At 72.4% G+C, this 57,671-nt stretch carries 46 protein-coding genes and 2 pseudogenes (1 of these 48 running past the window's edge); 20 read left to right on the forward strand and 28 right to left on the reverse strand.

Translation table 11 applies throughout. From position 1 onward, the window contains the following. Window positions 1–58: 58 nt before the first annotated feature. Window positions 59–5,701, forward strand: coding sequence for a DNA-binding protein (locus tag AB0G56_RS16955; protein WP_360969797.1), 5,643 nt, complete (start codon window positions 59–61; stop codon window positions 5,699–5,701). A 153-nt stretch (window positions 5,702–5,854) separates the two neighbouring features. On the opposite strand, the gene AB0G56_RS16960 is transcribed toward AB0G56_RS16955, so the two are convergent. The 9 genes from AB0G56_RS16960 to AB0G56_RS17000 form a co-directional block, all read right to left on the reverse strand. Beyond that, window positions 5,855–7,723: an arabinofuranosidase catalytic domain-containing protein gene (locus AB0G56_RS16960; RefSeq protein ID WP_360969799.1), complete on the reverse strand. Its 1,869-nt coding sequence runs from the start codon at window positions 7,721–7,723 to the stop codon at window positions 5,855–5,857. A gap of 232 nt (window positions 7,724–7,955) precedes the next feature. Next, window positions 7,956–9,755: a sugar-binding domain-containing protein gene (locus tag AB0G56_RS16965; protein WP_360969800.1), complete on the reverse strand. Its 1,800-nt coding sequence runs from the start codon at window positions 9,753–9,755 to the stop codon at window positions 7,956–7,958. A 210-nt stretch (window positions 9,756–9,965) separates the two neighbouring features. Next, a complete protein-coding gene (locus AB0G56_RS16970) occupies window positions 9,966–10,574 on the reverse strand; it encodes a hypothetical protein (RefSeq protein WP_360969801.1) in 609 nt (202 codons plus the stop codon). A 6-nt stretch (window positions 10,575–10,580) separates the two neighbouring features. Beyond that, complete coding sequence (locus AB0G56_RS16975; RefSeq protein WP_360969803.1) at window positions 10,581–11,417, reverse strand: carbohydrate ABC transporter permease; 837 nt, start codon at window positions 11,415–11,417, stop codon at window positions 10,581–10,583. Beyond that, complete coding sequence (locus tag AB0G56_RS16980) at window positions 11,414–12,382, reverse strand: sugar ABC transporter permease (protein ID WP_360969805.1); 969 nt, start codon at window positions 12,380–12,382, stop codon at window positions 11,414–11,416. Before AB0G56_RS16980 ends, AB0G56_RS16975 begins: the two co-directional genes overlap by 4 nt. Beyond that, window positions 12,379–13,716 carry an ABC transporter substrate-binding protein gene (locus AB0G56_RS16985; RefSeq protein WP_360969807.1) on the reverse strand — a complete coding sequence of 446 codons (1,338 nt, stop codon included), beginning with the start codon at window positions 13,714–13,716 and terminating at the stop codon, window positions 12,379–12,381. The genes AB0G56_RS16980 and AB0G56_RS16985 overlap by 4 nt, the downstream gene beginning before the upstream one ends. A gap of 59 nt (window positions 13,717–13,775) precedes the next feature. Further along, window positions 13,776–14,504, reverse strand: a complete 729-nt coding sequence (locus AB0G56_RS16990; protein ID WP_360969809.1) for a cupin domain-containing protein — start codon at window positions 14,502–14,504, stop codon at window positions 13,776–13,778. Continuing rightward, entirely contained in the window at window positions 14,498–15,421 is a 924-nt protein-coding gene (locus AB0G56_RS16995) for a PmoA family protein (protein ID WP_360969811.1), read from the reverse strand. The genes AB0G56_RS16990 and AB0G56_RS16995 overlap by 7 nt, the downstream gene beginning before the upstream one ends. Beyond that, window positions 15,418–16,566, reverse strand: coding sequence for a Gfo/Idh/MocA family oxidoreductase (locus tag AB0G56_RS17000; protein WP_360969813.1), 1,149 nt, complete (start codon window positions 16,564–16,566; stop codon window positions 15,418–15,420). Before AB0G56_RS17000 ends, AB0G56_RS16995 begins: the two co-directional genes overlap by 4 nt. A gap of 206 nt (window positions 16,567–16,772) precedes the next feature. Between AB0G56_RS17000 and AB0G56_RS17005 the strand changes: the two genes are divergently transcribed. Both AB0G56_RS17005 and AB0G56_RS17010 read left to right on the forward strand, forming a co-directional pair. Continuing rightward, a complete protein-coding gene (locus AB0G56_RS17005; protein WP_360969815.1) occupies window positions 16,773–17,816 on the forward strand; it encodes a LacI family DNA-binding transcriptional regulator in 1,044 nt (347 codons plus the stop codon). A gap of 57 nt (window positions 17,817–17,873) precedes the next feature. Beyond that, window positions 17,874–18,114, forward strand: a pseudogene (locus tag AB0G56_RS17010) (VOC family protein). 52 nt (window positions 18,115–18,166) lie between these two features. Here the strand turns inward: AB0G56_RS17010 and AB0G56_RS17015 are convergent. Together AB0G56_RS17015 and AB0G56_RS17020 are read right to left on the reverse strand one after the other, a co-directional pair. Further along, window positions 18,167–18,730 (reverse strand): peptidase inhibitor family I36 protein, encoded by a 564-nt coding sequence (locus AB0G56_RS17015; RefSeq protein ID WP_360969817.1) that lies wholly within the window; start codon window positions 18,728–18,730, stop codon window positions 18,167–18,169. Between the two features lie 207 nt (window positions 18,731–18,937). Next, on the reverse strand, window positions 18,938–19,387 hold the full coding sequence (locus AB0G56_RS17020) for a DUF2690 domain-containing protein (RefSeq protein WP_360969819.1): 450 nt from the start codon (window positions 19,385–19,387) through the stop codon (window positions 18,938–18,940). 214 nt (window positions 19,388–19,601) lie between these two features. On the opposite strand from AB0G56_RS17020, the gene AB0G56_RS17025 reads away from it, so the two are divergent. Continuing rightward, complete coding sequence (locus tag AB0G56_RS17025) at window positions 19,602–22,460, forward strand: BTAD domain-containing putative transcriptional regulator (protein ID WP_360969820.1); 2,859 nt, start codon at window positions 19,602–19,604, stop codon at window positions 22,458–22,460. 27 nt (window positions 22,461–22,487) lie between these two features. On the opposite strand, the gene AB0G56_RS17030 is transcribed toward AB0G56_RS17025, so the two are convergent. From AB0G56_RS17030 to AB0G56_RS17040, 3 genes are all read right to left on the reverse strand, one after another. Further along, a complete protein-coding gene (locus AB0G56_RS17030) occupies window positions 22,488–22,883 on the reverse strand; it encodes a hypothetical protein (protein WP_360969822.1) in 396 nt (131 codons plus the stop codon). A 77-nt stretch (window positions 22,884–22,960) separates the two neighbouring features. Continuing rightward, window positions 22,961–23,638, reverse strand: a complete 678-nt coding sequence (locus tag AB0G56_RS17035) for a DUF4328 domain-containing protein (protein ID WP_360970081.1) — start codon at window positions 23,636–23,638, stop codon at window positions 22,961–22,963. A gap of 81 nt (window positions 23,639–23,719) precedes the next feature. Further along, a complete protein-coding gene (locus AB0G56_RS17040) occupies window positions 23,720–24,298 on the reverse strand; it encodes a TetR family transcriptional regulator (protein WP_360969824.1) in 579 nt (192 codons plus the stop codon). A gap of 422 nt (window positions 24,299–24,720) precedes the next feature. Here AB0G56_RS17040 and AB0G56_RS17045 point away from each other — a divergent pair, with 422 nt between their 5' ends. Further along, window positions 24,721–28,158 carry a CARDB domain-containing protein gene (locus tag AB0G56_RS17045; RefSeq protein ID WP_360969826.1) on the forward strand — a complete coding sequence of 1,146 codons (3,438 nt, stop codon included), beginning with the start codon at window positions 24,721–24,723 and terminating at the stop codon, window positions 28,156–28,158. 66 nt (window positions 28,159–28,224) lie between these two features. On the opposite strand, the gene AB0G56_RS17050 is transcribed toward AB0G56_RS17045, so the two are convergent. The 3 genes from AB0G56_RS17050 to AB0G56_RS17060 all read right to left on the reverse strand — a co-directional run bounded on the left by AB0G56_RS17050 (window position 28,225) and on the right by AB0G56_RS17060 (window position 32,951). Further along, complete coding sequence (locus AB0G56_RS17050) at window positions 28,225–30,927, reverse strand: FUSC family protein (protein ID WP_360969828.1); 2,703 nt, start codon at window positions 30,925–30,927, stop codon at window positions 28,225–28,227. Next, a complete protein-coding gene (locus AB0G56_RS17055; protein WP_360969829.1) occupies window positions 30,924–31,400 on the reverse strand; it encodes a MarR family transcriptional regulator in 477 nt (158 codons plus the stop codon). The genes AB0G56_RS17050 and AB0G56_RS17055 overlap by 4 nt, the downstream gene beginning before the upstream one ends. A 573-nt stretch (window positions 31,401–31,973) precedes the next feature. Beyond that, complete coding sequence (locus tag AB0G56_RS17060) at window positions 31,974–32,951, reverse strand: zinc-dependent alcohol dehydrogenase family protein (RefSeq protein WP_360969831.1); 978 nt, start codon at window positions 32,949–32,951, stop codon at window positions 31,974–31,976. 178 nt (window positions 32,952–33,129) lie between these two features. Here AB0G56_RS17060 and AB0G56_RS17065 point away from each other — a divergent pair, with 178 nt between their 5' ends. After that, window positions 33,130–33,627, forward strand: a complete 498-nt coding sequence (locus AB0G56_RS17065) for a DUF2231 domain-containing protein (RefSeq protein WP_360969832.1) — start codon at window positions 33,130–33,132, stop codon at window positions 33,625–33,627. A 76-nt stretch (window positions 33,628–33,703) separates the two neighbouring features. Here AB0G56_RS17065 and AB0G56_RS17070 read toward each other — a convergent pair whose 3' ends face one another. Further along, complete coding sequence (locus tag AB0G56_RS17070) at window positions 33,704–34,255, reverse strand: ATP-binding protein (protein ID WP_360969834.1); 552 nt, start codon at window positions 34,253–34,255, stop codon at window positions 33,704–33,706. 198 nt (window positions 34,256–34,453) lie between these two features. Next, the gene (locus AB0G56_RS17075; RefSeq protein ID WP_360969836.1) at window positions 34,454–35,338 is read right to left on the reverse strand and encodes an RNA polymerase sigma factor SigF; all 885 of its coding nucleotides are present in this window, start codon (window positions 35,336–35,338) and stop codon (window positions 34,454–34,456) included. A gap of 188 nt (window positions 35,339–35,526) precedes the next feature. Here AB0G56_RS17075 and AB0G56_RS17080 point away from each other — a divergent pair, with 188 nt between their 5' ends. From AB0G56_RS17080 to AB0G56_RS17090, 3 genes are read left to right on the forward strand one after another with little or no spacing between them, the layout of a single operon-like run. Beyond that, window positions 35,527–36,330, forward strand: a complete 804-nt coding sequence (locus tag AB0G56_RS17080; RefSeq protein WP_360969838.1) for an alpha/beta hydrolase — start codon at window positions 35,527–35,529, stop codon at window positions 36,328–36,330. Beyond that, the gene (locus AB0G56_RS17085) at window positions 36,330–37,712 is read left to right on the forward strand and encodes a SpoIIE family protein phosphatase (protein ID WP_360969840.1); all 1,383 of its coding nucleotides are present in this window, start codon (window positions 36,330–36,332) and stop codon (window positions 37,710–37,712) included. Before AB0G56_RS17080 ends, AB0G56_RS17085 begins: the two co-directional genes overlap by 1 nt. After that, complete coding sequence (locus AB0G56_RS17090) at window positions 37,709–38,026, forward strand: STAS domain-containing protein (RefSeq protein ID WP_360969842.1); 318 nt, start codon at window positions 37,709–37,711, stop codon at window positions 38,024–38,026. The genes AB0G56_RS17085 and AB0G56_RS17090 overlap by 4 nt, the downstream gene beginning before the upstream one ends. A 70-nt stretch (window positions 38,027–38,096) precedes the next feature. Here AB0G56_RS17090 and AB0G56_RS17095 read toward each other — a convergent pair whose 3' ends face one another. Continuing rightward, complete coding sequence (locus AB0G56_RS17095) at window positions 38,097–38,708, reverse strand: lytic transglycosylase domain-containing protein (RefSeq protein WP_360969844.1); 612 nt, start codon at window positions 38,706–38,708, stop codon at window positions 38,097–38,099. 178 nt (window positions 38,709–38,886) lie between these two features. On the opposite strand from AB0G56_RS17095, the gene AB0G56_RS17100 reads away from it, so the two are divergent. Further along, entirely contained in the window at window positions 38,887–39,696 is an 810-nt protein-coding gene (locus tag AB0G56_RS17100; protein WP_360969846.1) for a hypothetical protein, read from the forward strand. Window positions 39,697–39,804: 108 nt separating this feature from the next. Here AB0G56_RS17100 and AB0G56_RS17105 read toward each other — a convergent pair whose 3' ends face one another. Next, window positions 39,805–39,987 (reverse strand): hypothetical protein, encoded by a 183-nt coding sequence (locus AB0G56_RS17105; protein WP_360969848.1) that lies wholly within the window; start codon window positions 39,985–39,987, stop codon window positions 39,805–39,807. Window positions 39,988–40,340: 353 nt separating this feature from the next. Between AB0G56_RS17105 and AB0G56_RS17110 the strand changes: the two genes are divergently transcribed. The 3 genes from AB0G56_RS17110 (at window position 40,341) to AB0G56_RS17120 (ending at window position 43,463) form a co-directional block, all read left to right on the forward strand. Further along, window positions 40,341–40,838 (forward strand): hemerythrin domain-containing protein, encoded by a 498-nt coding sequence (locus AB0G56_RS17110; RefSeq protein WP_360969849.1) that lies wholly within the window; start codon window positions 40,341–40,343, stop codon window positions 40,836–40,838. Between the two features lie 580 nt (window positions 40,839–41,418). Then, window positions 41,419–42,081, forward strand: a complete 663-nt coding sequence (locus AB0G56_RS17115; protein ID WP_360969851.1) for a response regulator transcription factor — start codon at window positions 41,419–41,421, stop codon at window positions 42,079–42,081. Then, a complete protein-coding gene (locus tag AB0G56_RS17120) occupies window positions 42,078–43,463 on the forward strand; it encodes a HAMP domain-containing sensor histidine kinase (protein ID WP_360969853.1) in 1,386 nt (461 codons plus the stop codon). Before AB0G56_RS17115 ends, AB0G56_RS17120 begins: the two co-directional genes overlap by 4 nt. On the opposite strand, the gene AB0G56_RS17125 is transcribed toward AB0G56_RS17120, so the two are convergent. Beyond that, window positions 43,444–44,349: a hypothetical protein gene (locus tag AB0G56_RS17125; RefSeq protein WP_360969855.1), complete on the reverse strand. Its 906-nt coding sequence runs from the start codon at window positions 44,347–44,349 to the stop codon at window positions 43,444–43,446. The two genes, AB0G56_RS17120 and AB0G56_RS17125, sit on opposite strands and share 20 nt — an antisense overlap. Before the next feature lie 152 nt (window positions 44,350–44,501). Beyond that, window positions 44,502–45,341: a hypothetical protein gene (locus AB0G56_RS17130; protein ID WP_360969857.1), complete on the reverse strand. Its 840-nt coding sequence runs from the start codon at window positions 45,339–45,341 to the stop codon at window positions 44,502–44,504. Between the two features lie 221 nt (window positions 45,342–45,562). Here AB0G56_RS17130 and AB0G56_RS17135 point away from each other — a divergent pair. Next, window positions 45,563–46,267: pseudogene (locus AB0G56_RS17135) on the forward strand (bile acid:sodium symporter); the annotation flags it as partial. A 934-nt stretch (window positions 46,268–47,201) separates the two neighbouring features. Then, complete coding sequence (locus AB0G56_RS17140; protein ID WP_360970083.1) at window positions 47,202–47,462, forward strand: hypothetical protein; 261 nt, start codon at window positions 47,202–47,204, stop codon at window positions 47,460–47,462. 169 nt (window positions 47,463–47,631) lie between these two features. Here AB0G56_RS17140 and AB0G56_RS17145 read toward each other — a convergent pair whose 3' ends face one another. Next, window positions 47,632–48,303 carry a hypothetical protein gene (locus AB0G56_RS17145; RefSeq protein ID WP_360969859.1) on the reverse strand — a complete coding sequence of 224 codons (672 nt, stop codon included), beginning with the start codon at window positions 48,301–48,303 and terminating at the stop codon, window positions 47,632–47,634. Between the two features lie 238 nt (window positions 48,304–48,541). Beyond that, a complete protein-coding gene (locus AB0G56_RS17150) occupies window positions 48,542–49,138 on the reverse strand; it encodes a TetR/AcrR family transcriptional regulator (protein ID WP_360969861.1) in 597 nt (198 codons plus the stop codon). A gap of 100 nt (window positions 49,139–49,238) precedes the next feature. Here AB0G56_RS17150 and AB0G56_RS17155 point away from each other — a divergent pair, with 100 nt between their 5' ends. After that, window positions 49,239–49,955 (forward strand): hypothetical protein, encoded by a 717-nt coding sequence (locus tag AB0G56_RS17155; RefSeq protein ID WP_360969863.1) that lies wholly within the window; start codon window positions 49,239–49,241, stop codon window positions 49,953–49,955. 62 nt (window positions 49,956–50,017) lie between these two features. Here AB0G56_RS17155 and AB0G56_RS17160 read toward each other — a convergent pair whose 3' ends face one another. The 3 genes from AB0G56_RS17160 to AB0G56_RS17170 form a co-directional block, all read right to left on the reverse strand. After that, window positions 50,018–51,322, reverse strand: coding sequence for an MFS transporter (locus AB0G56_RS17160; protein WP_360969865.1), 1,305 nt, complete (start codon window positions 51,320–51,322; stop codon window positions 50,018–50,020). Beyond that, window positions 51,319–51,918 carry a helix-turn-helix domain-containing protein gene (locus AB0G56_RS17165; protein ID WP_360969867.1) on the reverse strand — a complete coding sequence of 200 codons (600 nt, stop codon included), beginning with the start codon at window positions 51,916–51,918 and terminating at the stop codon, window positions 51,319–51,321. The genes AB0G56_RS17160 and AB0G56_RS17165 overlap by 4 nt, the downstream gene beginning before the upstream one ends. 140 nt (window positions 51,919–52,058) lie before the next feature. Further along, window positions 52,059–52,328: a hypothetical protein gene (locus AB0G56_RS17170; protein WP_360969869.1), complete on the reverse strand. Its 270-nt coding sequence runs from the start codon at window positions 52,326–52,328 to the stop codon at window positions 52,059–52,061. Window positions 52,329–52,501: 173 nt separating this feature from the next. Here AB0G56_RS17170 and AB0G56_RS17175 point away from each other — a divergent pair, with 173 nt between their 5' ends. The 4 genes from AB0G56_RS17175 to AB0G56_RS17190 form a co-directional block, all read left to right on the forward strand. Further along, window positions 52,502–53,335, forward strand: a complete 834-nt coding sequence (locus tag AB0G56_RS17175; protein WP_360969871.1) for a CPBP family intramembrane glutamic endopeptidase — start codon at window positions 52,502–52,504, stop codon at window positions 53,333–53,335. Continuing rightward, window positions 53,335–54,546 (forward strand): histidine kinase, encoded by a 1,212-nt coding sequence (locus tag AB0G56_RS17180; RefSeq protein ID WP_360969873.1) that lies wholly within the window; start codon window positions 53,335–53,337, stop codon window positions 54,544–54,546. Before AB0G56_RS17175 ends, AB0G56_RS17180 begins: the two co-directional genes overlap by 1 nt. Continuing rightward, window positions 54,543–55,202 carry a response regulator transcription factor gene (locus AB0G56_RS17185; RefSeq protein WP_360969875.1) on the forward strand — a complete coding sequence of 220 codons (660 nt, stop codon included), beginning with the start codon at window positions 54,543–54,545 and terminating at the stop codon, window positions 55,200–55,202. The genes AB0G56_RS17180 and AB0G56_RS17185 overlap by 4 nt, the downstream gene beginning before the upstream one ends. Window positions 55,203–55,423: 221 nt before the next feature. Beyond that, window positions 55,424–57,671, forward strand: the 5' portion of a protein-coding gene (locus AB0G56_RS17190) for a S8 family serine peptidase (protein ID WP_360969877.1). It continues 1,514 nt past the right edge of the window; only the first 2,248 of its 3,762 coding nucleotides appear in the window; its start codon is at window positions 55,424–55,426; its stop codon lies off the right edge, out of view.

The following is a 57,671-nucleotide window of genomic DNA, read 5'->3' on the forward strand; positions in this document are numbered from 1 at the left end:
CACGCACAGAACGCAGAACACGCACGGCACGTACAGAACGCACGGAAGGCGCGCATCCATGAACGGCTCAGCCACCGAGGACGGACCGACGGGGGAGGCGGCAGCGGAGGCGCGGGCCGAGGAGCTGCTGCGGGCCGGTGCCGTGCTGCCACCCGGAGCCACCACCGCGGACGCCCGCGCCGTGCCGATGCTCACCCAGGCCTACCGTCATCCCGCCCTGGACGACCGGATCGTCGTACGCCTGGTCGCCGCGGAGCCCGCCGAGGACCCCGGCACCGGATTCCTCGGCCTGGAACCCGAAGGCGAGGCGGTCGAGGTCGGTCTCGGGCGGCCCCGTGCCCTCGGCTTCCCGGAATGGGTGCTGGTGCACCACCCCTCGGACGGGCACCTGGCGATGTCCGTGACCGAGGAGATGGACCGGATCGCGCGGACCGCGCAGTCCAGGCCGAAGAAGGCACGCGCAGCCTACGAGGCGATCGGCGAACGCCTCGCCGGAGCGGTACCCCACTTCCTGCCGACCTTCTACGAGCAGGCGGGCCGGGTGTTCCTCGCCTCCGACGAGACGACGTACGCGTCCCTGATGTTCGTCAACGCCCGCAAGGCCGAGACGGCGTACGCGCTGCCGTTCGACGAGGAGCGCATGGACGCGGTCTTCCTGGAGTTCTCCCTGGCCGAGGCCGTGCCGACGAAGATGCTTTCCAGCTATGCCAAGGGCCTGTCGTCCCGGGTCCCGCCACAGACGGCGTTCCGGCACCTGCGCCGGCTCTTCGTCCGGCTCGCGGCACACGGGCTGGCTCCGTCGAGCCCGGGCGCGGGTGACCTGCGCCGGTTGGCGAAGGAGACCGCGGGCAAGGGCGCCCTCGCCGAGGAGATCGCCCATCTGCGCGAGATGCTGGTGCAGCCCGGCACACAGAAGGCGCCGCCCGGCTGGTGGAAGGCCCACCGGCGGGCGTTGCTGGAGCTGACCCGCAAGGAGCCTGCTTTCCGCGGGGTCCTGCTGGGGCTGATGCCCTCGGGCTGGGAGAGGGAGGAACTGCCCCAGTGGCTGGACTTGTTGGAGACGTCCGGTGCCGCCGCCGGGCTGTGCGACACCGCGCTGCCCGCCGACGTGCGTCCGCCCGACGGCGCCTCCGGGTGGGTCCGCAGACTCCTGCCGCTGGTGGAGTCGCACACACCGGCCGAGGTGCATCCCCTCATCGAGCGCATGGCCGGCGCACTGCGCACCGAACTCCGCCCCGAGCCGGGGGACGATCCGCGCTCCGAGCCGGGGGACGATCCGCGCTCCGAGCCGGGCGTGGAGCCGGGCCCCGAACGGGGCGTGGAGCCGCGCTCCGAGCCGGGCGTGGAGCCGGGCGTCGGTCCGAGCCCCGGGCCCTACCTCTGCGCGGACCCTCTGCCGGCCGTCCATGACGTGAACCTCCTCGACCAGTTGCTGGCCCTCGGCATACCGGTGGCGGACCCCCCGCCCCGGCACTCCCTCTCCCTGGACCGGTGGGCCGTCGACGAGAACCGGCGCGATCTCCGCGCGCTGGAGGCCGACCCCCGCTTCCGGGGGGCGTTCCGGCGCAGTTGCCCCGGATACCGGGGGAAGGACGACGTACGGACCCTCACGGCGTTGGCCGAATCCCCCGGCGGACGCCCGATGCTCGCCGAATGGACGGGCGAGGTCGCCCGCAAGTACCTGCCCGTGGAACTCGCCGGGTTCGCCGCCCCGTACGACCGGCCGCTCGACCCGCTCGACTGGCTGCCGGGCGAAACCCTGGCGCTCGCCGAGGACGCGGTGCGCGAGGCACTGAGCACCGGCCTGGCCCCGGCGCTCACCCGCGCCCTGCGGTCGGGCATCATCGACGAACTGGGCTGGCCCGCCTGGGAGGAAGCCGTCGCGGCAGCCGGTGCGCCGTACCCGGCAGGCCACATCCACGTCAGCGACGCCTGGCCCCACCTTGTCGTGCTGGCCGGCACACAGGCCCGCGTGATCGACGCGCAGGGCACCGTGCACACGCACGAACTGCGTCTGCCGCCCGAGGTGACGGACCAGCCCTCGGTCTGGGGTCTGCGAGCCGTCGGCTGCCGCTACGTCGACGGGGAGCTGTTCGTCTGGTGGAGCCCGCCCTGGCCCGCCGACAAGCAGGGCTACTGGGAGCGCAGCGCCCCGGCGCCGTTCCCGACCGATCCTGAAGCCGTCCGCTGCGACTCGATGCGGGAGTACGGTCGGCACCTGCCCTCCGTCGCCCTTCCGCTTCCCGAGGGCGGGGTCACCACCGGGGCCGGGGTACTGCGCCCGGGGGACACCGCCGTCCCCGAGGAACGGCACGTGATCAGCGACGGGACGTCCTACTGGGTACGGGCCGGCGAGTGGCACACGTACGACCCGTTCACGGGCACGCGCGGCGAGCCGGGCATGCCGGACTGGTTCGCCGAGGGCCTGCGCGACGCACCGCCGCACAGCACCCTCGCGAGGAACAGCCGGCTGCTGCCCGCCCCGCACGCCGAGCCCGGCCCGCTGTGCGCGCCGGTCGGCGGACTGATCGGCTGGCGGGTGGTGGAACTGCCCGACGGCTCCCTGCGCGGCGAGGACCTGGCCGGACGCTCGGTCGTCGCGCGCCAGACGGGATCCCACCGCCTCACCCGGGAACTGTGGCACGTGCTGGAGTTCCCCGGTTCCGACCGGCCGCTGGCGGTGGTCCAGGACGGTGCCCCCATCAGCCTGTTCGACGCGGACGGCACGCTGATGGCCCAGTTCCCCGAGGGCACCCCTGCCTCGACGGCGCAGAACCGCAGGGCAGGCTTTTCCGCGGGCACCGCGCTGCTGCCGCCCCTGCGCTACTGGCACCTGCTCCAGCCGCGCGACCCGCAGGGCTCCGCGGCGCTCCGCCGGCTCGACGAGGGCACCGCGGCGGCACTCCTGGCGGCGGCCGTGGCCGAACCGCGACCGGACGCAGCCGGAACGGGCGACGACGCGGACACGCGGGCGGCCGGGCCGCCGGTCGCAACCGGCGGCCCGGACCCCCTGTCCGACCTGATCCGTACGTTGCTCCCGCAGGTCACCCATGAGGCACTGCGCGCGGGCATCGCCGGGGTCGTGCGGCTCGCCGCCGGCTGTCAGCGCACCCTGGACGCGGCGCTCGCCCGCCTGGACACGGCTGTGGGCGGCGCCGGGGGACAGGCCGGAACGGAAGGGGAACAGGCGGCCCCGGAGCGGACGCAGGGGGAGGAGAACGCCGGGCAGGAGCAGCCCCCCGGCCCCACCGCCGACCCCGGAGCCACCGCCGACCCCGGCCCCACTTCCGACCCCGGAGCCACCGCCGACCCCGGCCCCACCGCCGACCCCGGCCCCACCGCCGACCCCGGAGCCACCGCCGACTCCAGCCCCGCCGCGTCCTCCGGCCCCACTTCCGACTCCGGCCCCACCTCCGACTCCAGCCCCGCCGCGCCCTCCGGTGCCACTTCCGACTCCAGCCGCACCGCCGACCCCGGCGCCAACTCGGCCCCCGCCCCCAGCCCCACCGCCAGCCCTGCCCCCAGCCCCATCGCCGCCCCCACCCTCAGCCCAAGCCCGAGTCCCCGCCCCGCCCCGCCCGCAGCCCCCGCCCCGGGAGACGCCACGCTCGCCGCCGCGCTGGACGGCCTCGGGCTGCTGGGCACCTTCATGGGCCGCGGCGTCTACTACAACCTGCACCACTACCTCGTAGACGCCCTGCGTCTGGTCGGCCGGTCACGGCGCGGCCACGGCGAGCCGGTCCCGCCCGGTCACGTGCACGTCTCCTTGCCCAGGTCGGAGCCGTTGGACCACCTGAACTGGTGGGGCCTGGCCACACTCCCCGCCACTCTCGCGCTGCGGGCCGCCTCGGGGGCCACCTCGGACAGCGACCGGACCGTGCTTGACGCCTACCTGGCGGAACTGGACGCCCAGAACCTCTCCGCACCCGACCCCGGCCAGTGGCGCCGCGCCCGACTACGTCTGGCCGACGTCCTGTTCGAGGGCCCCGGCGCCCTGCCGGCCGTCCCCTCCACGACAGCCCTGCTCGACCTGGAGGACGGCGCGTTCCTCCTCTTCCCCGGCCAGTGGTACCGCTTCCCCGACCGGCCGCCGCTGCCCGCGACGGAGGGCAGGGAGTTCGACGTGATCCACCACGATCCGCGGGGCCTGTTCCACGTGCCCGCCCCCTACACCCTCGTGCACACCGGACCGTTCAGCGCCGGACCCGCGCGTGCGCCCGGCTGGCTCGCGGCCTTCCGGGCCGAACTCGCCGAACGCGGCCCGGCGCCGTGGCGCCCGGAGGCCGCCGAGGAGTTCGCCCGGCTCACCGGCGTCACGCCGACCATGGGCCGGCTGGTGGCCGCCGGACTGCCCATGATCGACGACGAGCGCGAGCCCGTACCCACCGCAACTCTGAAGGTTATCGGCGTGAAGGCGGCCGACGCGCAGATCGCCAAGGACCTCCTGAAGGCCGTCGACGGCGACGCGCGCCGGGCGGTCGTGGCGGCACTCCTGCCCGCCGACCCCTCCCGGCTGTGGACGCACGGCCCCGACACGACCGCCGCGGCCGAGGTCTGGAACGAGCGGGTGGGCCGGCGCAGCCCCCTGCCCGAGGACGTACTCCACGACACGGTCCGCACCGTGTCCCCCTCGTGGTGGGAGCCGTACGAGGCGCTGCACGGCTTCCTCCACCCGGAGCGCGAACCGAAGCTGACCCACGACCTGCAATGGGGCATGACCGGTTACGGCGCTCCGTCGGCCCGGGGCCGCGGCTTCGACTCCGACGCGCTCAAGGGCGCGGTGGCCCTGTCCGCCTGGCTCGCCCACCGCCTCCCTTCCGGGGACCCGCTGCGCGCCACCCTCCCCGGGGTACTGGCCGCGGTACGCGAGCGACTGGCCCACCCGGGCCTGCTCATCCGGATGGACAGGTGGAACGGCCTGGACGACCTCCGCCGCAACCTCGGCGAGCCCACGGAGACCGGCGAGAACTTCGAACGCTACGGCGCGGTCGTCCTGAGCACCCGGGTCCTGAACACGGGGAGCCCGTCGGTGCACCCCGCCGTCCGTCCGGTGCTGCTCGACGAGTCAGGCGGCGATCCGCACCTGCCGCTCCTGTTCCCCGAAGAGGGCCCGACCGCCGAACAGACCGCTCTGCGCCTCGCCCACGACGAGCGGTTCGCCCTCCTCCTCGCCGACCCCGGCGAACCGGTGGCGGGCGGGCGCGACGAGGAGGGCCTGTGGTGGCCGCAGAACCCGGCCCTGTCCGTACCCGACCTGGTCACCGACGCGGCCGGACGGTACGGCATCAGTGAGGACGCGGCCGTTCTCCACCTGATGCTGCTCGCCATGCCGGACCCGACCGACCGCAACACCGCCCGCTGGACCGGATGGGCGAAGCAGCGGGGCGGGGCGGCCCGGCTCCGCGCCGCCCGCGCCGAACTCGGCGCGACCGACCTCGTGGTGCAGGGCACCCGCACCAGAGCCGGACGGTCCCTGTTCCTGCCCGGTGCCTGGCAGGCCCTCGCCAAGCCCCACACACCGCTGGAACGGTGGAAACTGCCGCTGTACGACCTCCTCCACGGAGAGAACGCCGCGCTCGGCGTCGTCGTCCCCACCCAGCCCGTCGCGGACCTCTACCGTCGGGCCTGGCAGCGGGTCCTGGACGGCGACGGACCCCGTCTGGAGCAGATCGCCGTACCGCGCCCGCGCAGCCGCCGCTGAGCCCGGCCCGGGGCGGGGCGGGGCGGCCGTCGTCCCACGGACGGCCACCCCGCCGGTCCGAACACCCGGCCGCCGGTCCGAACACCCGGCCACCGGTCCGCCCGCCACCCCGCCCGGCCGTCGGCTCGCCCGCCGGCCGGGCGGGCGAGCGCGTCAGTTGAACGCGAACTGCTGACCGGGGGCCTTCGCGTCGCAGTCCCTCAGTTCGAGCCGGGCCCCGTTCACGGGAGTGGCGCCGGGGTCGGACAGGCAGCGGCCGGAGGCCACGTTCCTGACCGTGCCGTCGGCCTGCTGCTGCCAGCGCTGGGCCGGGGCGGCATCGCAGTCACCCAGTTCGATCCCGGTCCCGTTCGCCGTGCCCGAACCCTGCGGCGTCATGCACCGGCCGAGAGTGCGGAGCGAGCCGTCGCCGAGATTGCGCGTCCACTGCTGGTCACGGGCGGCGGCGCCGCCCAGCGGGAGAGTGCGGCAGTCCCAGACCTGAACGGCCGCGTGGTCGCCGCCGACGTCGTCGCCCGAGACGTCCACACACTTGCCCCCGTGGTGCAGCGGGGTCGTGGTGATGAACCGCTGGGACGCCTCGCCCCGGCACGCGGCGAGACGGAGCGCGGGCCGCCGGTCATGGCCCGCCACGGTCAGGCAGCGCCCTGTGCCGACGTTGCGGACACCGCCGTCCGGCTGCGGTTTCCACTGCTGGCCGGCCGTGCCGGTGCAGTCGGCCAGTACGACTCCCTCGGCGTCCCCCGTCGCCAGGCAGCGGCCCAGCGCGGTGAACGCGGCGGTGCCGAAGTCCGACGCCACCCAGTGCTCGTCGGCCGCCATCGTGTGGCAGGTGCCCGCTTTGACCGGTGTGCCCGCCACGGCGTCGTCACGGCCCGCGGCCGCCAGGCACCGGCCCTCCGGTGTCATGATCGGTGCGCCTGTGCCCGGGCCCGTGGAATCGGCCTGGTAGTGCTGCGCGGCGATGTCGGCCTGGACGAGGGCGTCGGCCGCATCTCCGGAGTACCCGGCCGTCATCACACCTTCGAAGAAGGAACCGATCCCGCGATTGCTGTTGTCACCGCCGGTGCCGAGCACGATGGAGCCCTCCAACCGCATCGGTGTGTACCGCGCCGAGGGCAGGGGGCCCTCGTACCAGGTGGACAGGGGGCCGCGCTGCGCGTCGGCGCCCTTCAGGGCGAACCGGTCGGTGCCGTTGTTCTTCAGCAGGGCGGTGACGAACTTGCCGGCGTTGCCCTGGTTGCCGCGGTACGTGCCGGTGCCGCCCTGGAAGACCCCGTTCTCCAGGTCCGCCTGCACCCACGGTCCGGTGCCGGTGGCGCCGTCGCCGTTCATGTACGAGATGTTGACCGCGTCCATGTGGCCTTCACCGGTGTCCTCCGGCCTGGTCTCCACGTTGCCGAAGTCCGAGCAGCAGTCGTCGTTGACGTTGGTTCCGCTGGCGACCTCGTACATCGACTCCGGCTGCGCCCCGCGAGCCGTTCCGGTCGTGACGACGCTGGAGCGCCGGTAGCCGGTCTTCTTGGGCAGGTGGAGGCCGTAGGCCCGGTGGCCGGCGATCGAGACGGGCAGGGCGTCGGCCACCGCGCCGGAGTTCTGCGGCCCTGCCGTGCCGGGGCCCGCGACGGTCAGGTCGTTGTGGCGGGCGGTCTGGTCGTAGACGATGCTCACCGTGCAGGTGGTGCCGGCGCAGAAGGCGTCCTGGGTCGCGGCGTCGGCGTAACCCCCGCGGCTGAGCAGGCCGACGTCGTGTGTGGCGTCGTTGTCGGACCGCTGGACCTGGTAAAGAGGGCCGTCGTAGCCGCGGAACAGCGCGCGAGTGGTGCTGAACGCGGCGACGCAGGGTGTCTTCGCGTCGGCGTAGATGTCACACGGGCCGCCGTGACCGCGGCCGCGGGCAGGGTCCGCGTCGGCCCGGCCGGCGGCCGGCGCCGTCGATGCCGCCGCCAGGAGCAGGAGGATCGCGAAGAGCAGGACCGGGACCGGCCGACGTGCTCGGGAACGGGCTGGAGGAGCGGGCATAGTCGTGTCCGATCTGTGTCGTTGACTGTCTCGTCGACTGCGTCGTTGACGAGGTGGAACGGACGAGGTGGAACGGACGAGGTGGAACGGACGAGGTGGAACGGACGAGGTGGAACGGACGAGGCGGAAGGGACGAGGTGGAACGGCCGACGGGCCGGCAGCCGACGTGCCCGTCCCGGACGTGACACGCGCCCAGGCACGTCGGCGCCCCGGCCCGGCGCCCCCGGGGGCGTCAGCGGGCGCGGGGCCGGGCGAGGATCTCCCGCAGTCGCGCCACCGGGATCTTCGGCTCGCGTTCGGCCGTCAGCAGACCGTTGGTCTCCTGCTCCGTGTCGGTGAACTGGGTGTAGCAGAACCCGGCGAGCCCCGAGTCGACCGCGGCCGCCACCAGGGCCGCGGTGCGCTCGGCGAAGGCCTCGGGGCCGGCGACGGTGTCGTAGCCGAACCACGCCTCGCCCGGGGCGGGTTCGAAGGTGGCGCCGCCGAACTCGCTGAGGACCACGGGCTGGCCCTCGTGGCGTACGCCGTCCAGGACGAGCCTTCTGGCACCCGGCCACGGCTCGGTGAAGCCGCCGTCAGGCAGCACGGGACGGGCGTAGCGCTCCTTCAGCACCTCCGGGTGCTGGCTGTAGTCGTGGACGCCCCAGATGTCGGCGGCGGAGATCTCCCAGCCGTCGTTCGAGACGGCCGGGCGGGCGGGGTCGAGCGTCTTGGTCAGGTGGTACAGGGCGTCCATGAAGTGGCGCTGGGCCGGGACGAGCGCGGGATGGGGAACCGACCACGACTCGTTGACGGGCACCCAGGCGGCGATCGAGGGATGACTGAGGTCGCGGGAGACCGCCTCGGTCCACTCGGCGACGACCCGCTCGGTGGTCTGCGTGCCGAAGACGTACGCGGACGGCATCTCCTCCCACAGCATCAGGCCGAGCCTGTCGGCCCAGTAGAGGAAACGGGGGTCCTCGATCTTCTGGTGGATCCGCAGCCCGTTGAGGCCGATCTCCTTGGCCAGTTCCACGTCACGGCGCAGCTCGGCCTGAGAGGCGGACAGGTGGGAGTCGGGCCAGTAGCCCTGTTGGAGCGCGAACCGCAGGAAGTACGGCCTGTGGTTGAGGAGGAAGACGCCGTCGCGCCAGCCGATGTCGCGCAGGCCGAGGTAGGAGGTGACCCGGTCGACGGTGGTGTCGTCCGCGGCGTCGGCGAGCGTGACCGCCGCGTCGATCAGGTGCGGATGCTCGGGGCTCCAGAGCAGGTCGTCGAGATCCTGCCCGTGTCGCAGAGCGGGCACCGCGATGTCGAACGCCGTCTCCTGTCCGTCGGTCAGCATCCGCTGCTCGGCGAGGACGCGCTCGCCCCGGGTGAGGCGGACCGTCACGTTCAGGGGGCGCCGGGGCCACTGCGCGAGCCGCAGCCGGCACTGCACGCGGGCGTGCGCGACGTCGGGCACCCAGTGCAGCGCCGTCACATGTGTGGCCGGGACCTCCTCCAGCCAGGCCGGCTGCCAGATCCCGGACGTGCGGTGGTACCAGATGACGTGGGGCTCCGGGCGCCAGTCCTGCTTGCCGCGCGGCTGCGTGGCATCGTGCGGCTGGTCCTCGGCGCGCACGACCAGGACCTGTTCCCCGTCCCGGTCGACGGCTTCGGTCAGGTCGCAGGTGAAACCGGTGTGTCCGCCCTCGTGGCGGCCGACGGGGCGGCCGTTCAGCCACACCTCGGCCCGGTGGTCGACCGCCCCGAAGTGCAGGAGGAGACGCCGTCCCGCGGCGGGCCTGGGCACGTCCACGGTCCGCCGGTACCAGAGCACGGGGTGGAATCCGGTGTCCTGGACGCCGGAGGCCTTCGACTCGGGCGGGTAGGGGACGGTGATGGTGCGGACGAAGACCTCGGCGGCGTCCGGGTCCATCCAGCGCTCGGTGCGGCCGCGGTCCGCGTCGTCGTGGGCGAACCGCCACGGACCGCTCAGGTCGCGCCAGTCGGGGTCGCGGACGAGCTGCGGCCTCGGGTGGCCCGCGGCGTCCAGGTGCGTGTGAGGCATGCGGAAACTCCGGTGGTGTCGTGCAGGAGCGAGCGTGGGCAGGGGTGACGCCGGTGGTGGTTCGCCGGTGGCGGCTCGGGTGCGTGGTCGGTCGGTGGCGGCTCAGCTGCGTGGTCGGTCGGCGGCGGCTCGGGTGTGCGGTCGGTCGGTGGCGGCTGAGGTCTGCCGTCGGCCCGAGGCAATTCAGGTCCGCCGCCGGTCCGCGGCACGTCAGGTCTGCCGCCGGTTGGCGGCGGAGCGGAGGTCCACGACGGTGGCGGCGAACGCCAGCGGTCCGGGCAGCAGGGGCAGCAGCAGCGGTATCGCCCAGGCGAGCAGCGCGGCGAGCAGGGCGGCGCCGCCCAGCAGGAGCGTGCCGCGCGGGTCGGCGGCCGAGCGGACCAGGGCCTCGCGCGCGGACAGGCCGTGCGGGGCTTCGAGGGCGGTGGCCCGCAACCCCACGACCGCCGCGCCCAGGGCGAGCAGCGCCAGGACGGGTGCCATGACGCCGGCTCCGGGCAGCGCGCTGTGCACCAGGGCGGCGTCGACGAGCAGCACCAGGACGAGCAGGGGCGGGAGCAGACCGGCGGCCAGCGAGCCCGCGGACAGATGTGTGCGCAGGTGACGGAGGCAGGCGCCGGCCGTGGCCTGCGCACCGGTGTCGATGGTCTTCCTGAGGGTCGCCGAGGCCGCCGAGAACGCGGCCGGGACGGTGATCACGGGGAGACAGGCGAGCGTTGTCAGCAGGCCGACCAGCAGCATGTCGGCGAAGAGGGAGAAGCCAGGACCGAACACCTCTCGGGGCTCTCGGCGGTCGGTGGGCGCGGGTGTGTGGGTCACGGCGGCTCAGCCCTTCAGCCCGGAGGTGGCCATGCCCTGTACCAGGTAGCGCTGGAAGACGAAGAAGAACAGCACGATCGGCAGCACCGAGATCACGGACATCGCGAACATCGGGCCGTACGCGGAGGTGCTGGACTGGTCGACGAAGCTGCGCAGGGCCAGCGTGATGGTGAACTTCTCCGGCGCGAACAGGTAGATCATCTGCGTGAAGAAGTCGTTCCAGGTCCAGATGAACGTGAAGATGGCCGTGGTGATCAGCGCGGGCCGGCTCAGCGGCAGCGTGATCGCCCAGTACGTGCGGAACGCGCCGCAGCCGTCGATGCGCGCCGACTCCTCCAGCTCACGCGGCAGCCCGCGCATGAACTGCACGATGAGGAAGACGAAGAACGCCTCCGTGGCGAGGAACTTGGGCAGGATCAGCGGCCAGTACGTGTCCACCAGGCCCAGCCGGTTGAAGATGATGTACTGCGGGATCAGCACCACGTGGTGGGGCAGCATCAGCGTCGCCACCATGAAGGCGAACATCCCCTTGCGCATGCGGAAGCGCAGCCGGGCGAAGGCGTAGGCGGCCAGCGAGCAGGACAGGACATTGCCGACGACGGCGCCCGCGGCGATGAGGAAGGTGTTGCCCAGCAGCCGGCTGACGGACACGCCGGACACCCCGTCCAGGGCGGTCGTGTAGTTCGACCACTGGAGGTGGCTGGGCCACAGGTCGAGGCTGGTCACCACCTCGTCGGCGGGCTTGACCGAGGTGGCGAGCAGCCAGGCCAGAGGGTACAGCAGGACGAGCAGGGCCACGGCCGCGATCGTGTGCGGCACCCAGCGCTTGCCGGCGAGGTTCATCGTCCCTCCTCGTCCGCGTAGAAGACCCAGGACCGGGAGGTCCTGAACAGGATCAGGGTGATGACACCGACGGCGATCAGCAGCAGCCACGCCATCGCCGCGGCGTAGCCCATGTGCGAGGCGGTGAAACCGCGTTCGTAGAGGTACAGCGTGTAGAAGAGGGTCGAGTCGGCCGGGCCGCCGTCGCCGCCGCTGATGGCGAAGGCGGGTGTGAACACCTGGAAGGACTGGATCATCTCCAGGACCAGGTTGAAGAAGACGACCGGGGACAGCATCGGCACGGTGACGGAGACGAACTGCCGCCACCGGCCCGCGCCGTCCAGCGCCGCCGCCTCGTAGAGTTCGGGCGAGATCTGCTGCAGCCCCGCCAGGAAGATCACCATGGGGGCGCCGAACTGCCACACCGTCAGCAGGACGACCGCGTACACCGCGAGGTGGGGATCGCCGATCCAGCCGCCGGCGTGGATGCCGACCGCGTCCAGGACGTGCGGGACGGAACCGCCGTCGTTGAACAGCGCCCGCCACACCAGGGCGATCGACATGCTGGCGCCGAGCAGGGAGGGCGCGTAGAAGGCGGAGCGGTAGAAGGCGCGGCCGCGGCCGAGGTTCTTCAGCAGCATCGCCACCGCGAGGGCGAACGCCAGCTTCAGCGGTACGGCGATCACCACGTAGAGGAGTGTGGTGCCGACCGAGCGCCAGTAGCGCGGGTCCTCGGTGAGCATCTCGGTGTAGTTGCGCAGGCCCACCCAGTGCGGGGGGTCGAACAGGTTGTAGTCGGTGAACGACAGGTACAGCGACACCGCCATCGGCACCAGTGTCAGGACGACCGCGCCGATCATCCACGGGGACAGGAACACGTAGGCGGGCCACTGCTGTTCACGCCGCCGCGGGCGGCGCCCGGCGGGTGGGTGCGATGCGGTCGTCCCTCGGGCGCGCACCGGCGCCCCGGTCGTCGTCGTACTCATGACCGCAGCTCCCGGTCGGCCTCGTCGATGAGTTCGCGCGCCGCCTGCCGGGGGGTGGTCAGGCCGAACATCACGCGCTGGTAGGCGCGCCCGAAGGCGATCTGGATCGGGACGTCGCCGCGCGGCGGTGCGGCCGGCGGCGCGTCCAGCCCGTACTTCTCCATCTTCTGGGCGTACTCGTAGATCTCCAGCTCCGGCCCCTTGAGGGTCTTGGCGATCCGGGCGGCGACGACCCGGTTGGGCGGGGTGGACCGGGTGAAGCCGAGGATGTCGCCGGCCCGTGTGTCGTTGAGGAGGAAGTCCACCAGCGCGAGCGCCTCCTTGGGATGTCTCGTGTGGGCCCCGACGCCCAGGAGCATCGAGGGTTTGAAGTAAGCGCCCTGCCGTCCGCCGGTCGTGGGTACCGGAGCGAAGTGGACGTTGTCGCCGAGCAGCGCCGGATACCCGGGGAACGGCGCGTCCCAGGTGAAGTCCGCGGCCGCGAGACGGCGGCCCATGGGGCTGGTCTCGGTGGTCTTGGCCTGTGCCGAGTCCTCGGCCTGGGCGATGGCGCCTTCCCTGCGGAGTGTGTCGCAGAACGTCCAGAACCCGGCGAGGTCGTCCTCGGTGAACCCGAGGTGGGTCTGGTCGGCGTAGAGACGGCCGCCGCGGCTGCGCAGCCAGTCCTCGAAGACGTCCTCGTTGCCGCCGCCGTCGTTCGCGCCCGTGAAGGGGCGCCCGTCGGGAGACGTGAGCTTCAGCGCGGCGATCTTCCTGTTGGCCTGCGCCCAGTCCTGCCAGGTCCAGCCCGGTCCGGGGGTGGGGACGCCCGCCTTGCCGTAGACGGAGGCGTCGTAGGCGTAGCCGGTGATGCCGCGCCCCATCGGCACGGCGTACTGCTCGCCCCGGTAGCTGCCGGTGCGCACGAGCCCCGGGTCCATCTCGGAGGTCCGGATCGTGCCCTTCTCGACGGCCTCGCCCAACGACAGCAGCGCTCCGCCGCCCGCGTACTGGGAGATCTGCCGGTAGTCGAGCTGGGCGACGTCGGGGATGCCGCCGCCCGCCGCCTGGGTGGCCAGCTTCTGCTTGTAGGCCCCGAACTCCGCGTTCGACGTGCGGACCGTGATCCCGGGGTGCTCCTTCTCGAAGAGCCGCACGGCCTTGTCGGTGCGCGCGGCCCGGTCGTCGTTGCCCCACCAGGAGAACGTGAGGGTGACGCCGCCGCCGGTACTGCCGCTCGCGGTGGAACAACTGGAGAGGGTGGCCGTCAGCGCGGTACTGAGGCCGAGGGCGGCCGAGGCCAGGACGGCCCGGCGGCGCAGGAGTGGGCGCTCACCGCTTCGGGGCTCGGACATGGGGGCCTTCCGGAAAGGGGGGAGGGGGTGGTGCGGGTACTGCCTGGCTGGGTGTGCCGTCAGATGCTGGGGTAGACGTCGAGCCGGCCGCACATGCCGAAGCGACCGCGGGCCGCGGGCCCGGTCGCGGCGACCGCGCCCCGGGTCAGATGGCTCGCGTCTCCCGCGCGCAGCGCGTCGAGCTGGGCGGCGGTGGCCGCCGCGGCGGCGTGCGCGCCGCCCTGCCAGCGCTCCCGCCATTCCGCCAGGCGGGGCCGCACCAGCGCGGCGGCGGCCCGCTGGAAGGCCGCGAGCGGCCCGGGGTCCCCGGCCTCCGTGGCCGTGCGCAGCTCCAGGAACCGGCGGGTCGCCAAGTCCCTTCGTGCGCGGACGACTTGCTCCTGCCGCTTCTCGGGTACGTCGGCGGGGGCACGCACCGCGTCGGTGTACGTCCCGGCGTCGGCGAGGAGGTCCTGGGGGAGGGTCAGCACCGCGTCCCCCGCCTCCGGCAGGCCGCTGTTCTGCATCACGACGGTGATCTCCAGGCCGCCGTCGTTGGTCAGGCGGTGGATCGTGCCGGGGGTGAACCAGGCGACGGTGCCCGGCTCCAGGGGCGTCTCCCGGTAGCCGGAGGTGGTCAGCGTCTGGACCGTTCCCCGGCCCGCCGTCACCACGTACCCCTCGCCGCAGGTCAGGTGCAGGTGCGGGGTGCCGCCTCCAGGGCGGCCGTCGACGGTGGGCCAGTCGTACACCCGGAGCCTGGACACACCGACGGCCGCCGGGAAACCGTCGTACGCCAAGCTCACCACGCGTGTCCCCGCAGGTGTGCGGTGACCCGGTCGCGGTCCCAGGCGCCGTCGGCGACGGTCACCCGGTAGCTGCGGGCGAGGGTGTCGCCCGGGGGGAGGACGAGTTCGTCGTGGAAGGCCCAGGAGGGGGCGACCGCGGCGAACGGGTCACTGCGCACGAACCAGTGCGCGGGATGCGTCCCCTTCGCGCCCGTGTGGTCGTTGCCCGGCGCGTGTTCGAAGATCACGGTGGCGTGGCCGTCGCGGCCGTCGTGCTCGCCGACATAGGCCAGCCAGTCGGCCTGGGCGCCCATCAGGTCGCCGCCGTCGGCCTCGGCGGTGAAGGTCCGCCCGTCGCGGAAGGCCCGCGGTCCGCGCCAGAACAGGCCCGTGTAGCCGGCCGCCGGCCGGCCGTGCGTCGTGGGGCTGCCGAAGCGCAGCGGCTCGGCACGCCGGTTGGTGACGGCCGACGTCCAGGTCAGCGACCAGCTTCCCGCCTCGGCGTCGACGGCGGACGCCTCGACGCGCCGCTCCTCCTCGGCCCACAGCTCCCCGTCGTACGGGTGCCAGGTCAGGCGTTCGGCGATGACGGCGCTGTCGCCCGTGGCGGAGATCTCCTCGAAGGCGGTGTGCGCCATCGAGCCGACCCTCTCGGGGAGGGCGAGATACCCCTCGCCGTGGACATAAGTGTTGCCTCCCCACAGGTTCTGGCCCGACAGGTGGGAGGCGGTCAGCTGCAGTCCCTTGTGCCACCTGTGGTCGTTGGGGCGGTAGTCGGTGACGACGGCGCCGGAGAGGGTGCGGATCGGGTGCAGGTAGGGCTTGGGCGCTTCCCACGGTGCTTCGGGGCGGTACACGTACGTGAACAGCTCGGTGCCGGTGGCCCGGTGGGTCACGGTGATGCGGTCGCCGTGGGTGTGGGTCAGGTTGAGCGTCATGCGGGTGTCTTCTCCTCGCGAGAAGCGGTGGACGCCCAGCCGGGGGCACCGCCGTGCAACTGTGTGTAGTAGGGGTCGCCGGGGACGATGTCGCCCGCGCGGACGGTCGCGTCGGTGAACGCGGACTTGTACAGGGCGGTGATGAACTCGAGTGTCTGCCGGCCGCCGCTGCCGCTGGTGGGATGGCGCCGGCCGGCCCGGATGTCGGCGACGAGCGCGCGCAGTTGGGCCAAATGCGAACTGGGCACGTCGGCGCCGAAGTCGCGCCAGGCGGCCACGGTCTCCTCGGGGACGCCGGGAGCGGGGGTGATGCGCCAGTCGGCGTTGCGGTAGCCGTACAGGTGGGCCAACTCGATGCTCGCGCGCTCGCAGTCGATGCGGATGCGGCTGACCTCGTCGGGACTCAGCACACTGTTGACCACCGTGGCCAGGGCACCGCCGGCGAACCGGACCTGTGCGGTGGAGACGTCCTCGGTCTCCACGTCGTGCACGAGACGGGCCGCCATGGCGCGCACCTCGGTCCACGGGCCCATCAGGTCCAGCAGCAGGTCCGTCTGGTGGATGCCGTGGCCCATGGCGGGACCGCCGCCCTCGGTCGCCCAGCGGCCCCGCCAGGGAACGGCGTAGTAGGCGGCGTCGCGGTACCAGGTGGTCTGGCAGTGCGCTACCAGCGGCCGGCCGAACGCGCCCGCGCGCAGCAGGCGCCGCACATGGCGCGCGCCCGAGCCGAAGCGGTGCTGGAAGACGATCGAGGCGTACGGGTCCGTGTCACCGCCCTTCTCCGCGGCCTCGATCGCGTCGTAGTCGGCCAGCGAGGGGCACGGCGGCTTCTCGCACCACACCCAGGCACCGGCCCGCAGCGCGGTCACGGCCTGCTCCCGGTGCACGGCGGGCGGCGTGCACAGCACCACGAGGTCGGGGCGTACGTCCGCCAGCATGGCGTCGAGGTCCGTCGACCGGTAGGGGATCGCGAAGTCGTCGGCGAAGGCACGCACCGCGTCGGCGTCGGCGTCGACCGCCGCGACCACCTCCGTCTCGTTCTGGGCGGCCGTCGTCCGCAGAGCGGGCAGATGACCGGAGCGCGCGATCCCTCCGGTGCCGACCACTGCGGTGCGCAGGGGGATGGGCGAACGATGCGCAGACATGCGGTCCCTCTCGTGAGACGGTCAGCGGTCCATCCGATGAAGGAAGCGACGGATCGGCAAGCGCTTGCTATCGGTTCCAACGTTGTAACAGCGGGGCGTCCGCAGGGTCAACCCCTCGTCAGGTAACGTCTGCGGAGCCCATGGTGGCGGCCGGGAGTGCCGACACCCCATGAGCTGTAGGCAAGATGAGCAAAGGGGTACGGACGGTGGCAGCGGTGACGCTCAAGGACGTGGCGGAGCGCGCGGGGGTGTCGATCAAGACCGTGTCCAACGTTGTACGCGACGCCCCCAAGGTCTCCCCGGCGACGCGGGAGCGGGTGATGCGCGCGGTGCGCGAACTCGGCTACCGGCCCAATCCGTCGGCACGCCGGCTGCGTACGGGGCGCAGCGGCCTGATCGCGCTCGCCGTACCGGAGCTGACCATCCCCTACTTCGCGGAACTCGCCCATCACATCCGTACGCAAGCCACCGCACTGGGCCTGACCGTCCTCATCGAGGAGACCCTCAAGGACCCGGCGGAGGAACTGCGCCTGGCCACGGGCGTCGGCGCCTCACTGCTGGACGGCGTGATCCTCTCGCCGCTGCACGTCACCACCACCGAACTGGCGCCGGTCGCCGACGCGTTCCCCCTGGTCCTGCTCGGCGAGCGCAGCTACGAACGGGACCACGTCGTGTCCGACCACGTCCTCATCGACAACGTCGCCGCGGCCCGTGACGCCACCGCGCACCTGGCCGGCCTGGGCCGCACCCGCCTCGCCGCCATCGGCGCGGACCGCAAGGGTTCGGCCACCAGCCGCCAGCGCCTGGAGGGCTTCCAACTGGCCCTGCACGCGGCCGGGCTGCCCTTCGACCCCCGACTCGCCCCGCCCGTCGCGGAGTTCGACCGCGGCAATGGCCTCCTGGCGATGCGGTCCCTGCTCGAACTGCCCGCCGGGCTGCGCCCCGACGCCGTCTTCTGCTTCAGCGACCTGCTGGCCATCGGCGCCCAGCGGGCCGTGCACGAAGCGGGCCTGAGCATCCCCGGTGACATAGCGCTGGCGGGCATCGACGGCTCGCAGGAGGGGCTGTACAGCACGCCGTCCCTCACGACCGTGGTCCCCGACAAGGCCGCCATCGCCTCCCTGGCCGTGCGGTGCCTCGCGGCCCGCATCCGCTCGCAGGAGCCCCTGCCCTTCGAGGTGCACGTCGCGCCGCACCGGCTGGAGGTGCGGGAGTCCACGGTCGAGCAGCGGCGGCCGTTGTCCCCGTGAGGGACGCCTACGGCAGGTCGGTGGCGCCGGGTGGGGAATTCAGGAAGGCTCGCGCTCATGGTCCCGGTAGTGCGGAACGTGGCGATCGACTGTGCGGACGCCTGCGGGCCGGCCCGGTTCTGGAGCAGGGTGACCGGCAGCCCACCGCATCCGGGGGACGAACCAGGCGTTCCGGAGGCGCGGGTGCTGCCGGCGGAGGGGCCGGCGCTGTACCTCAGCCAGGTGTCTCGCCGATCCCGACGGCAACGAGTTCCGCGTGCTGCGCGGCGCGGCCGAGCGGGCCGCCACGGGTCCCTGACGCTCCGTGACGGCCCGCTCGGACGTACGCCGTCGGCTCCGCGCGCCCGGTGTCAGCAGTTGGTGACCGACCAGACGGGGGCCCAGTTGCCGTGCGTGTCGTGGTCGCCCGGTCCCTTGTCCTGGAACACGAACTCCCCGTGCTTGCCGAACATGACGGCCTGCATCCAGGATTTGGTCTGGTTGTTGTACCAGGAACCGGAACCCCCCCAGCCCGAACCCTGGAGGGGATGGTTCCCGCACGGCCCCATCCGCTGCTCCTTGCCGGTGTAGCCGACTCCCGTGTAGGCGCAGAAGTCCCCGTACGGGCAGACGTACTGTGCCGCGATCGCACTGGTCAGCGGGGCGTGCGTGGTGGCGAGGTCGCGTACGTACCGCTCGCCGGGCACGACGAGCCGCACCGAGGAGCCGTCGCCCAGGTCGACGACGTTCGCCGCCACCTGCCGGCCTCCGGACTCGGCGACGGTGGCGGCCACCTGCCGCTGGAGTTCCGCGCCCTGGGCGTCGGTGAGTCCGGCCCGGTGGGCCTGCGCCGCGAACGCGGCGGGCGTGACCGGCGCGGTGGACGCGGCGGACGCGGTGGCGGCGGGGGCGGCGAACACGCCGATACCTGCCACCAGGGCGGTCACCGTACCTGCTGAAACACGTGCTCGAAGCTTCACTTCGGCACTCCTCTCGCTCGTGGGAGCGTACGCCGGGATGACGTACGGGTCCGTCTGTCGTGGAACGTGGTGCCTCCTCCGGAGCCGACCGGCCGGCCGGGGGAGGTACGGGGAAACGGGCGTGCCGGTCTCCGCGCGAACGGCTTATGCCGGACGTCAGGCTCAGTACCAGCCGGTGCAGTTGGTCGCCTGGGTGTGGCTCCCGTCCCACGCGCAGGCTCGCATCCAGACCCCGCCGTCGTAGCGTGAGGCGGTGTGGGTGTCGGTGCCGGACTTGACCTCCGTCTTGTCCAGGACCTCCCACGACTTGTGGTCCTTGGTGTACGAGCGCTCCGTCCAGACGAGGTCGTCCGGGTGGGCGTTCGTGATGCGGCCCCAGGCACAGCGCGTCGACGTGCTGTACCGCAGCTCGATCCTGATCTTCCCGACGGTGGCGGTCTTCGCCGTGATCGGGTTGCTGAAGGTGCATGTCCCCGCGGCGGTGCGCGGCGAAGTCGCCGCCGCCGCGGTGGTGACCGCGGCCGTCCCGGTGAGGCCGGCGGCGAGAGCCGCGGTGGTCAGCAGCAGGGCGGCGCGCTGGGGAGCACGCGTGAGACGGGACAGTGCTCGCATGGAACGTCCTTCCTTCACGGCACGGCCTGCGCCGTGCACCGGACCACTTCCGAGAGCGGCGGTCCACGGCTCGCGAGGAGCACACGGGCCGCCGCTGCGAGCACCAGTGTGGGAACGGGATCTTGGGTGAACCTGCAATCGATCTGAAATCGTCTGGTCGCCCGGCGAGCGCCGTGCCAGTCTGAGGCCGTCAGGGCGTGGGAGGGGGCACGAGGTGGACTTCCGGTTACTGGGCGGCGTCGAGGCGTTCACCGGGAGCAGGCCCGTCGACCTCGGCCACGCCCGCCAGCGCTGCGTGCTGGTGGCGCTGCTCGTGCAGGTCGATCGCCCGGTCCAGGTCGCCCGGCTCATCGGCCAGGTGTGGGGCGAGCACCCGCCGCAGCGTGCCCGCGACACCCTCTACGGCTACATGTCCCGACTCCGCCGCCTCCTCACCGAATCCGAATCCGAATCCGGCTCCGGCTCCGGCTCCGGCTCCGACGCCGAATCCGACGCGTGCATCGTGCGCCGGCACGGCGGCTACGCCTTGATCACGGACCCCTTGAACGTGGATCTGCACCGATTCCGGGACCTGGCCCGTCAGGCACGCGCGGCGGACGACGACGAGCAGGCCGCCGCGCTGTTCGAAGGCGCCCTCGGGTTGTGGCGCGGTGATGCTTTCGGGACGCTGGACACTCCCTGGCTGGACGCCCTCCGCGTCACGCTGGCCCAGGAAAGGCTCGCCGCGGAGCTGGACAGCAACGACGTGGCACTGCGCCGGGGCCGGCACCATGAACTCCTGCCGGCCTTGCAGGCACGGGCGGACACCCACCCGCTGGACGAGCGCCTGGCGGGCCAGCTGATGCTGGCCCTCTACCGCTGCCGGCGCCCGGCCGAAGCACTCGCGCACTACCGCTCCACACGGTTGCGGCTGGCCGACGAATCGGGTCTCGACCCGAGCGCCTCTCTGCAACAACTCCACCAGCGCATCCTCACCGCGGACCCGCGGCTCACCCCGCGCGACGGCCCGGCCCCGCCGACCGGCACAACCGGTAAGCCGCCGCACGCACTCCCACCCGTGCCGACCCAACTGCCCGCCTCAGTAAGCCGCTTGGCGGGCCGCAGCCGGGAGCTGGCGGCTTTGACCCGGCACCTGGACACCATCGGTCCGAGCACCGCGACCACGGCCCTTGTGTCGATCGCCGGGAGCGCGGGCATCGGCAAGACCACCCTCGCGCTGTGCTGGGCCCGACAGGTGTGCGAACGGTTCCCCGACGGGCAGCTCTACGTGAACCTCCGCGGCTTCGATCCCGGCGGCGCGCCGATGGCTCCGCCCGAGGCCATGCGGGGATTCCTGGAAAGCCTCGGCGTCCCGGCGGAGAGCATCCCGACGACCGCGGACGCCCAGGCAGGACTGTTCCGCACCCTGGTCGCGGGCAAGCGGCTGCTGGTCATCCTGGACGACGCCCACGACAGCGACCAGGTCAGGCCCTTGCTGCCCGGGAGCGGGACCTGCCTGGTCATCGTGACGAGCCGGCGGCAGCTGCCCGGCCTGCTCGTCGGCGGACACACCCGGCACCTCACACTCGGTCTGCTGGGCGGCGAGGAGGCCCGCGAGCTGCTCGCCGACATCCTCGGCCGCCGGCGCGTCGCGGCCGAGAGCGAAGCCGTCGCCTCGATCATCGACAGGTGTGCCCACCTGCCTCTGGCACTGAGCATCGCCGCCGCCCGCGCGGCTTCCACGACACACCTGCCGCTGAGCATGCTCGCCGAGGAACTCCACGACGAACGGAACCGCATCACGGCCCTGTCCACCGGGGACAGCCGCCACACCGACCTCTCCACGGTGTTCTCCTGGTCCTACCAAGCGCTGTCCGCGCCCGCCGCACGCCTGTTCCGGCTCCTGGGCCTCCACGCCGGACCCGACATCGCCGTACCGGCCGCGGCCGCGCTCGTCGGTCTTCCGCGAGAGCGCACCCGGGCGCTCCTCGCCGAGCTCACCACGGCCCACCTGCTGCACCACCACACACCGGGCCGGTACCAGTTCCACGACCTGCTCCGCGCCTATGCCGCTGACCGGACCCGGGCCGAGGACCCGGCCGGCGAACGCGACGCCGCCCTCCACCGCGTGCTCACCCACTACGTCCACACCGCCTGCGCAGCCGACCGTCTGCTGGACCCGCACCGGGACCCCCTCGCCCTCGGCCGGCCGTGCTCCGAGGCGGAGGCCCTGGCCGGACACGACCAGGCACTGGACTGGTTCGCCGCGCAGTCGGCCGTCCTGCCCGACGCCGTCCGGCACGCAGCCCGCAGCGGACACGGCACCCTTGCCTGGCAGCTCGCCTGGGCCATGACCACGTTCCTGCAACGCGCGGGACACTGGCGGACGTGGGTCTCCACCCAACGTGTCGCCCTGGAGTCCGCCCGGGACAGCGGTGACCGGGACGGGCAGGCACACAGCCACCACGGACTCGGCTTCGCACTCGCCCGGACCGGCGACCACGACGACGCCCGAAGGCACTTGACGCAGGCCCTGGACCAGTACGCCGCCCTGGGCGACAATCCGGGTCTGGCCCACACCCACCGCACCATGGCCTGGGTCTGCCAGCGCACCGGCCGGCACCGGCAGGCCCTGCACCACGCGGAGCGCACCCTCGCCTACTACCGGGCCGCCGACTACCTGCCCGGAGAAGCCAGCGCCCTCAACGCGATCGGCTGGTACCGGGCTCAACTCGGCGACCACCACGGTGCCCTGGCCGACTGCGAACAGGCGCTGGACCTGTTCCGGAAGGTCGGCAATCGCACCGGCGAGGCCTACACCTGGGACAGCCTCGGCTTCATCCATCGACGGCTGGGCCGCTACCGGGAGTCGGCCACCTGCTACGAACAGGCCCTCAGCCACTTCCGGGCCCTGGGCGACCGTTCCAGCGAAGCGGAGACACTCATCGGCCTCGCCGAGACCCACCGAGCCGCCGGGCACGTGCCGCCGGCCCGCGACACCTGCCGGAACGCCCTCGCCCTGAGCGAGGAACTCGGCCTGCCGGGAGCCCACCGCATACGTGAACTCCTGGCCGAACTCGAACGCCGGCGTTGAGGCCGCTCCGGGTCGGCGCCGCCGGGCTCAGCCTGCCTGCACCGGGTCGGTGCCGTAGGACCAGCGGCTGCCGGAGCGGGCGAAGAACTGTACCGGGCCGGTCGCGTAGGGCCTGTAGGTGACCCGGTTCTGGGGGAGGCAGTGGCCGGGGTCGATGTAGGGCGTGGTGTAGGAGTCGAACACCTTGTTGCTTTCGTCGTCCTTCACCGGGAGCACGAAGTCGTTGGGCGCCGACTGGTAGTTGCAGATGGTCGTCTCGACTGTGTTGAGGCCGTCGAAGTAGCTCCATCCGGTGATGCAGGTGCTGTACGCACAGTCGGTGTCGCTGGCGGCGTCGGCGGTCCCGGAGGCCGCGGTGATCCCGCCGAGTGACGGCGCGGCAGCGGGGTCGTACGGCGTCGGCCGGATCGCGCCGTACCGCATCAGAAGCCGGGGCCGCCGGGGGGCGAGTTACGGGGCGACGCTGTGGCCCGCATCATGTGAGTAACTGCGGGCAAGCCTCACCCCCCGGCGGTGCTCCCGATGGCGTTGCCGCTCCGCGGGGACCCGGTCCTGCTCTCCTGCGCGCCGGTGAGGGCGCGGACCATCAGGGCGCAGGCCACGGCCGCGCCGGCGACAGCGGCGTCGGCCGCGAGCAACGGGCCGACGTTCGAGTAGGCGCGGGCGACGACGGCGTCCGTCGTGCCGGTGTACATCAGGCCCGCCCCGCTGGCGGCGCCCACCAGCCACAGCCCCCACCACACGTCGACGGTGCGCGGCAGGCGGGCCTCCGGGGCACTGGCGCGGTGGATGTCCGCGACGATCCCCCGGGGGACCCAGAGGTTGGCCACGGGCACCACCCAGCCGAGGTAGACCCAGGGCAAGGCGTGGCGTGGCTGCCGTCCGGACAGTGCGCGCGCGTTGTCGCGGGCCCGCAGCAACCAGACCAGGAAGGTGAGGGCGCAGAGCACCGTGAGGACGTCACCGCAGGCACTGACGAAGTGGTAGGAGTCCTCCAGCGCGGTCAGCGGGCGGTGCCGGCCTTCGCCTTGGTCCGGCGGTCCGGAGAGCGGCTGTCCGGCCTTCGCGAGTCGTATCTGCCAGACCCCTCTGGCGATCCAGGCCCCGCCCGCCAGGGCGAGTGCCGCGACGGCACAGCGGGTGACTCCCCGAAGCGGGTGCAGGGCAGGCGGTTCCATGGCGGCGTTCACCCGATCATCCTGCACGACTCCGGACAAGGGCGCCCCCTCCCGCCCGGTCTGCCGGCTCTCACGGGTCGGCTACTGCGCTCCCACGATGCGGTCCACCGCGGCCCTCACCAGTTGCTCACGCTCCGTCCGCGTGAAGACGTCCGGCAGGGTGAGTTCCTCGACGATCAGCCAATTCAGCGTGAGGATCAGCAACTTGACGGCCGTGGCGTCGCCGGGGAGGCCGGAGGCATCGTGGTGGGCGACGTTGGCGTCGACGTCGGCGCGGACCCGCTCCGTGAGGACCTTGCGCAGTGCGGGGCGGCGGGTGGCCTCGAGGCGCAGTTCCAGCAGCGCGAGGTAACCGGTGCGGAAGGAGGCGATGCGGTCGACGAGTTCGCGCATCAGTTGCGTGTAGGTCTCCCGGTCGCGCCCGGCCGTCCGCTGGCGCGAGAGCGTGGTCTCGTCGGGCTGGAGCCGTTCGTAGACCCTGGCGCCGACCTGGGTGAACAGGTCGTCACGGTTGCTGAAGTAATTGGACGCCGTGCCCACGGGAACGGCGGCCTCGCCGTCCACGGCCCGGAACGTCAGTCCGCGTGCGCCTTCCCGGGCCAGCACCTCGATCGCCGCGTCGACGAGGGCCGCGCGCCGCTGGTCGTTCCGTCTCGCCATTGCCATCACTCCGGGTGCAGTACTACGGCCGAACCACTTCAGGCAGAGTACTACGCGCACACCCTCGGCCCCTCGCCGGGACGGCGCCCGGCCCCTCGCCGGGACGGCGCCCGGCCCCTCGCCGGGGCGGCACCCGGCCCCCCGCCGGGGCGGCACCCGGCCCGTCGGCGAGACGGCCCACGCCGTCTCACGGAGCGGTCGATCAAGCACGGTGCCGTACCGAGCCGTTGACAAAGCCGATGCCTAGTAGAAATCTGACACGGCGCTGCAAAAGACAGACGAATTCACTCAAGTTCTGTACGACGGCTGGCTCGACGCCATCACGGCGTCGTCCGGGCCCGCCGCACACCTGCGTCGTCCACCGGACACCGGACCCACTGGTCCCGCCCGCGGGCGTCCGGGGACGGGAACGAGAGGGCTTGATGAGACGGAGACACGGACACCACGGCCGGCGGCTGTCCGCCGGGCTGTTGACGGCGGGTCTGCTCGCGCTCGGGCTGATGCCCGCGACGGCCCGGGCCGCCGAGGCAGCCCATGGCGCGGAAGCAGCCCATGCCGCCGAGGCGGCGAACCTGGCGCTGGGCAGGCCGGTGACGGCGAGCGGAGCACACGGCTCCTACCCGGCGGCCGGCGTCACCGACGGCAGCCAGGCGTCGTACTGGGAAGGCCCCGCGGGCTCGTTCCCGCAATGGGTGCAGATCGACCTCGGCAGCACGGCGGCCATCCACGAGGTGGTCCTGAAGCTGCCCGCCTCGTGGGAGTCGCGCACCGAGACGGTGAGTGTCCAGACCGGCACCGACGGCCAGGCCTTCGACACCGTGGTTCCGCAGGCGCCCGAGGACTTCTCGCCCTCGTCCGGCAACACCGTGGCGCTCGCGGTCCCGGCCGAGGCGCGCTACGTACGCGTGCGGGTGACCGGCAACACGGGCTGGAACGCCGCCCAGCTGTCCGAGGTGGAGGTGCGCGGCGAGGCCGGCGGGGAGGACCCCGGGAACCCGCCCGCGGGCACCAACCTCGCCCTGCGCAAGCCGATCGAGGCGTCCTCGGCCACCCAGAACTACCTCGCGGGCAACGCCGACGACGGCAGTACCGCCACCTACTGGGAGGCGAGCGGCCAGACCTCCACGCTGACCGTGAAGCTCGGCGCCGACGCCGATCTGACCGGCGTCGTCGTCAAGCTGAACCCCGACCCCGCCTGGAGCGCCCGCACCCAGAGCATCCAGGTGCTCGGACGGGCGGCCGGGGAGTCCGGGTTCACCTCGCTGAAGGACCGGGCCGACCACACCTTCAGCCCGTCGCAGAACAAGAACACGGTGACCATCCCGGTCACGGGCCGCGCCGCGGATGTACGCCTGCAGTTCTTCGGCAATACCGGGGCCGGCGGCGCCCAGGCCGCCGAGTTCGAGGTCATCGGCGCGGCGGCGCCCGCCCCCGACCTGACCGTCACCGAACTCACCTGGTCGCCCCGGTCCCCGTCCGAGACGGACCCGGTCACCGTGGAGGCGACGGTCCGCAACACCGGAACGGCCGCCGCGCCCCCGACCACGGTCGACGTCAGCATCGAGGGCGCGGTCGTCGGCAGCGGCGCGGTCGGCGCGCTCGCGCCCGGCGCGTCGGCGCAGGTGCCGGTCCAGGCCGGCAAGCGGCCGATGGGCCGCTACACCGTCTCCGCCGTCGTCGACCCGACCGACACGATCGCCGAACTCGACAACACCAACAACAGCCGCAACGCCGCCTCCCAGCTGGTCGTCGCCCAGGCCCCCGGACCCGACCTGGAGGTCACCGGGATCACCACCGACCCCACCAGCCCGGCCGTCGGCGCCAAGGTCACCTTCACCGTCGCCGTGCACAACCGGGGCACGACTCAGGTGCCCGCCGGGACGGTCACCCGGCTCACCGTCGGCGCCGCCACGCTGAACGGCACGACGGACACCGTCCCCGCCGGTGACACGGCCACCGTCGCCGTCAACGGCGAGTGGACCGCCACCAGCGGCGGAGCGACACTCACCGCGACCGCCGACGCGACCGGCCTCGTCACCGAGACCGACGAGGGCAACAACACCTTCGCCCGCTCCATCGTCGTCGGACGCGGCGCCGCCGTACCGTACGCCGAGTACGAGGCTGAGGACGGCCGCTACACCGGCACCCTGCTGAGGACGGACGCCAAACGCACCTTCGGGCACACCGACTTCGCCACCGAGTCCTCCGGACGCTCCTCGGTCCGGCTCGACTCCACCGGCCAGTACGTGGAGTTCACCTCCACCACACCCTCCAACTCGATCGTCGTCCGCAACTCCATCCCGGACGCGGCGGGCGGCGGCGGGCAGGAGGCCACGATCAGCCTCTACGCGAACGGCACGTTCGTGCGCAAACTCTCCCTCTCCTCCAAGCACAGCTGGCTCTACGGCACGACCGACGACCCGGAGGGGCTGACCAACCGGCCCGGCGGCGACGCCCGGCGGCTGTTCGACGAGTCCCACGCCCTGCTCACCGACACCTACCCGGCGGGAACGAAGTTCCGGCTCCAGCGCGATGCCGGCGACGACGCGGCCTTCTACGTCATCGACCTCGTCGACCTGGAGCAGGTCGCCCCGCCCTCCGCCAAGCCCGCCGAGTGCGTCTCCATCACCGAGTACGGAGCCGTGCCCAACGACGGCATCGACGACGCGGACGCCATCCAGCGCGCCGTCACGGCGGACCAGACGGGGCAGATCCCGTGCGTGTGGATCCCCGCGGGCCAGTGGCGCCAGGAGAAGAAGATCCTCACCGACGACCCGCTGAACCGGGGTCCGTACAACCAGGTGGGCATCCGGGACGTCACCATCCGCGGCGCCGGCATGTGGCACTCCCAGCTGTACTCGCTGATCCAGCCGCAGGACGCGGGCGGCATCAACCACCCGCACGAGGGCAACTTCGGCTTCGACATCGACGACAACACCAAGATCTCCGACATCGCCGTCTTCGGCTCCGGCACCATCCGCGGCGGTGACCAAGGCGCGGAGGGCGGCGTCGCCCTCAACGGCCGCTTCGGCAGGAACACCAAGATCACCAACGTGTGGATCGAGCACTCCAACGTCGGTGCCTGGGTCGGCCGCGACTACTCGAACATCCCCGAACTGTGGGGACCCGGCGACGGCGTCCAGTTCACCGGCGTACGGATTCGCGACACCTACGCCGACGGGGTCAACTTCGCCAACGGCACCCGCAACTCGTCCGTCTACGACTCGTCCTTCCGCAACACCGGCGACGACGCGCTCGCCGTGTGGGCCAGCAAGTACGTGAAGGACACCTCGGTCGACATCGGCCACGACAACCACTTCCGCAACAACACCGTCCAACTGCCCTGGCGGGCCAACGGCATCGCGGTCTACGGCGGCTACGGCAACACGATCGAGGACAACCTGGTCTCCGACACCATGAACTACCCGGGGATCATGCTGGCCACCGACCACGACCCCCTGCCCTTCTCCGGCCACACGCTCATCGCGGGCAACGGCCTGTACCGCACGGGCGGCGCGTTCTGGGGCGAGGCGCAGGAGTTCGGCGCGATCACCCTGTTCGCCCAGGGACAGGACATCCCCGGTGTCACGATCCGCGACACGGACATCCACGACTCCACCTACGACGGAATCCAGTTCAAGACGGGCGGCGGCGCCACACCCGGCGTCCAGATCCAGCACGTCACCATAGACAGGTCCGACAACGGCTCCGGGATCCTCGCGATGGGCGGGGCGCGCGGCAGCGCCACACTGACGGACGTGACGATCACCGGCTCGGCCCAGGGCGACGTGGTCAAGGAGCCCGGCTCCCAGTTCGTGTTCGACGGCTCCGCGAACAGCGCCTCCGTACGGCGCGACTGAGCACCGTGCCCCACGGGTGCGCCGGCCGCGACCGGCGCACCCTCGCTCCCCGTACGGCCCGGCCGCCTACAGGCGGATGTCGAGTCGTACGGCCGCCTGCGAGGCACCCACCGTGACGGGTTCGGCGTGCGGGGAGTGCTCGGGCGCCGAGACGACGACGATGTGGTGACCCGGCCGCAGGCCGAGCCGGTAGCGGCCCGCGTCGGTGTACGTGTGGGCGACCCGCTGCCCGCGTGCGTTCACGACGGTGATCTGCGCAAAGCAGCCATCGGGATGCGCGGCGCAGCGGACCGAGCCGGTCACGGGCACCTCGGAGGCCGTGTCCGGCCGGGCCGCACCGCGGCCGGCGGCACCGGCCGTGCTGGGCGCGGCCGGAGCGGTCGTGGTGCGCGGTGCGTGCGGCCGGGGCCGGTCCGCCGCCGAGGCGCGCGCCTGCCGCACCGGGGCGGCGGGCCGCCCGCCTTCCCGCGCGCCACCGGATTCCAGGGGCAGGCCGCACTGTTCGGCGAAGGCCGCGAGCGCCGCGTCCAGGGCGTCCAGCTCGTGCAGGGCGGTCTGCAGCCGCCGCGCGCGAGGGCCGGGGGCGGTGGGCCGCAGCTCCGCCTGGAGTTCCCGCACGAGCGGGCCGACACGGCGCCATACGCCTTGGGCGGTGCCGTTGGCGAGGTGGTGGTCGAGCGCCCTCAGCGAATCGGTGAGGGTGTGCGTGATGAGCCGGGCACGCTCGGCCAGTGGGGACGAGAGGTCGATGTCGACGTCCGCCGCCGCGGCCAGCGCCCGGGCGTGAGCGGCGGCCGTGTTCAGCAGGGCCATACGGTGGTGCGGCGCCCGCCCGCGCACCCCGAGCGGCATGCGCACCAGGGGCCGGGACACCTCCGCGACCTGGAACAGCGCGGCGTCGACGACACGTGCCGCGCCACGCAGCCGTACCGGGCTGTCCGGCTCCTCCCAGCGCGCCGAGACCTGGGTGAGCAGGCTCTGGACCGCCTGGACGTACCCGTGCTCGGCCTCGCGGACCACCGACCGGGTGGACAGGGGGAAGATCAGCGCGGCACACGCCGTGGCGATCAGGACGCCCAGGCCGTTGTCCAGCAGGCGTTCCCCGAGCAGGCGGTCCATGCCGCTGTCCGGCGTGGTCAGCCCGTAGAGCTGCACCAGCGCGGCGACCAGCCCGGCGACCCACAGGGCGTAGGCCCGTTGCAGACCCCAGGAGCCGAAGGAGAGGCCGGCGACGATGACCAGGAGCGTCCAGTAGATGTGGTGGTGGCCGGTCGCGTGGAGCAGGAGTACGCCGATCACCGCGCCCGCGACGGTGCCGATCATGCGGTGACCGAACTTGCGCAGCCGTTCGTGGGTGGTGTTCGTGCCGAACAGGGTGATCATCACGCCGACCAGGCCCCAGTAGAAACGCTGGGGATCGATGGCGTCGGCGATCGGGCAGACGATCGCGGCGGCGACCCCCGCGTGCAGCGGGGCCCGGACGAAGGGGACGGCGCGCTGCCAGCCGCTCTGGGTCCGGGCGGTGAGCACGCGCCGCATCGGGGCGGCGGAGCCGGGGATCCGGTTGTTCTCCAGCGCGACGGCGGGCTGGAAGGGCACCGCGGCGGGGGTGTCGGGTGTCCGCTCGCCGAGGGCCAGCCAGCTGACCAGGGAGTTTGCGAGGGAGTCGAGGAGTTCGGCGACCCGGCGGGCGAGGGCGGCGGACTCGGCGTCCCGCGGATCGGCCCGCGGGTCCCGCAGGATCACGTCGGCCTGCTCACGGATCGTCCGCACCGCCGGCCGCAGCCCCCCGGCCCGGGCCGGCGGGGTGTCACGGGCCAGCAGCAGCCCCACCGCCAGCGCCTGGCGCAGCGGTTCGGGCGGCGACTGGTCGGCCAGCGCCCGCACCGCCTGCCCGATGCCCCGCAGGGCCAGTTCGGCGTCGAACAGATGGCGGTGCAGCAACTCGGCCACGACGGGATCGGTGGCCGCCTCGGGCTGGGCGAGACGGCCGTCGATGGTGATCGTCACGATGTTCAGGCGGCGCAGGGAGCGGTTCATCCGGCGCTCGACCCGGGCCAGGTCGGCGTCGGGGTCCAGCGCCTCGACCGTGGTGTCGGCCAGCCGGCGGGCCTCGACGACGAAGGCGCGCTGGGTGCGCAGCAGGTCCTCGCGGGGCATGGGGTGGCACAGCAGCAGCCTGGTGGCCAGCACCGCCGCGGCGGACACCAGGGCGACGAGGAACGCCTGCCCCATCATGGACATGGGGATCTTCGCGATGATGCCGACCATGAGGCCGTTGAACATCATCATGCCGGTCAGCAGGGCCAGCGGGCCGAACCTGGCCAGCAGGAACGTGAGCGCGAGCGCGGCGGCGTCGAGACCGATCTCCAGGGCGCGGTCGTCGTGCAGGGCGGCGGCGAGCCAGAGCACCGCCGTGTAGGGGAACGGCATCCACAGGATGGGCCTGGCCAGTTGGAGCCGGCTGTTGCCCGCCACCGCGAAGGCGCTCATCAGGCCCATCATCCCGGCGACCATCATGCCGATCATCGTGGGGATGGCGAGGGCGTGGGCCATGCCGTAGCCGACCGCGAGGGAGGTGACCATGGCGACGAACGTCCGCCAGCCCGCCTGCAACTGACCCAGTCCGGGATCGGCGACCAGCACGCGGTCCCACCATCGGTGCGGGCCGGTGACCCGTCGGGGGGCGACATCGGCGCGCAGGCCCTTGGCGGGGCTCGCGTCCGTGCTGTGACCCAGTGGCCGGTGGGCGGTCTTCGGGCTGGTCAAGTGGCCTCCGGTTCCATGGCTTCGGCGAGTGTGGCGACGGACTGCCGGGCGGCGCACACGGCGCGTTCGCAGTCGTCGACGGGGGTGGTGCGCAGTGCCCTCAGCAAGGCCTCGGCCATGCGCTGCCGTCCCTCGTCGAGCAACCGCCGCCCGGCGGGGGTGAGGGCGGTCTCCACCGCGCGCCGGTCGGTCGCGCACCGGTGGCGCGTGACCAGTTCCCGGCCCTCCAGCTTCTGGAGCAGCACGGTGACCCGGGGCTGCACCATTCCGGTGCGCCGGGCGAGTTCGGTGACGCGCAGGGGCGCGGCGGCCAGCGCGTCGAGCACGGACACCTCGCTCCGGGTCAGCCCGAAGTCACCGGCGCGGAACAGGGCCCGGTTCAGCCGGCCGAGGTCGTGCAGCAGGCCGTGCGCGGCGATCTCGATGCGCTGCCCCGGCGGCAGGTCGCTCGGGGCGCCGGCAGGTATGTGCATATGGAAAGTATATAACCGCGTCCCCCGGCCGCTGCGGGCGCCCCACGGCTTCGGCGACACCTCATGCCCCGGGCCCCCGGGGCCGGCCTGCGTCGTCGCGGCGAAAGGCGAAAGCGACAGGCGAAAGGCGAAAGCCCACACCGCCCGGCGTGGCGGGCGCCGGTTCACATGGGCGGGTCCCCCGCGGTGAGCGCCGCCCAGACGACGTGCCCCTCGCTGGCCGGTGCCGGACCGGACCGGTGCGGGCTGCTCCGTACCGGCACCGGCACCGGCACCGGCTGCCGTCTCGGACCCCGTGGTCCGGTCGAGGACGCGTGGTCCGCCGAAGCCGAATGGTCCGCCGAAACCGAATGGTCCACCGAAGCCGGATGGTCCACCGAAACCGAATGGTCCACCGAAACCGAATGGTCCACCGAAGCCGGATGGTCCGCCGACGCACGGCTGAACGCGTGCCGGGACGGGCGGGCAACGGGTGCGATCAGGTCCGGGCGCGCACCGGGCCCCGCGCAGGGGCCCTGCCACCACTCTGCGCCAGGAGCCGCGTGAAGAGGGCGCCGCTTCGCCCCCGCGGTCCTACCCCTGCGGGTCGATCAGGATCTTCCCCGCCTGCCCGGCCGCCGGGCTCTTGAGGTGGCCGGGGAGTTCGCTGAGCCGGACGCGTCGCGTGACGGCCGTGCGCAGACGCCCGCGGTGCAGGTTCTCGAAGACCGGCGCGAACAGCGCGGGCAGGTGCCGACCGCCGTCCTGCTGGACGGTGTCGCGCAGACGGAACAGCTCCACGCGGGCACCGCGCCCGGTGAAGCACTCCGCCGGGAGCGGCGTTCCCGACAGCAGGCCGTAATGGACGAAGACGCCGTCGGCGGCCGTCACCGCGAACACGTCTGCGCCCACGCCGCCGCCCACGCAGTCGAAGGCCACCTCGACGCCTCGCGGCCCGGTCAGCGTCCGCAGCCGCCGGCGCCACCCGGGCTCGTCCGTCCGGATCACAGCACGCCACCGGGACGGGTCGGCCACCGTCCGCCCCGGCGTTCCCCGCACGATCCCGACGGGTGCGACACCGCGGTCGGCCAGAAGTTCCGCCAGGTGCCGGCCGATGGCCGACGTCGCCGCCGTGACCACCACGTTCCGCACTCCCGGCGGACAGAACCGCTCGACCATCGTCACGGCCGTCAAAGGGTTGATGTAAGCGAAGCAGGCGACCTCGTCGGGCAGATCGTCCGGCACGGGGACGCACCAGGAGTGGTCGAGTCGCTTGTACTGCTGCCAGGCCCCCGCCGACCCCAGCGGAAGCACCCGCCGGCCCACCGCCCCGGCCGGCACCCCCGGCCCGACGGCGTCGATCACGCCCACCCCCTCGAACCCCGGGACCATGGGGAACGACGTACGCGACCCGTAGGCACCCGACACGGTGACCTCGTCGGAGGGGTTGACGGTCGACGCGACCATGCGCACCACGACCTCGCCCACGCCGCAGGCCGCGGGCCCCGCCACGTCACGTACGGCCAGCACGTCGGCGAGCCGGCCCGGTGAGCCGGCGACGGCAGCCAGCATCGACAGCCTCCCTCACCGTGCACGCGCGCCTGCGCCGCACATCCTACGGACTCGTGAAAGGAGCCGGAAAAGCGAGTCAGACCGGAAAAGCGAGTCAGAAGAGACTGAGAGGTTGCTGTGCGAGGCTGGCGCGTCTTGTCGGCGCAACCTTGTCCCCCACCTGCCGGAGGAACCGTCCATGAGCCTGATCAACGGCCTGCCCGCGCACGTCCTGCTCGTGCATGTCGTCGTGGTGTTCGTCCCCCTGACCGCGCTGGCACTCGTGCTCTGCGCGGTCAGGCCCGCGGCGGCGCAGCGCATGGGCGTCGTCCTGCCGGCCCTCGCCCTGGTCACGCTCGTGAGCGTTCCCCTCACCACGGGGGCGGGGGAGTGGCTGGAGCGGCACGTCGGCAGCAACGCGCTGGTGCGCCGGCACGCCGAGCTCGGCGACGGCCTGCTGCCCTGGGCCGCCGGCCTGTTCGTCCTGGCGGTCGTCGTCTGGTGGTCGGCCCGCCGCGCCGCCGCGTCCGGACCGTCGCGCACCTCGCGCTGGACCTCCGCACCGGTGCGCGTCGCGGCCGCGGTGCTGGCACTCGTCGTGGGCGTGGGAGCCGTCGTGGACGTCTACCGCATAGGCGACTCGGGGGCGAAGGCCGCATGGCAGGACGCCGTCGCGAAGACGACGTCGGGCGGGTGAGACGGGCGGGTGAGACGGGCGGCGAGCCGGCCCGGGGGGCGGGCCGCGCCACCGTCGGAACGGTCCTGCCGCCCGCTCACACGGTCGTCGTGTCCGGGCGCGTGGCCGGCGTGTCCGTGGCCGATCCGGGGCCCAGCGGAATGTGCGCGATGACCGTCTTGCCGTCCCGCTCGCCCCGCACGGCGAGAACGCTCGCCACCGCCCGGACGATCTCGAGTCCGTGCCGGCCGACCCGGTGCGGATCCGGGGCCTGTGCCGTCGGAAAGACCGGGGCGCTGTCCCGCACCTCCACCTCGACCGCTGCGCCGGCCAGGCGCAGCCGCAGCACGACGGGCCCGTAGGCGTACTTGCAGGCGTTGGTGACCAGTTCGCTGACCACCAGCTGGACCAGGCCCACGACCCGTTCCGGCACCGTCGGGCGGTGCCCGGCGGCGCCGTCACGAGTGAAGAAGGCGGCGGCGCAGCGGCGTGCTTCGGCGATGCACGCGCCCTCACCGGACAGGGTGATCGTCGTCTGCGCCCCTCCCGCTCCTTCTCCCGCTCCCGCTTCTCCTGCCGCTCCCGGCTCCTGCGCGTCCGCCCTGCCGTCGCGGCAGCTGCCCGCCGGCCCGTCGGTCAACCCCTTCACTTCGACCCCCGTCCCTGCGCACTGTTCACCCCGCTCGGTGAAGTGACACGCTGCCAAGCATGCACCCTCGACGAGTGTGCCCGGGCCGGGTTGCCCCCACTGTGTGCGATCTGCCCCGTCTTCTTCGGGGGTGGCGCCGGGCACGGCGGATGCCCGCCACGGCAGCGGCGGGCATCCGGCAGGTGCGGACGGCTCGTGTCAGCCGGTGGCGAGCATGCCCGCCCGGAGCCGGGCCAGGCAGCGCGAGAGCAGTCTGGAGACGTGCATCTGGGAGACCCCCAGGCGTTCGCCGATCTGCGCCTGGGTGCACTCCTCCACGAACCGCATGTGAAGGAGCTGCCGGTCCCGCTCGCCGAGTTGGGCGATCAGGGGAGCGAGGGCGTGGAAGTCCTCCACCAGTTCCAGGGCGGTGTCCTCGGTGCCGATGAAGTCCTGGAGCACGGACTCGTCGTCCTCGCCGCCGTTGAGACCGGCGTCCAGGGACGAGGAGTTGTAGCCGTTGGCCGCCAGGCGTGCCTCACGCACCTCGTCCTCGGACAGACTCATCAGCTCCGCCAGTTCCCGCACCGTGGGGTTGCGGCCCAGGCGGCTGTGCAACTCCTCGGTGGCACGGGCGAGCTGGACACGGGCCTCCTGCAGCCGCCGCGGGACGTGCACGGCCCACGTGGTGTCCCGGAAGAACCGCTTGATCTCGCCGACGATGTAGGGGATGGCGAAGGACGTGAACTCCGCCTCCCGGGACAGCTCGAACCGGTCGATCGCCTTGATCAGGCCGATCATGCCGACCTGGACGATGTCCTCCCGCTCCTCCGGCCCCCGGCTGCGGAAGCGTCCGGCCGCGTACCGGACCAGGGACATGTTCATCTCGATCAGCGTGTTGCGGGCGTAGCTGTACTCGGGCGTGCCCTCTTCCCGCACCGCCAACTGCTCGAAGAACAGCCGGGAGAGCTCCCGCGCGTCCTTGGGCGCCACCCGCGAGGGATCGGCGATCTCCGGCAGCCGGGCCGTCCGGGCGTCCACCCCGTCAGTCCGCGAGTCCGCTGCCGTCGCGCACGTCGCGTGCGTTGCGCTCATGGGCCCCATGATGTCGATTCCCCTCCCGTGATCGGTCCGGCTGCTCCTGCGCTCCGGACGGCCGACGCCGCCGCACTTGTACCCCCGGACGACGCGTCCACACCCCCCGCTCCCCATCGCGGCGGTGCACGGCCGCGATGGGGAGCGATCGTGAACCGCCCGCGGGGCCCGTCGGGCCGGATGCGAGGATGACCGGCATGGACATCTGCCGCAGGAACAATGTGACGGTCACGGGCCCCCTCGACGGGCCGGTCGTGGTGCTGGCGCACGGGTTCGGCTGCGATCAGAACATGTGGCGCTCGATCGTGCCCGCACTGGCCGAGCGGCACCGGGTGGTGCTGTTCGACTACGTGGGGTCCGGTGGTTCGGACCTGTCGGCGTGGAGCCCGGAGCGGTACTCCTCGCTGCACGGCTACGCCCGCGACGTGGTGGAGGTCTGTCAGGAACTGGGCCTGGAGCGGGCGGTGTTCGTCGGGCACTCGGTCAGCGCCATGATCGGCGTGCTGGCGGCACAGGCGGCCCCGGAGCGGATCGGAGCGCTGGTGATGGTGACCCCGTCACCCTGCTACATCGACGACGCCGGCTATCGCGGCGGCTTCACGGCGGACGACATCGACGAACTGCTCGCCTCCCTGGAGGCGAACTACCTGGGCTGGTCCTCCGCCATGGCGCCCGTGATCATGGGCAATCCGGACCGCCCCGAGCTGGGACGGGAGCTGACCAACAGCTTCTGCGCCACCGACCCCGACATCGCCCGGGTCTTCGCCCGCACCACCTTCCTGTCCGACAGCCGTGAGGACCTGAAGGGCGTGGACGTGCCGACGCTGGTGCTGGAGTGCTCCCAGGACGTCATCGCGCCCCGCGAGGTCGGCGCCTTCGTGCACGCCGCGGTCCCCGGCTCCCGCCTGGTCACGCTGGACGCCACCGGACACTGCCCCCAGCTGAGCGCCCCGGAGGCCACCTCGGAAGCGATCCTGGACTTCCTGAGGGAGCTGCTGTGATGTGCCGCACGGGCGAGCAGCCTGACCCCCCGGATACGGGCGACAGCGTCACCGTCGCCGCCTTCACCGCGCTGCTGGAGGACAGCGCCGAGGACCTGTACGAGACGGCGCCCTGCGGCTACCTCTCCACGATGATGGACGGCACGATCGCCCGGATCAACACCACGCTGCTGGACTGGCTCGGCCTCGACCGCGCGGACCTGGTCGGGCGACGGCACTTCACCGACCTGCTCAGCGTGGGCGGCAGGCTGTACCACGAGACGCACTTCGCGCCCCTGCTGCGGATGCAGGGCGAACTGCGCGGCATCGCCCTGGAGATGAAGACCGCCGACGGCGGCCGCCTGCCGGTCCTGGTCTCCTCCCAGATCAAGTACGGCGGCGAAGGCGAGCCGTTGCTGATCCGCACCACGGTCCTCGACGCCTCCGACCGGCGCGCCTACGAGGAGGAACTGCTGCGCCGCCGCCAGGACGCCGAAAGGGCCCGGGCGGAAGCGGAAAGGGCCCGGGCGGAAGCCGAGAAGGCGCGCGCGGAGGAAGAAGAGGCACGCGTGGAGGCCGAAGCGGCCCGCCGGGAGGCCGAGGCCGACCGGGCGAGGCTGGCCCACGCGCTGGCCGTGCTGCAGAGGTCGCTGCTGCCCGACTCCCTGCCCGCGGTGCCCGGGCTGGAGACGTCCGTGTACTACCACACCGCCTCGCCGCACCGCCTCGGCGGCGACTTCTACGACCTCTTCCAGATCGACGGGAAACGCTGGGCGTTCTTCCTCGGCGACGTGTGCGGCAAGGGCCCCGAAGCGGCGGCCCTGACCTCCCTGACCCGCTACACCCTGCGGGCCGCGGCGCTGCACGACCCGGAGCCCGCCGCCGCACTGACCACGCTGAACACCGTGCTCTATGAGCGGTACGCCGCCGGCGGAGACCCCCGCTACTGCACGGTGGTCCACGGCCTCGTCGAACCCGGCGACGAACCCGGACACATGACCGTGCGCCTCGCCTCCGGGGGCCACCCCTCGGCCCTCGTCCTGCGCGCCGACGGCCACGCCGAGTACCTGCCCACCCCCGGTGGACTGCTCGTCGGTGTCCTGCCCACCGCCCCGGTCGGCACGGCCGAGACCACCCTCGCCCCCGGTGACACCCTCCTGCTCTACACGGACGGCCTCACCGAGGCGCGCACCGGCCCCGCCCGGGACGACCTGTACGGTGAAGACGCCCTGCACGCCTTCGCCGGCGGCCTCGCGCCCGCGACACCGCGCGAGACGATCGCCGCCCTGGGCGAGCTGCTGGACAATTTCGGTGACGGCCTCGACGACGACACCGCGCTCCTGGCACTCGGCGTCCCGCCGCGCCCCCTTCCCACCCGCCCGGCAACGAATCACCTGCGATGAGCCCGCTGAACATCACTCGAAGCGACACCCCCACCGGCCCCGTCCTGCACGTGGCGGGCGAACTCGACTACGCCCAGGCAGCCGCCCTGCGGGAACAGGTCGGCGGCCTCGTTCTGGGCGCGGAGCAGTGCCTGGTGATCGACCTGTCCGGGCTGGAGTTCTGCGACTCCACCGGCATCACCGCCCTCCTCGCCGCCCGCCAGCACGCCCAGACCGCCGGGGCCGACGTCGTGCTGAGCGGCGTCCCCTCCAACACCCTGCGCATCCTGACGATCGTCGGGCTCGACCAGGTCTTCACCATCCGGCGGGACTGACCGGAGCCGAGTTGGTCGGAACCGAGCCGTCCGGGCCGCCCGGGAGAGGGCGCGCGTCCGGATCGGCCGGTCACCGCTCCGCCGTACTTCCGGCGGAGTCGCGTGAACCGTCCTCTTGCGCCACCGCCCTGGCGGCCCGGGGCCAGTGGGCCCTCAGGCGGCGGAGGTAGGACCGTGCCATCGGGCCCGGCGGCACGCCCCGGGCGAAAGCCCGCATGTTGCGTTCCCCCGCGTTGTAGCCGAGGGCGAGGAGTTCGTCCCGGCGGTAGCGGCGCGCGCACCGCTCGGGCAGAACGCGGTCGAGGTCCTTCAGGTGCAGGGCCGCCACCTGGACGGCGAACGCCGGATCGTCGCGCAGGTCCTGCCAGCGTCCCGTCAGCGCGTGCGCCCGCCGCACCCTCTCGAACGTCGCCCGGTGCATGTTGGCGACACCGAACGAGGCGTCCCGCTTCCACCACTGCCAGACCCGTTCGAGCAGCGGATGGTGCGGTTTGTACGCCTCGTTGTGGAGCACGGCCATCAGCAGCACCGGCGAGACACCCACCTCCCGGGCGCTGCGCACCACGGTCGCGGTGTAGTCGGCCGGGTCGTAGCCGCCGGGCCGCAGGGGCGGGGTGCGTGCGGTGTCCCGGCCGCCGGGTCCAGCCGTCCGCCCTCGCGTCGGTCGCAGTCCCTCACTCATCCTCGTCCCGTTCTCCCTCGCCGTGCCGAAGGGCCGCCGGAGCGGCCGACGTGTGGAGGAGCACGTGCCCCGGCGCCCGCACCTCAATCCGACGGCGCCCGCACCGGCCACGTACCTTTCACGGCCCGGCCGCGGTCCCGCACGTCCGTTGTCAGTGCGGTGCGCTTCACTGTCCGCCATGGAACTCACGCAAGCGACCGTCGACGACCTGCTGGCCCGGCTCGGCCCCGAGGACGGCTGGACGTACCTGCCCGGTGACCTGGACCCGCAGGCTCTGACCGACCTGCTCGCCGACAGGTACGGCGCCCCGCGCACCCTCGTCCTCGACGGTTTCACCGACCCGACGGCCGACGAGTCCAGGGGCGCAGCCCTCCTCGTCCCCTTCCGGGACCGGGCCGTGAGGATACGGGCGTGGGCGTACGGGGACCAGTGGGTCGGCACGGGTACGGCGCGGGACGCCCAAGGGGTCGAACGGCCGGTTCTGGCGGTCGCCCGCAGGGAGGTGCCGGGACCCGCGGTGATCGCTTCGGACGCGGGCGGGGAGCAGGACGTCGACTGGACGGAGCGGCTCGTACGGATCACCGGCTGGACGCATCCCGCCCAGCGGCCGGACGTGAACTGGGCGCAGGTGGAGTCGCGCCTGGGGACCGCGCTCCCGCGTGACTACAAGCGGATGGTCGAGACGTTCGGCGTGGGCGCCTTCGACGGATACCTGGACCTGAACCAGGAGCCGTGGACACACCTCAGGGAGGAGGGGCTGCTCATCTGGGCGGGCACGGAGCACGAGGACCTGTACTGCTGGAGGGTCGACGGCGACGACCCCGACCGCTGGCCCGTCGTCGTCCGGTCCTTCGACGGCGAGGACGTCCCCTTCGACTGCCAGGCCGCCGAGTTCGTCTGCCGCATCCTCGTCGATCCGCACCACCGGTTCACGATGGCCCGCTACTTCGACACCCACTGGTTCATGACCTACCGGAGCGGTTCGTGAACCACCGGAGCGGTTCGTGAACCACCGGAACGGTTCACGAACTACCGGACCGCTCCGCGAGCTACCGGGAGCCGGACTGCGACCTCCCCGGCCGGGTCCGACGAGTGTTCACCGCCGTGGCTCCGTGGGAGCCGCCAGCAGCAGCGCCGCCCACAGCGTGGTCTGGACCGCGAGGCCCAGCACGGTGCGCACCCCGGCCCCCGTGGCGACGGCGGAAGCCAGGAGGGCGACGGAGAGCACCAGGAAGACGAGGTAGGCCACCTGGGCCGAGCGGAGGAGCGCGGCCGTCAAGGCCGAGGACCGTGAGAGATGCCGGTTCTGATGCGCTGTCATACAACCGCCTGAATGGTCATCGGCGTCACCGTCCCGAGGGAGCGAGAGAGCGAGGGAGCCCCCTCGGGCCGGTCACGAGGGTTCCCCGCCCGGCCGGCGGGGTCCTGATGCTCTACGGGTGCCCCGGCCGGCGAGGCGGACACCCGCCCGCCGCAGCACGGGCGGTCGCCGGCCGGGCCGGTCTCCCGGCGGGTCGGCCGGTCTCCCACCGGCTCGGTCTTCCGGCGGTGCGCGCGACGGCCGCGTCTCGGCTGCCGAAACCGGGGTAGCCGCGAGGGCGGACCGTTGTCACCGAGGAGTGAGGAGTCACTGTGCCGTCCACGGACGTCGTCGAGCTCATCCTGCAGGACCACCGCCGCATGGAGGATCTCTTCCGCACCATGCGCAACGCCGAGGCCGACCGGGCCGCCGCCCTCGGGGAGTTCGCCCAGCTCCTCATCGCCCACGCCTCGGCCGAGGAGGACGAGGTCTATCCGGCACTGCGGCGCTACAAGAACGTGGAGGGCGACGACGTCGATCACAGTGTGCACGAGCACCACGAGGCGAACGAGGCCCTCCTCGCCCTCCTGGAGGTCGAGGACACCGGCTCCGAGGAGTGGGACGAGAAGTTGGAGGACCTCGTCACCGCGGTCAACCACCACGCGGACGAGGAGGAGCGGACCCTGCTCAACGACGCCCGCGAGAACGTCGCCGACGACCGCCGGGCCCAGCTCGGCGAGGCCTTCCGGGCGGCCCGCGCGAAGTACCTGGAGGACAGGTGCGGCGACGTGGAGAAGGTGCGAGCGCTGGTCGCCTCCGCAGGCGAGTGATCCGGCTGCCTTGTCGCGGGTCCCGCCCGTCGCCGCCCCGGGCCGCCGGACCCGCGACCTGCCGGGTGGAGCGTTCCCGACCGCGGGCGACCGGCGGGACCCACCGAACCAGGAGCACCACCGCAAACAGGAGTACCACCGGAACCAGGAGCACCACCGCAAACAGGAGCACCACCACAAACAGGAGTACTGCCGGAACCAGGAGCACCACCGGGACAGTGACCTGACGATCCGTCATGTGCGCCGGTGCGTAACCGGAGCGCTCCGGCGCGACGGTCGGCGAGGTTCCGGCGGTTGTCCGCCTCCGCCCTGCGCCCTCGGCCGCACGGCCCGGGCGGGCCGGAGCGCCCTCGACGGCACTCTCGCGGAGACCGCCCCTGCCCGTGCCGCCCTGGCGAGGGGCGGTGTCCTCCTGGTCCCGCGCACGGGCACGGCCCGCGTGCCCCCTGTCACCGCGACGCGACCGTGGCGCGGCACCGCTCCCCGGCCTCCGGCCCCGACCGGTCGTCTACAGTGAAGTAGACCGTCTACTCAGCTGTAGTCGATCACTCACGGGTGCCGGGAAGGCCTACGGAGGAGCATGCGCCCCAAGATCCTGGTCGTCGAGGACGACCACGCCCTGCGGGACGTGCTGCGCCGGGGACTGCTCGACGAGGACTTCGAGCCCGTTCTCGCCGCCGACGGCGCCACCGCCCTGCGGCTGGCCGCCGCCGACATCGCGGCGGCCGTGATGGACGTCGGCCTGCCCGACGCGGACGGCCGGGACGTGTGCCAGGCGATGCGCGCCAACGGTTTCCCCGCCCCCGTGATCTTCCTGACCGCCCGGCACCGGCTCACCGACCGGCTCTCCGGCTTCTCCGCCGGGGGCGACGACTACCTGCCCAAGCCCTTCCACCTCGCCGAACTCGCCGCCCGGCTGCGAGCCGTCATCAGGCGGACCGCCGGCGCCGCGGTGACCTCGGCCGGTGACCTGCTCCTGGACGCGGTGGACCACACCATGACCGTGCACGGGGCCCGCTTCCCGCTGTCGCCCACCGAATTCCGGCTGCTGGCCACGCTCGTCGCCGCGGACGGCACGCTCGTGCGCCGCCGCGACCTGGTGCGGGCCGGCTGGCCCGAGGGCGCGCAGGTCAGCGACAACACCCTGGACCAGTACCTGAGCCGCCTGCGCCGCAAGCTCCGCGACGCGGCCGGCGGCCGCACGATCAGCACGGCCCGGGGGATCGGACACCGCCTGTCGTGAACCGCTCCCCGCGCCTCCTGCGCCGGCTCGCCCCGCGCACCCTGCGCGGTCGGCTCGCCCTCGTGGCGCTGACCACCGCCGCCCTGCTCATGACGGTCCTGACCGTGGTGTTCAACGCCGTCATGGACCGCCACCTGCGGCACCAGGCGGACGACGAACTGCGCGCCCGGGCGGCAGCGGTGGCCACGACCGTCGACACCGGCGGTGACCGGGTCCGCGTGCTGGAAACCGTCAACGACCGCCTCCTCGACACCAACGTGTGGATCTACGCCGGCACACGCCTGCTGGAGAAGCCGCCCTCGACCGCGGGCGGCAGCCCCCTGGCCCGGGCCGCCGGCCGGCTGGCCGCACGGCACCGGCACGCCTGCACGACCGTCCAGGCGCCCGGTCACCCGCCCGTCCGGGTCTGCTCCCAACCCGTACCCGGCGGGCGGCACCCCGCGACCGTCGTCGCGGCCCTGGACCTCGCGCCGTACCGCAGCTCGGCCGGCACGCTGCTCATCGGATCGCTGATCCTCGACGCCGTGATGCTCGGCTGCACCTACGTGCTCACCCGCCTGTCCGTCGGCCGGGCCCTGCGCCCCGTGCGGACGATGACCGACCAGGCCACCCGGTGGAGCGCCATAGCCTCCGCCGAGCGCTTCGGCACCGAGGACCACCCCGCCGAACTGGCCCGCCTGGGAACGTCGCTGGACCAGCTCCTGGACCGCATCCGCACCGTACTCCGCCACGAACAGCAACTGACGGGCGAGCTGTCGCACGAACTGCGCACCCCGCTCACCCGGATCATCATGGAACTCGACTGGTGGCGAGGCCGCCCCCGCACGGACGCCGAGACGCACGCCGCCCACCGGGCGATCGCCGACGCCGCCCAGTCCATGCGCCTCATCTGCGACACCCTCCTGAACGAGGCGCGCGAGAACGGACGCGACCCGGTCACAGCCGCCGGCGCTACCGATGTCGTCCCCCTGGTGGACCGCCTCCTCCACCACCTCGGCACACCCGACGACGTGAAGACCGCGGTGGAGACGGAAGCACCTGTGCTGGAGGCCGGAGTCGCCCCCGCCCTCCTCGAACGCATCCTCAGCCCCCTGCTCGCCAACGCCGCCCGCTACGCCCGCTCACACGTGACCGTGTCCGCGCGCCGCGCCCCCGGCGCCGTCCGGATCGACGTCGTGGACGACGGGCCGGGGGTGCCCGAGGCGTTCGCGGACGAGCTGTTCCAGCCCGGCCGGCGGGCCGACCGCGCCGACGGGCACGACGGCGCGGGCCTCGGACTGCCGCTCGCGCGACGCCTGGCCCGCGCCGCCGGCGGGGAGGTGTCCTACGACCCCGGGCACGCGCCCGGAGCCAGGTTCACGGTCAGCCTGCCCGCCGGGTGACCGGTCCCGCCCCTTCCGCCCCCGCCGGCCGGCCGGTGCTCCGGCGCTCGCGCACCTGGGCGTAGGCCATCAGACCGAACAGGACGGCGAGCAGGACGGCGGACGACCCCGCGGTGCCGAGATCGAGGCCGCCCTTGGCGACCGGCTTGGTGAGGAAGTCGCCCGCGGTGGCACCGAGCGGCCGGGTGAGGACGAAGGCGATCCAGAACAGCAGCACGTTCGGCACCGCGGGCACCTTCATCAGCGCGGCGAGCACGGCGAGCCCCCCGGTCACGAGCAGCGCCCCGCCGGCGTACCCGAGTCCGGAGCTGTCGGAGAGGAAGTCACCCATGGAGGTGCCGAGCGTGTTGGACACGAGGATCGCCGACCAGAACAGTGCCTCGCCCCTGAAGGTGACGATGTCGCGGATCCGGAACGTCATCCCGCTCACCTTCCAGACCAGGAAGATCGCCAGGAGGACCGAGAGGAGGACGGCCGCTCCGGCGGGATAGCCGAGGCCCAGGCCCTGCGGGCCCCAGCCCAGCTTCGTGGCACCGTTCGAAAGGTACGCGGCGCCGGCGTCGCGGTTCATGAAGTCGGACATCGTGGTGCCGGCCATGCTGGTCGACAGGATCACGGTCCAGTAGAAGAACGGGTTGTAGCGGCTGGACCGCAGCTGGACCACCAGCGTCACCACGAAGACCAGGAACAGCGCGATCGTGGTGAGGAAGTAACCCACCTTCAGCGTCTGCGCGAAGAGGTCGCCCGCCGTCTCGCCCAGGGTCGTCGCCGCGATCTTCATGATCCAGAACGCCAGGGTGACCTCGGGCAGCTTCTTCATCACCGACTTGGCCGTACTCGACGTACCCGCCACGTCGAGGCCGGTGAGGACCTCCGATTTCTCCAACTCAACGACTCCTGTCCGGTCGAACGACAGGGCGCTCGCCCCGCAAGCGGGACGAGCGCCCTGGGAGATGAACCGGCCGTCCGCGGCGGCCGCGATCACCGACCGTGGCACAGAAAGCCTGAACACATCCTGAACACACCGCGATCAGCAGGTCACTCAGCGTGTCGAGGGACCCGCTCCGGTCCGGCGACGTCCTTGCGCGTCACGCTCAGGTACACGACCAGAGCGAGGATGACCGCGAGGAACAGCCCGCTGGTCACCACGGTGCCCAGGCCGACGCCGCCGTCCGCCGTCGGCTGGGAGAGGTAGTCGCCGATCGACGCGCCCAGCGGCCGGGTGAGGACGTAGGCGATCCAGAAGCTCCACACCGCGTTCAGGCCGAGGGCGAAGTGCGCGAGGGCCACCGCGGCGATGGCAGCCGCGAACAGGACGGCCGACAGCCAGTACCCGAGGTCCATGCGCTCGGACACCAGGTCACCCGCGGCGGTGCCCAGGGCGAAGGTGAACAGCACCGCCAGCCAGTAGAAGGACTCGCGGGAGGTGGTGTCGATGTGGTGGATGGACAGCGTCCGCTCACGCCGGTACCAGAGGACGAACACCACCGCGAGGACCACCGCGAACACCGTCGTACTCGTCTCCAGCGGCACCCCCATGTTGTCGGTGAGGTTGTCACTGATCAGGGTGCCCACGACGCTGATCAGGGCCACGGCCGACCAGTAGACACCGGGCCGGTAGGCGCTCGTACGGAACTGCACCACCAGCGCCACGGCCAGCAGCGCGCTCATCAGCACGGACACACCGGTCAGGCCGAGGCCGGCCTTCTCGTTCAGCAGGTCGGCCGCGGTCTCGCCGACCGTGGTGCACAGCACCTTGATGATCCAGAAGCAGCCGGTGACCTCGGGCACCTTGTTCCGGCCCGGGCGGTTCCCCACTGCGGCGGCAGCCGCCCCGGCCTGCGGCTTCGCGGACGTTTCGGATGTCTCGTACGTCATGGACAGCGACCCTGCCACCGGACACCTGAACGCATCCTGACCGCCCGCGCGGCACCGCCCGCCCCACCCGGCCCGCGGCGGGAGCATGAGCACATGAGAACCCCTGTGGCCCCCCGCATACATGCGCCCTTTCCCCTCCCCGCCCCCCTGGCGGACGACATGCACGACGCACGGCACGCACGCACGACCGACGACCCACGCGACGACGGAAGAAGGCCTCCATGCGCACCGGGACCGCCGCCCCGCCGCCGCTGACCGAGCGGGCCACGACCTGGCTGCGACACCGGCTCGGCCGCGCGGTGGCCCTGGCCTACACCGCCGCCCTGCTCCTGCCCGGCCCGGGGCTGTGGCTGCGCCGAACCCATGCGCTGCCGCTCGGCGCGGCGAGCTCGCTGCCCGTCTCCACCGTGCGGCTCCTGCTGGCCCTGGTGCTCTTCTCCGCCGGGCTCCAGGTGCCGTTACGCGCGCTGGCAGGTCTGCTGCGCCGGCCGAGAGCCCTGCTGGCCGGGCTCCTTCTGCACCTGTCGATCCCCCTGCTCGTCATCCCCGCGGTCGCCTTCCTGCTGCGCCGGACGCCCGACACCGACGGCGGCAGCGGGCTGGTCACCGCGATGATCCTCATCGTGGCGATGCCCGTCGCGGCGGGAGCCACCGTCTGGACCGGCAAGGGCGACGGCGACCAGCCCACCATGGTCGGGCTCGTCCTCGCCTCGACCCTCCTGAGTCCCCTCACCGTCCCACTGGTCGTCCACGCCCTGCTGCCCCTGCTCAGCGGCGGCTACGCGGACACCCTCACCAGAGCCGGACACACCACCCAAGGCGGATTCGCGCTCGTCGACGTGGTCCTGCCCTGCGCCGCCGGCATCCTGTTCCGGCCGGCCCTGCCCGCACCCTGGCTCGGCCACGTCCAGGGGCTCATCGTGCCGGTCGCCCTGGCCGGCTCACTCCTCCTCACCTACGTCAACGCCAGCGGCGCCCTCGGCTCCTTCCTGGCCGGTCCGCGCCCGCTGCTGTTCGCCGCCGCGCTGACCGTGGCGACGCTGGTCTGCCTGCTGTCCTTCACCCTCGGCCGCGGCGCCGCGCGCCTGCTGAGACTGGACCCGTCCACGGCGTCGTCCCTCACGCTCGCGTGCGGCATGAACAACAGCAGCGCCGGCGCCGTCCTGATCACCACCGCACTGCCCGACAAACCCCACCTGCTCCTCCCCGTCCTCGCCTGCTCCGAGGACGGCAGCATCGCCGTCAACGTCCTGGACGGCGTACAGGCCAAGGAGTTCTACGCCCTTCCCGAGGTCATCGGCAAGGCGAACGCCCGACTGGAGCGGGCCGGCAGCAAGTTGAAGCTGCTCAAGGGCGGCCACGAGATCAAGAACAGCCGGGGCGAGAGCCTCCTGGTGGTACGGCCGACCATGCCCGAGCGCCATGCCGACCCCGCGAGCACCTATCTGCACCTGACCGAGCACCAGTGCGTCGAGGTGGCGGAGCGGATCCTCGGGCCGCTGAACAACGCCGTCTTCCGGGCGCCCGACGGCACGGCGGCCGGCGCCTGCATCGGCCCGCAGGGCGTGGTGGGCGCTCCCCGCCTGGCCAAGGCCATGGCATCCGGCCCCGAGGCGCCGATGACACCGATGGAAGCGGCCGAGACGGTCCAGGGCGACGTGGTCGCGCCGCCGGGGGACACCTACGGCACGGGAGTGCGCCAGGGCGACCGGCGCCTGCGCAAGAGCGCCCACCACATCGGCGTCAACAAGCACGCCCGGCCGAAGGCCGGCGAAGGTCTGACCACCCAGACCATCCACAACCCCGAACTGCCGGGCGGCAGAACGCTCCGCCGATCTCACCACGCCCTCACGCAACACCCTGGAGAAGGTCGCCAAGGCAGCGGCGACCTCCGGACAGCGGCTGACGATCGACGCCCACGCCAAGAGCGGGCGGGTGCCGCTGAGGGGGCTGGCCCAGATGCGTGGGGCGGCGATACGCGACTTCCTCGTCTCCCGGGAGGCCGACCCCGACCGGATCACCGTCAACACCCACGAGCAGAGCAACACACGCATCGCGATCGTGACACCCATCCGTGTCCCGCACGTGTACGACCCCCCGCAGTCCTACACGGACGTCTGAGGCCGCCTCACCCGAAGCCCCGGGGCAGGTGCCCCGGGGCTTCGTCGTGGGCCGGGCCACCTGCTCCGCACCGGCGAGGAGCCCACCATGACCACTGCGCCCGACCACCGCCGGCTGAACCGGCTCGACACAGCCCCACTGATCGGCGCCGGGCTGCCCTCCATGACGCTCAGCTCGCGGCGGGGGCGCTCACCGGAACGGCACTCTTGAAGTCGGTGAGTGTGAGCGTGTTCTGCATGTCCGGGTCGGACGCGAAGTGAATGACCTGGCGTACGCGTACGACTCGGCCCTTCTTGTCGATCCATACCTCGGAGTTGATCGCGGTGGCGGGGCGCAGATTGCGCCCGACGGCCCTGTCGACCGATTCGATGTCTCTCGGGGTGAGACGGGCCGACACACGGAAGCTTTCGCCGCCTTGGTGCACGGAGCCGTTGTGATCGAGTATGAGACGCACGTACTGCGGGAGCCGGTCCGTGGGAATACCGCCCTTGGCAGCCGACGGAGGGAACTGCCGCCACTTACCGTGGGAGCCGCCGGCACGCCGGTACACCCTCTGCCGGGTGATCACGACGTCTTCGGTGTACTGCTCGGTCTTGTCCGTCGCGCGTCCCGTCAACGGCGCGTTGAGGTTGATCCGTCCGACCATGAGTTGCAGCCGTTCGGAGCCGGACTGCGTGATGGCTTCCATCGAAGCCGAGTAGGGGGCGCTGTCGGCTCCGGCCAGCCGGTCGAGGACCACCTGCCGGCCTGCCTCCGGGCGGGCGGGCGAGCCCGAGGCACATGCTGAGAGCATCAGCCCCGAGAGCGCCAGGATCAGGGTTGCTGTCCGGTGGTGAGTCAAGGAGGAATCCTCTGAGTACGAGGCCCGGACGGAAAGCCCTCCAGGCTGACGGGTGGATGCGGGACTCATTCTTTCCTGCCGCGGCGGGGCGGGCGCCATCCCGTAGTGGGCCTCGCAGTCCGGGCTGCGGGGCCATCGGCGTCGGCGCGGGCGTGCGCCGGCGGATCGGCGCGTGTTCCGGCGGCTTGCGGCCGGTCCACGCCGGCCGGCGTGGGCAGCGGAGCGTTCCCGGAGGGGGTCAGGTGATCAGGGGGAGGAAGATGGTGTCGACGACCTCCTGGATGTCCGAGGAGGACATCGGCTTCAGGTTCATGAGCACCTCGTGCCGGAGCAGGTCGTAGGGCAACCGCGCGATGCGCGGGGTGAGTTTCGCGCCGTCGACCTCTCCCCGGGCGGCAGCGCGGCGCGTCACGGACTCGATCAGTGACCATCTCCGATCGACCACCGACGCGCGGAGTTCGGCGGGTGTCGTGCCCGTTTCCTCGTAATAGGCGGCCAGTTGTGCGGTCATGACCGCGGCGAACATCGTGAACGCCTCATTGAGCTGTTCGAGCAGCGCCACGGTGTCGTCGCGCAGGGAACCGGTGTCGGGATCGACGAGTGAGAACCGGTCGCTGGCCCGGCTGATGGCGTCGCGTACGAGGGCCTCCTTGGAGGGCCAGTGACGGTTGACGACCGGGCGAGAGGTGCCGGCGCGCTGCGCGACCGCGGCGAAGGTGAGCGCCGCGTACCCGCGCTCCGTCAATTCGTCCCACGCGGCGTCGAGCAGCGCCGCCTCCAGGGCGGCACCGTGCCGTCGGCGGCTGGGACCGGACTCCGGCCTTGCAAGATGCATGTGTGCATCTTACGGTGGTGTCACTGCCCCGGGCAAGCAGAGCGCGTGCCTGCAAAGGCGGTATCTACTGCTTTGTCCGTCATGCAATGGAGGAGACACCATGAGTAGCCGTACCGACGCGCGCCCGTCCGACTCCGTGACAGTCGAGGTGCACACCATGGGTCGGACGTTCGACGAGTCGACCCTGGACCGGTGGGAGCTGGAAGCCGCACGGCGGGCTCTGAAGAACCTGAAGTCCACCCTCGGCGCCCACACGATGATGGACGCCCTCGCCGGGCAGATAGCGGCCGGCGATCGCTTCCACAAGGAGCTGATCGAGGCTTCGAACGGCGCCCACCGCGGATCGCACGCCGAGTTCACCGTGCGCGGACTCAGCGGCAGCGACCTGGCTGCCTGGTTCCGGTCGCAGGCCGCCACCGGGCGTTTCCAGGACAAGGAACTGCTCCTCAACGCCCACCCCGAGCACTACGTCGAGCCCCCGGAGTACACGGGCGGCATGGTGGAGACGATCGGCGGCCACCTGACCCGGTTCAAGGTGTCGGTCGCCCGCGAACTGCCCCCGGCGGTCGCCGCGTACCGCGACACGACCTACCCGGTGACGCTGATGAACGCCCTGCTCAGCCTGGACGACGGCACACCCTTCGCGTACTGCCTGCACCAGGCGCGAGACACTGCCACCGGCGCGGACGTGGTGGTGCGCGTCGTCTACCCGTCCATCGCCCCGGACTCGATGATCGAGGGGCACTGCCGGCACCTGGCGATCGAGTTCCGCAGCTGGATCCGGAACGCGGCCGCCGCATCACGACAGCCTTCCTGACAGGCGTCGGCGTGCTCGTGGCGGCGGTGGTGACCTCGTCGCCCTCCTGGTTCGCCTACCTGTCATCGAGGCGCCGGTCGGCCTTGTTCCCGGGTGCCGCCCTCGGCGAGGACTGATTCGACCTGAGTCAGGGAGCGGATGCGTGGTATCGGTGAGGGGAGCAGCCAGAGCAGTGACAGGGCCCCTCCGACCGCGGCCGTGATCAGGGTCGTCCTGAGCCCGACGACGGTGGCGAGCATGCCTCCGACGAGGGCGCCGATGGGGCGGATCCCATAGTTGACCGTGCTGTAGGCGCCGGCCACGCGGCTTCGCATGCCGTCTGGTATGACCGTGGTCTGCAGGGAGTTGAGATTGACGTCGAACAGCATGACGCCGACTCCGGAGAGGAATTCCGCGAGCCCGAGGGCCCCTGCGCGGGCCCAAGTAGGACCACTTGCTGTGGCGGCGATGGCGATGGGGGCCGGGAACAGCACCGCGCCGACCGCGATGCTCCGGCCCAGGCCGATCCTTCGCGAAATCGCCGGGGCGATCACCGCGCCCAGGAGAGCTCCGGTTGATCCGACACCGAAGGCCAGCCCGATGACCCCGGCGGACAGACCGAGCACGCGGTCGGCGAACAGAACGGTCAGACCGGTACCTGTCAGGAACGTGAAGAAGTTGACGGTCGTCGCGCAGCCGAGGCTCGCTCGCAGCACTGGATGACGGACGATGAAGACCAGCCCTTCCCTGGCGCGGCGCAGCAGGGAGGAGTGTGCCTGCCCGCCACCGGCTGTGGCCGGTTCGTCCACCTGGATCGGTCCCACCAGGGCGGCGGAGGCCAGGAAGGTCAGGGCGTCCGCGATCACGGCCACGGGCGCGGTGACGGCCTGGATGAGAAACCCACCGACGGCGGGGCCGGCGACGTAGGAGGCCGAACGGCTGGCGCTGAGCTTGCTGTTGGCGTCGACGTAGGACGCGCGCGGCACGAGGTGTGCGAAGAAGGGCGGGTAGGCCGTGTTGAACAGCACACCCGCGGCGCCGGTCAGCAACGCCACCGCGTACAACTGGGTGAGCGTCACGCCACCCCACACGTATGCGGCCGGCAGTGTCAGCAGCACGCACGCGCGTGCCAGATCGGCCAGGACCATCAGACGGCGCTTGCGCACTCGGTGATCGACCCAGGCGCCCAGTACGACGGCGAGGAGATTCGGTGCCCAGGCGAGCGAGGTCAGCCACGCGACCTGACTGGCCGAGGCATGAAGGGCCGTTACGGCGATCAGGGGCAGCGCCAGTTCCGAGATGCGGTCACCGAACTGGGAGGCGGACTGCCCGGCCCAGAAGCGCACGAACCGCCGGTCCCGCCACAGCGATGCCGGCTGGGCGCTCACTCCGCCTCGCCCGTCTGCTCTTCGGCGCCCTCCGGGAGGTGGTAGCGCAAGAGCCGGACTCCGCGGGCGCCGGCGGGGCGCTCCGCCGGGTCGCGCGTGACGTACGGAGCGAGGACGCTTTCGATCGCGTCCTCGATGCCCGCCAGTTCTTCCGCGGACACCACGAGGCGGGTGTTGGCCAGCCCCGCGAGCCTGCGCCACTTCGGATCGAGTTCGGGTTCGGTCTCCGTCGCCCAGCGATGCGGCAGGTCGGCGGAGTGGAGGAACATTTCCCTGGACAGCCCCCGCGCGGCCGACCGGCCCTCCTCGTCCTCGGGCATCTCGAACCGGAAACCCCGGGCCACCGCTTGCCACCTTCGCGCCCGGCGATCCGCTCCGGGCTCGGCGTCGCGGACGAGCCCGAATCCCGCCAGGTGGCGCAGATGCCAGCTGGTCACGGAGGGAGTTGCTCCGACGTGCGGTGACAATTGCGTCGCCGTGGCGGGCCCGTGCCGCTGGAGGCGTTCGAGGATGGCCAGCCGTACGGGGTGCGCCAGCGCCCGCATGGCTTTCGGGTCGGTGATCTCGATGTCACCCAGGCGATTACCACGGTCCATTTCTGAGAGTGTCCTCTCATGAAGTGTGAGAGTCAACTCTCATACTGCGGCCGAAGTGGCGTCCCGCCCGTGTGCGGGACTGCCGGAGCCCATCGTGGACCTGCCGTGCTTGATCGCCCACTTGAGGGCGGGGGAGGCGGTCATGGCCGCCTCGATCGCCGCGTCGAGGCCCGGCTCCTGCGCGGCCCGCGTCCGGCGCTCGGCCTCGTCGCGGGGCGGCGGGAGGGGGCGGTGTTGATGTCTTCGAGGTCGAAGATGCCGTCGAGTGCGACGTCGGCGGCGATCCGCCGGTCGAACGCGCCGCTGTGCACCAGGTCGTCACCCACCTGATCGCCGAACGCGGCCACGGCGCCTTCGCGGTGGCCGACGTCGCCGACGGCGCCGGCGGCGCGGACACCAGCGTCCACCACGGCTCGCGCACCGGGAGGGGTGACCGGGGCCTGTCCCCCGTGAGAGCTACGCGCAGGTGTCCACTGTGAGGTGACGATTCCTGATCACCGTTTCCCTAGCGTTCGGTTCAGCCGCGGCGCCCCGGCCGCGCACCGGAGAACGAACCGGAAACGGAACCGAAGAAAGAGTCGTCATGAAACTGGTGTGGCAGATCCTGGCCGTGGTCCTGGTCGGTGCGATCGGAGGTCAGAGCGTCACCGCGGTGCAGGACAACCCCTGGCTCTCCCTCCTCCTGGGCGGCCTGACGGTCGTGCTCTCGGTGGTGGTCTACCGGTGGGTCGTGGGGCGCACCGAGCGGCGCCCGGTGACGGAGCTGGCCCGCGAGGGCGCGTCGGGGTCCCTCCTGCGAGGTCTGGTCCTCGGTGTCGCCTGGTTCGGGTGCGTCATCGCCAACATCTACTTCCTCGGCGACTACCAGGTGCACGGCTTCGGCTCGGCGACCGGAGCGATCGGACTGGTCGGCTTCATGGCCGGTGCCGCGATCACGGAGGAACTGATGTTCCGCGGTCTGCTCTTCCGGCTCGTGGAGCGCGGGCTCGGCACCTACCTCGCGCTGACGCTGTCCGGTGTGGTGTTCGGCGCGTCCCACCTGCTCAACAAGGACGCCACCCTGCTGGGCGCCGTCGCCATCGCGCTCGAGGCCGGCGGCACGCTCGCCGCGGCGTACGCCGCCACCCGTTCCCTCTGGCTGCCGATCGGCCTGCACTTCGGCTGGAACTTCGCCGAGTCCGGCATCTTCGGCACCGAGGTGTCGGGCAACGGCGCCACGCACGGACTGCTGGACGCCTCGACGTCGGGAGCCGAGCTGCTCACCGGGGGCGAGTTCGGGCCGGAGGCCAGTGTGTACGCGATGCTGTCCGGCGCGCTGCTCACGGTCACCTTCCTGTGGCTGGCCCGCCGGCGCGGCCACATCGTCCCCCGGCAGCGTGCCGAGCGCGTCGAGGCCCTCGCTACACTCGCCCGGTGATGAGCCTTCAGGGGGCCGGTCAGGTGTGGCGCCGGCTCCCCGTCACCGTCCGCGACCTGCCGCTCGGGATACTGTTCCTGGCCACGTCGTTCCTGCCGGGACTGCGCGGCCACGGCACGGAGGTCGGGGACCTGCCGACCCGCCCCCTCGACGCGCTCGGCGTCGTCGCCCTCGCGCTCGAATGCCTTCCGCTGGTGGTGCGGCGGCGGTGGCCGGCCGTCTGCCTCGCCCTGGTGGCGTGCGGCTTCGCCCTCGACCAGTTGCGCGGCTACCACTCGGTCGCCGGTACCGCGCTGCCCGTCGTGCTGATCAGTACGGGTTCCCATCTGGAGCACCGCCGGCGCACCACCGTGGTCCTGCTCTCCGTGGCGTACGTGCCGCTGGCGGTGGCGCTGGCCCGGCTGGGTTCGGGCGGCGAGACGCCGACGGAGTTCGTGACGTTCTACCTGGTCCTCGCGCTCGCCTGGGGGGCCGGGGCGTGGCTGCGGTCCACGCGGGCCGCCGAGGCCGAACGCCGCGAACGCGTCGCGGCCGAGACCCGCACCGCCGAACGCACCCGCATCGCCCGCGAGTTGCACGACGTGGTGACCCACCACGTGACCGCGATGGTCGTACAGGCCGAAGCCGCCCGCTACCTGACCGCCGCACCCGAGCGGCTGGACCGGTCCCTGACCGCGGTCGGCGAGACCGGCCGCCGCGCCATCACCGACCTGCGCCACCTGCTCGACCTGCTCAACCCCGACCACGGCACCGGCACCGGCCACGACACCGGCACCTCCGCCGCCCGTGCCGGCGCGGCGGAGGCCGTGGAACCCAGGACACCGGCCGTCGGCAGGGTCCTCACCCTCGTCGAGCAGACCCGCCGGTCCGGACAACCGGTGGACTTCACCGAGCACGGCACACCGCCGGCCTCCACCGGCAGCGCCGACCTCGTCGCCTACCGGGTGGTGCAGGAGGCACTGACCAACGCCCTCAAGTACGCTCACGGCAGCCGGACTTCAGTCCAGGTACGGCACGGCGAGAGGGAGATCACCGTGGAGGTCAGCACGGACGGAACCGGCTCACGCGCCGCCGTCCCCGCCGGCAGCGGACGGGGACTGGCAGGCCTGCGCGAACGCGTCGACGTGCTGGGCGGCGACTTCAGCGCCGGCGGCAGCGCGGACGGCGGCTTCACCGTACGGGCACGCATCCCCACCGGCGGCACCTCGTGAGCGCACCGATCCGCGTTTTGGTCTGCGACGACCAGATGCTGGTCCGCACCGGCCTGGTCACCATCATCGACGCCCAGCCCGACATGGAGGTGGCGGGCGAGTGCGGGGACGGGCGGACCGGAGTCGACCTCGCCCGCGAGGTGCGGCCCGACGTCGTCGTGATGGACATCCGCATGCCCGTCCTCGACGGCCTGGAGGCCACCCGCCTGCTGGCCGGCGCCGGAGTGCCGCACCCCGTCAAAGTCCTCGTGGTGACCACGTTCAACCTGGACGAATACGTGTACGAGGCACTGCGCGCCGGCGCCAGCGGCTTCCTCCTCAAGGACGCCCCTCCGGACCGGCTGCTCCACGGCATCCGGACCGTGGCCACCGGCGCGGCCCTCCTGGACCCCGACGTGACACGCAGGCTCGTCGGGCGCTACGCCGCGCGCATCCGGCCCACCGAGAACAATGCCCGCGACACCCCGCTCACACCTCGCGAACTGGAAGTCCTCCGCCTCATCGCGGACGGCCTCTCCAACAGCGAGATCGCCGCGGCCCTCGTGATCAGCCAGGAGACCGTCAAGACCTTCGTCTCCCGCATCCTCACCAAACTCCAGCTCCGCGACCGCGTCCAGGCCGTCGTCTACGCCTACCGCCACGGCCTGGTGACCTGACACGGCCGTACTCCCGGACGTCCGAGGCCCTGCTCCCGGACGTCCGAGGCCGTACTCCCGGACGTCCGGCGCGCGGCGAGAAGCGGCCACGGCGTAAACCCGCCGCGCACCAGATCACTCCACCGCTCCCCGTTCTGCCAAGGTGACGCCACGGCAGCACCGACAACTTCCGGCACACCTCTGCCCGTTCACTGGTGTCCGGTCCTCACTCAGGGAGAGCGATGCGTCCGATATCGCGTACGGCACTGGGAGCGGCCACAGCCGCCGTCCTGGCCGTCACCGCGATCGCACCGTCAGCGGCAGCGCCGCAGGACGGTCCGACCGCGACGAGACCACTGACCGGCAGCACGGCCACCGCCACGGCCGGACAACCGGTCACCCTCACCCTGGTCACCGGCGACAAGGTCCTGGTGCGCACCGACGGTTCGGGGGCCGCGTCGGTCACCGCGCTGCCCCGCCAGGACGGCTCCGTGCCCCTCCTGCAGACCCGGCAGTCGGGCAAGGACCTCTACGTCTACCCCGACAGCGCCGCGCGGGCGCTGGCCGCGGGCAAGGTCGACGAGGAACTCTTCAACGTCACGGGACTCATCCGGCAGGGCTACGACGACGCGCACACCAGCGCGCTGCCGCTGATCGCCGTCTACGGTCAGGCCGCGTCCCGCACCGCGACCGCCACCCCCCGCGGCGCCAAGCGCGGCCTCGTCCTCGACGCCATCGACGGCGTCGCGCTCAAGGCGGACAAGGCGAAGGCCGCCGACTTCTGGGCCGACGTCACCGACACCCGCTCCTTCTCCGCCTCCGGCCTGAAGAAGCTCTGGCTCGACCGCAAGGTCCAGGCCACCCTCGCCCAGTCCACCCGGCAGATCGGCGCCGACCGCGCCTGGGCCGCCGGATACACCGGCAAGGGCACCAAGGTCGCGGTCCTCGACACCGGCGCCGACGCGGAACACCCCGACCTCAAGGGCCGGATCTCGGCCGCGGAGAACTTCACCGACTCCAGCACCACCGACGACCACCAGGGCCACGGCACCCACACCATCTCCACCGTCGGCGGCTCCGGTGCCGCGAGCGACGGCAAGGAGAAGGGAGTCGCCCCCGGCACCGACCTGCTCAACGGCAAGGTGCTCAACGATTCCGGCTCCGGCGCCGAATCCTGGATCATCGCCGGGATGCAGTGGGCCGTGGACCAGAAGGCCGACGTCGTCTCCATGAGCCTCGGCAGCCCGGAGCCGACCGACTGCACCGACCCGATGAGCGTCGCCGCCGAGAAACTCGCCCAGAGCAAGGACACGTTGTTCGTCGTCGCGGCAGGCAACTCCGGCCCGGCGCTCAACACCGTCTCCTCGCCCGGCTGCGCCCCCGGCGTGCTGACCGTCGGCGCCGTCGACCACGACGACTCCACCGCCCCGTTCTCCAGCCGCGGACCCGTGATCGGCGCCCACACCCTCAAACCGGAGATCGCCGCCCCCGGCGTCGACATCTCCGCCGCGGCCGCGGGCGGCCGGGGCATCTACGCCTACCGGTCGATGTCCGGTACGTCGATGGCCACCCCGCACGTCGCGGGCGCCGCCGCCCTCGTGAAGCAGCGCCATCCCGACTGGACCGCCCAGCAGGTCAAGGCCGCCCTGGTGTCGTCCGCGAAGAGCGACATCTCCGGCGACGTACGGGAGACCGGCGCCGGCCGGCTCGACGTGAAGGCCGCCATCGACACCACCGTCGTCGGCGCCCCCGCCGTCCAGGCCGGCACCTTCGCCTGGCCGCAGGACCGGAGCGACCGCACCACCGTCACCCTCCCCTACACCAACTCCGGCACCAAGCCGGTGAAGCTGTCGCTGAGGGTCCAGGGCGTCACCGGGAACGACGGCTCCCCGGTCAGCTCCCCCGTCGCCGGACTCGACGCGCAGACCGTCACCGTCCCGGCCGGGACCACCGTGAAGGTCCCGCTGCGCATCGACCCGACCGCGCACCTGAAAGCCGCCCAGTACGGCGACGTCACCGGCCGGGTGCTGGCCACCGCGTCCGGTGGCGTGAAGGTCTCCACCCCGTTCTCCCTCTACGTCGAGCCGCAGACCGTCACCCTGCGCGTCAAGCTGATCGACCGTACCGGCGCGCCCGCCACGGGCTCCTCCTCGCTGGACGTGATCGGCACCGACACCGCCGGCGGCGAGCGCCGCTTCAACGAGGGCGCCGCCGACCAGGTCTACCGGCTGCGCCCCGGCGCGTACTTCGTCTCCGGCTTCGTCATCACACCGGATGCCGCGGACGCCACGGGCAGCATGGCCGAGTCAGTCGCCTATCTCGCCCGGCCCCAGATCGACGTCACCAAGGACACCACCCTGGTGCTCGACGCCCGCACGGCGCACCGGCTCCGGATCAAGACCGCGGACCACACCTCCGAGAGCCGCTCCACGACCCTGGCCTTCGGCCGTACCTGGGGCGGGACCTGGCTGCACTCCGGCTCCCTCACCG

The organism is Streptomyces sp. NPDC021356, from assembly GCF_040641015.1.
Taxonomy (GTDB): Bacteria; Actinomycetota; Actinomycetes; order Streptomycetales; family Streptomycetaceae; genus Streptomyces.

Bases quoted from the DNA above. Each gene is read 5' to 3' on its own strand.
- AB0G56_RS17085 (WP_360969840.1), top strand. From the start codon at position 36,330: ATGTGCCGCACGGGCGAGCAGCCTGACCCCCCGGATACGGGCGACAGC.
- AB0G56_RS16995 (WP_360969811.1), bottom strand. From the start codon at position 15,421: ATGACGCTCAACCTGACCCACACCCACGGCGACCGCATCACCGTGACC.
- AB0G56_RS17095 (WP_360969844.1), bottom strand. From the start codon at position 38,708: ATGAGTGAGGGACTGCGACCGACGCGAGGGCGGACGGCTGGACCCGGC.
- AB0G56_RS17045 (WP_360969826.1), top strand. From the start codon at position 24,721: ATGAGACGGAGACACGGACACCACGGCCGGCGGCTGTCCGCCGGGCTG.
- AB0G56_RS17000 (WP_360969813.1), bottom strand. From the start codon at position 16,566: ATGTCTGCGCATCGTTCGCCCATCCCCCTGCGCACCGCAGTGGTCGGC.
- AB0G56_RS17035 (WP_360970081.1), bottom strand. From the start codon at position 23,638: ATGGAACCGCCTGCCCTGCACCCGCTTCGGGGAGTCACCCGCTGTGCC.
- AB0G56_RS16965 (WP_360969800.1), bottom strand. From the start codon at position 9,755: ATGCCTCACACGCACCTGGACGCCGCGGGCCACCCGAGGCCGCAGCTC.
- AB0G56_RS17065 (WP_360969832.1), top strand. From the start codon at position 33,130: ATGAGCCTGATCAACGGCCTGCCCGCGCACGTCCTGCTCGTGCATGTC.
- AB0G56_RS17155 (WP_360969863.1), top strand. From the start codon at position 49,239: ATGAGTAGCCGTACCGACGCGCGCCCGTCCGACTCCGTGACAGTCGAG.
- AB0G56_RS17055 (WP_360969829.1), bottom strand. From the start codon at position 31,400: ATGCACATACCTGCCGGCGCCCCGAGCGACCTGCCGCCGGGGCAGCGC.
- AB0G56_RS16975 (WP_360969803.1), bottom strand. From the start codon at position 11,417: ATGAACCTCGCCGGCAAGCGCTGGGTGCCGCACACGATCGCGGCCGTG.
- AB0G56_RS17075 (WP_360969836.1), bottom strand. From the start codon at position 35,338: ATGGGGCCCATGAGCGCAACGCACGCGACGTGCGCGACGGCAGCGGAC.
- AB0G56_RS17060 (WP_360969831.1), bottom strand. From the start codon at position 32,951: ATGCTGGCTGCCGTCGCCGGCTCACCGGGCCGGCTCGCCGACGTGCTG.
- AB0G56_RS17090 (WP_360969842.1), top strand. From the start codon at position 37,709: ATGAGCCCGCTGAACATCACTCGAAGCGACACCCCCACCGGCCCCGTC.
- AB0G56_RS17175 (WP_360969871.1), top strand. From the start codon at position 52,502: ATGAAACTGGTGTGGCAGATCCTGGCCGTGGTCCTGGTCGGTGCGATC.
- AB0G56_RS16955 (WP_360969797.1), top strand. From the start codon at position 59: ATGAACGGCTCAGCCACCGAGGACGGACCGACGGGGGAGGCGGCAGCG.
- AB0G56_RS17165 (WP_360969867.1), bottom strand. From the start codon at position 51,918: ATGGACCGTGGTAATCGCCTGGGTGACATCGAGATCACCGACCCGAAA.
- AB0G56_RS17115 (WP_360969851.1), top strand. From the start codon at position 41,419: ATGCGCCCCAAGATCCTGGTCGTCGAGGACGACCACGCCCTGCGGGAC.
- AB0G56_RS17020 (WP_360969819.1), bottom strand. From the start codon at position 19,387: ATGCGAGCACTGTCCCGTCTCACGCGTGCTCCCCAGCGCGCCGCCCTG.
- AB0G56_RS17080 (WP_360969838.1), top strand. From the start codon at position 35,527: ATGGACATCTGCCGCAGGAACAATGTGACGGTCACGGGCCCCCTCGAC.
- AB0G56_RS17180 (WP_360969873.1), top strand. From the start codon at position 53,335: ATGAGCCTTCAGGGGGCCGGTCAGGTGTGGCGCCGGCTCCCCGTCACC.
- AB0G56_RS16985 (WP_360969807.1), bottom strand. From the start codon at position 13,716: ATGTCCGAGCCCCGAAGCGGTGAGCGCCCACTCCTGCGCCGCCGGGCC.
- AB0G56_RS17100 (WP_360969846.1), top strand. From the start codon at position 38,887: ATGGAACTCACGCAAGCGACCGTCGACGACCTGCTGGCCCGGCTCGGC.
- AB0G56_RS17130 (WP_360969857.1), bottom strand. From the start codon at position 45,341: ATGACGTACGAGACATCCGAAACGTCCGCGAAGCCGCAGGCCGGGGCG.
- AB0G56_RS16960 (WP_360969799.1), bottom strand. From the start codon at position 7,723: ATGCCCGCTCCTCCAGCCCGTTCCCGAGCACGTCGGCCGGTCCCGGTC.
- AB0G56_RS17040 (WP_360969824.1), bottom strand. From the start codon at position 24,298: ATGGCGAGACGGAACGACCAGCGGCGCGCGGCCCTCGTCGACGCGGCG.
- AB0G56_RS16980 (WP_360969805.1), bottom strand. From the start codon at position 12,382: ATGAGTACGACGACGACCGGGGCGCCGGTGCGCGCCCGAGGGACGACC.
- AB0G56_RS17150 (WP_360969861.1), bottom strand. From the start codon at position 49,138: ATGCATCTTGCAAGGCCGGAGTCCGGTCCCAGCCGCCGACGGCACGGT.
- AB0G56_RS17030 (WP_360969822.1), bottom strand. From the start codon at position 22,883: ATGCGGTACGGCGCGATCCGGCCGACGCCGTACGACCCCGCTGCCGCG.